This window comes from Neobacillus sp. 114 (assembly GCF_030127045.1).
Taxonomy (GTDB): Bacteria; Bacillota; Bacilli; order Bacillales; family Cytobacillaceae; genus Neobacillus; species Neobacillus rhizophilus.
Window position 1 is genome coordinate 227,672 of the sequence record NZ_CP126144.1, and the last position, 57,671, is coordinate 285,342.

Below are 57,671 nucleotides of genomic sequence, written 5' to 3' on the forward strand. Positions count from 1 at the left end.
GATTGAATTCGCAGAATTTGCGGCGGCTTTTTCCGGGTCTTTAAATCACCTGCTGTTACTTAAGCACCGCTATGATGATGCTGATTTTAACATGCACACACTGCTCGAGTACTGTCCGGAAGAAGGAATAAACAAATTGGCTGCGGATGATGTTTACGGTTACGGAGATTTCTGCTGGATTGATTTTCTGGAAGAAGATGTCTTAAATGAACTTTCTGGGCAGGAAATGGCGGAATTATTATACTTAGGCCACCATAAACAACACTTGAAAACCCCGTTCTACAATAAATTGGGCAACCGTTTCGTTTATTTAGCTCATGATGACGGCTGGTTTAATAAAACATATTACCGTAGCTTCAAGGATTTTTTCCATTTACTAAGTGAAGTGGTTTCCGATAAGCTGGGGGAAATAAAACCGGAAAAATCGCTGCTTGGACTTCGCAAAAAACGGACATACACGCCGGTAAATAAGGAAATTCTGCTGTCCTTGACGCCGTTCATCAAAGAAGGAATTTGCATTTCGTTTAGGGATGCGGACGCTCAGCGGACCCGAATTGAAATTCCGATATGGGTGATTGGCGACTATGCCAATATGGATGATATGTATGAGGAATATCAATATTTAAGGACAAAGCCTTATCATGCAAAAATTATTTTTGACAAAAAGACAAAAGAATGGAAACTTAACGTTGTTTGAGGCTGACCTAAAAGTCAGCCTCATTTTGGCATGTTATGATGATTTGATTTCTGGAAGATTGACACGAAACAAACAAACTATGGGCTTCATAAGATAATGAGAAAAACATGAAAACTTAATATACCGAATTTCCTTTCTGAATAAAGAAAGTGATAAAATAAAATGTGAATGAAAAGATGGAGGTTTTCAGCATGAAAACAAAATTAGGATTGCTTTACGGAGGAAAATCTGCAGAGCATCAGGTGTCATTACAAACGGCTCTTGCTGTCATGAGAGCATTAGATCTTGAAAAATTTGAAATTCATCCAATTTATATAAATGTTGAAGGCCGCTGGATTAAAGGTCCGCAGCTGATGGAACCGGCTGAAACAGTAAAGGAACTGGCATATTCCGCTGACAGTCAAGTGCCAGCCGCTTTATCGCCTGCTCTATTCCAATCAGAGAACCAAGAGAACGCTGCGCTTGATGTCATTTTTCCGCTTTTGCATGGGCCGAATGGGGAAGATGGAACCGTTCAAGGGTTATTGGAAATCCTAAACCTGCCGTATGTCGGGAACGGTGTTTTGGCTTCAGCAGCCGGCATGGATAAAGTCGTCATGAAAAATATATTTGCACAAGCAGGTCTTGGGCAGGTAAACTATGTTTCTTTTATTAAGAATGAATGGCAGGGCGCCAAAGAAGAAGCTTACGAACAGGTGGAGAAGGAGCTTGGCTATCCATGCTTCGTAAAGCCGGCCAATCTTGGCTCAAGCGTTGGAATTAGCAAATGCCGCAACCGGGCTGAGCTTGATATTGCATTTTCAGAAGCTTTCCAATTTGACCGAAAAGTCATTATTGAAGAGGGTGTCACTGCCCGCGAAATCGAGATTGCTGTTCTTGGCAATGATGCACCAGAATGCTCCGTTGCCGGAGAAATTGTCCCGAAAAAGGACTTTTATGACTATAAGGCAAAATACGAAGATGGGGAAACGGCGTTGATTATTCCTGCGGAGATACCTGAGGATGTATACACAGTAATGAAGGACATGGCAATTCGTTCCTTTAAAGCGCTCGACTGTTCGGGATTGGTCCGGGCTGATTTCTTTTTAACGCAAGATGGCAAGGTGTTAATTAATGAGGTGAACACGATGCCAGGCTTCACGCCATTTAGCATGTTCCCACTGCTCTGGAAGCATACTGGAATAGAATATCCGCAATTAATTGAGCGGCTTGTGGACCTAGCCAAAGAAAGGCACGCCGAAAAGCAACAGATTAAATATACTTTTTAACAGCAAAGGCCAGCGCCAGCTTAGGATAAAAAACAAATTTGACACGGCTGTTTTTGCCGTGTCCATTTTTATAAATAAGACATAAGAGGAGGAGTTAATCATGATTAAACGATCATTAAAGCAGATTGCCGTAATGGTCTCTGCGCAAAATGATATCCCGTCAGAACTTGACATAATGATTACCGGTGTAACGATTGATTCCAGAAAAATCGAACCGGGCAACTTATTTGTTCCGTTTAAAGGTGAAAAGGTAGACGGCCATAAATATGTGGAAGAAGCCATCAAGAAAGGGGCCGGCGCGGCGCTCTGGCAAAAGGATGTTCCGAATCCGCCGCAAGGACTGCCATTAGTGATTGTTGATGACTGCCTCGCGGCTTTGCAGGAATTGGCGCGCAAATATCGGAAGGAATTGTCTGTTAAAGTAGTGGGAATTACCGGGAGTAATGGAAAAACAACAACAAAGGACATGACCGCAAGTTTATTGTCACTTAAATATAAGGTCCAAAAAACCGAGGGTAACTACAACAATCATCTCGGTCTACCTTTAACAGTGCTTGGCTTAAATGAAGATACGGAGATAGCCGTTCTTGAAATGGGCATGAGCGGGCGCGGTGAAATTGCATTTCTTACCAAACTGGCCTGTCCGGATGCTGTTGTCATTACAAACATCGGTGAATCCCACCTGCTTGACCTTGGATCAAGAGAGGCGATTGCTGAAGCCAAACTTGAAATTCTTCAGGGACTTCGGAAAGGCGGACTGGCTGTACTCCATGGTGATGAGCCGCTGCTGATGGAGCGTATTCATCAATTTAAAGGAGATGTTCAAGTTCAAACCTTCGGCAGAAGCGATACGAATGATTTATTTCCAACTGAAATTACCCAGCTTGAACAGGGGAATAGGTTCAAGATTAATGCTTTTGATAAAACCTTTGACCTGCCGGTTTTAGGGACACACAATATTTTAAATGCACTCGCGGCGATGCTGATTGCCCGATATTTTTCCGTTTCCTTTGAAGAAATAACGGAAGGATTAAAAACAACCAAACTGACGAATATGCGGATGGAGCTTGTGGAAGGGAAGCATGGTGAGAAAATCATTAACGATGCTTATAATGCAAGCCCTACGTCTATGATGGCGGCAATTGAATTAGTGTCCAACCTTCAGGGCTATGAGCGGAAAATCCTCGTTCTCGGCGACATGCTCGAGCTTGGGCCACAGGAGGAGCAGTATCATTTGCAAATAGGCGAAGGTTTAAATGCTGACAAAATTGAGTTCCTGTTCACCTATGGACAACTTGGCAGCCATATCGCTTCGGGGGCAAGAAACGTATTGGGTGATGAACGAGTTTTTGACTTTCTTGATAAAGAGGAATTAATTCAGTCGTTAAAGAAATATCTAAATGGGCAGAGTCTCGTGTTAGTTAAGGCATCGAGAGGAATGAAATTGGAGGAAGTTGTCAAGGCACTGCAAAAATAAGAATTAGCCGAGCGGTTATTTGAGTCTCTTGCAGACCAGATGTTACTCCGCTTTTGGCCATTGGGGCAGGTGACATACGGATGATAGGCTGCTTGTGCATTCACGGCTTTACGGGCGCCCCATATGAAGTGGAGCCCTTGGTGGAGTATTTAAAGAACCGTACAGATTGGGTTTTCCGTGTTCCTACGCTGCCAGGGCATGGTGAAACCCTTCGTTTAAAAGGAGTTCATTACCAGGAATGGATCCGCCATGCCGAGGAGGAATTAAAGGAGCTTCTGGAAATTTGTGATGAGGTGTATGTCGTTGGTTTTTCCATGGGCGGCTTGATTGCCAGCTTTCTTGCAGCACATTATCCAGTGGACAAGCTCATTTTGCTTAGTGCCGCTGCCTACTATATTCATCCCAAACAACTAGCGGCTGATGTAAAGATGTTTATTAAGGATATATTTACCGGCAGCATCCGGAATAATGAGCTGTTTCTGCGCTATAAAAGGAAAATAACCGAGACTCCGCTTGCGGCAACACTGGAATTCCGCCGGCTTGTTACCTATATCAGGCCGATGCTGAATCAGGTAAATGTGCCGACCTTTATCGCCCAAGGAGAATCTGACGGGATTGTTCCGCCGAAAAGTGCGGAATATCTTTATCGGACCATCGGGGCAAAGGAAAAAAAGATTATTTATATAAAGGAATCAAAACATCATATCTGTCACTGTGGGGAGCGTACGGTCCTATTTTCTCAGGTGCTTGATTTTTTGGGTAATTCCTAAATGATAAGGCATGAACCATCCAAACTTTATTTGCATAATACTATTGATAATGTTATCATTAGTAGCAATGTGTCTAAAGATTGGTGAAAAATGGGCATACTCCTTGGGAGGAATGTCTTTTTTTTGGTAAAATAAAGATGTTACTTGATCGGTATCGGGCGAATAGATTTAGCTTTAGATATTAAAAATATTGTTAAATAGATGAAGGAGAATGAATACATTGACGAAGTTTGAAGATTTAGGCATTAGCCAGGCTACGTTAAAGGCCGTCCTTAGAATGGGTTTTGAAGAAGCCACTCCTATTCAGGCGGAGACAATTCCATTAAGCTTAGCAAATAAAGACGTAATTGGCCAGGCTCAGACAGGAACAGGTAAAACCGCAGCCTTTGGGATTCCTTTAGTTGAAAAAATTGATACAAAACAAGAAGCGATTCAAGGGATTATTATTGCCCCGACTCGGGAACTTGCTATCCAGGTATCCGAAGAGCTATATAAAATTGGTGCGGGTAAAAGAGTTCGGGTTCTGCCGATTTATGGCGGACAGGATATTGGACGGCAAATCCGTTCATTAAAGAAAGCGCCGCATATCATTGTCGGGACACCAGGCAGGATTCTTGACCATATTAACAGAAAAACCATGCGTCTTGACCAAATTCAGACAGTAATTCTGGATGAAGCCGATGAAATGTTGAATATGGGATTTATCGAGGATATTGAATCTATCCTTGCGGGAGTTCCGGAAGAAGGGCGCCAAACATTGCTTTTTTCAGCGACTATGCCAGGGCCAATCCAACGAATTGCTGAAAAGTTTATGAAAGATCCGCAGATTGTCCGCGTGAAAACAAAAGAAATGACAGTTCCTTCCATTGAACAGTACTACGTGGAAGTGCAAGAAAAGAATAAGTTTGATGTGCTAACAAGACTTCTTGATATCCAATCACCAGAATTGGCGATTGTGTTTGGACGTACGAAGCGCCGTGTCGATGAGTTATCCGAAGCCTTGAACCTTCGCGGCTACACTGCAGAAGGCATCCATGGTGACTTAAGTCAGGCAAAACGCCTTTCTGTGTTACGTAAGTTTAAAGAAGGTAATATCGATGTTCTTGTTGCAACTGACGTAGCGGCACGTGGGCTTGATATTTCCGGCGTTACCCATGTTTATAACTTCGATATCCCGCAGGATCCGGAAAGCTATGTACACCGCATCGGACGTACTGGCCGTGCCGGCAAAACGGGTGTAGCGATGACATTTATTACACCACGTGAAAAGCCATATTTATTTGTGGTGGAAAAAACAACGAAGCGCAAAATGGAGCGAATGAAGCCGCCAACCCTTGATGAGGCATTGGAAGGACAGCAGCGAGCTGTAGTTGATAAAATCCAGCAGACGATTGAATCCAACAATCTTCATTATTATAAAAATGCGGCCGAAGAATTACTAGAAGCCAATGATGCTTCAACAGTTGTGGCAGCAGTGCTGAAAATGTTGACCAAAGAGCCTGATACAACACCGGTTAAGCTGACTGAAGAGGCGCCGCTTCCATCGAAAAAGGAAAGAAGACCTCATGATCGTGGTGGAGACCGGGGCGGGGATCGCCGCAGAAGAGATGATTCGCGGAACTATAATTCTGACCGCAGAAAAAAAGCACCGGTAAAACCTCGCGGTGAAAGAAAAACCGGCGGCGGCAAACCAAAGTCAAAAACATATTAAGATGATGTATTAAAGCATGGATGCTGGCTGTGTCCGTGCTTTTTTATATGTGAAAAAAGGGAAGACTAAATGTTAAATACCTTTTGGAGGATTTAACATGATTATACGTCTTGGATATGTCGCCATGAGTGTGGAACTTCAAAATGCATCGCCATCGCAAACAATGACATTTGCACAATTCAGCAAAATTAAAGACAGGGATGCGGCTATTCGTAAACTGGAAAGGATTGCCGAATCAAATTTACATAATTGCCTCCGTCTCCTAAAGCATAATGAAGCCAATCAAATTCATTTCTTTCGGTTAAGCTCGCGGCTCATACCACTGGCCAACCATGAGGAATTACTCGATTGGAATTACATGAAACCATTAAAAGAGCCCCTAAAAGAGCTGGCAGACTACATCAAGAAGCACCCAGCAAGAATTGATTTCCATCCTGATCATTTTGTTGTTCTTAATTCACCGGATAAAGAGATTTTAAAAAACTCATTGAGGACACTTGTTATGCATAAAGCCCTGCTGAAGAGTATGGAAATCGACACGGAACACCGCTGTGTCCTTCATGTCGGCGGCGGGTATGATGATAAGGAAAAGGCTCTCGAATTATTTATTCATAACTGGGCCTATATTTCCCCCTCCATCCAAAGAATGATTATGCTGGAAAACGATGATACGACATTTACCGTTAAAGAGACCTTATATCTTTGTGAAAAACTGGGCATTCCCATGGTGTTTGATTATCACCATTATTTGGCTAATCACGGGGACAAAAATTGGCAGGAGGATTGGGGCCGAGTGGTGGAGACCTGGCAGGGTTCTCGGCTGCCAATAAAAATGCATATTTCTAGCCCGCGGTCCGAACGTGAATTTCGTGCTCATGCGGATTTTGTAGATGTGGAGATGTTCCTTCGGTTTCTTGCTCAAATCAAGGGGACGGTTCCAGAGATTCATTGCATGATCGAAGCGAAGCAAAAGGATGCCGCACTCTTTCAACTTTCTCGGGATTTGCAAGGTAAGAGCGGAATCAAAATGCTGGATCAGTCAAGTTTTCTGATGGAATAGTAGAGCTTCCATTCGTTTCTATGTATACTTATATGTGAAAGTTTGCCAATTTCTCATTTAAAAGGGAGGGGGAAATAGAATGCAGACAGAACCGCAAAAACGCATCTCGGTAAGTGCCCTGAAAGTTTGGCGCATTTCTGGTGTTATAAAAGCAGCGATAGAGTGGGCAATAGCTGTCACGGCCATCATAATAATACATATATTTAACGGACCACTTTGGGTATCCGTTATCCTTATAGCGCTCGCCATCATATTAACCTATTTACATATTTTCTTATTCCCATCAATCAGATGGAAGCGCTGGCGGTACGAGGTCCGCGAAGAAGAAATTGATACCTTGGAAGGGATTTTTATCATTAGTCGTACGCTCGTGCCGATGGTCCGTGTTCAGCATGTCGATACCGTACAAGGCCCAATTTTAAGAAAATATAAGCTGGCATCGGTCATCGTCCATACGGCCGCCACCGCTCACGAAATTCCTGCCTTGGACGAGAGCGAAGCGGAAGAATTACGATTCTATATTTCAAAATTGGCAAGGGTGGCTGAAGATGATGTCTGAACCAAAACGGCTTCACCCCATCGCCAGCGTCATTAATACCGGTAAAAGATTAAAAAGCCTTTTCATCCCCTTAGCTGCAATATTTTTTTCAGGAGGACGGGAAGGTAAGGAATCTCTTTTCATTACACTTGGTATAGCCTTTGTTGTTGTTATTTTCACTTTTATCTCCGGCCTAATTTCTTGGTTAAAATATACTTATCGATTTGAGAATAATGAGCTTCGAATCGAATACGGGATTTTCATTCGCAAAAAACGCTATATCCCCTTTGAACGAATCCAAAGCATCGATTTGACAGAAGGCATTTTACAGCAGTTGTTTGGGCTTGTGAAGGTACAAATTGAAACAGCCGGCTCAAGTGGAGACGAGGAAGCGGAGGCTGTTCTTTCAGCCATCAACAAGGCAGAGGCAAAGCTTATTCAAGAGTATGTGGCAGCGGCTAAAACGGGTGATTCAGAAGTAGCAAACCACCAAGTGGCCAAGCCGATTTTTAAAATAACCACACCGGAATTATTGCTCCTATCGTTAACATCAGGAGGCATCGGGGTAGTGATATCTGCTTTATTCGCACTGCTTTCCCAGTTTGACGATTTCATCCCTTTTAAAAAAATCTTTGGCGGGTTGGAAGATTGGGCGGTTCACAATCTTATCCTTATTGCCATCATGGTCTTTGTCGGCTTTTTCCTGGCATGGCTGATTGCTTTAGTGATGACAATGCTGAAATATGCGAATTTCACGGTAGTAAAAACAAAAAAGGACTTCGTTATTTCACAAGGGCTTCTTGAGAAAAAACAAATCACCATTCCATTAAACCGGATTCAAGCCATAAGAATCAGTGAGAATCCAATCAGGCAATTGCTTGGTTATGGAACGGTGTATGTGGAAAGTGCCGGGGGATCCATTGAGAACAAGGATGGCGCAAATGTCATCCTACTGCCAATCATGAAGGTAAGGGAATTGTCTGCAATAATTGGCCCTTACTTGCCGGAGTTTCATTTCACGACGTCCTTCACGCCAGTCCCGAAGCGGGCATTAAGGCGTTATATTTTCCGGAGCTGGTTCATTCCAGTTCCAGTCGCAGCGGCAGCCATCTTTTTTTTCAAAATATGGGGTCTCTTTTCGCTGCTCCTAATTGGCTTATTTACATTTTGGGCGATACTGAAATATCAAACCGCAGGCTGGAGTTTGGATGGTCAGCAGCTGACCCTTAGATTTCAGACCACCAACCGCACTACTGTCTTTATGAAGAAAAACAAGATTCAAAGCTTGGAAATAAGGGAAAGTTATTTTCAGCGAAATAAAGAATTGGGAACAATTGAGGCCTATGTAAAATCGGGATTAGGCGGTGCCGGCGGGACAGTTGTCGACATGGAAAAAAGTGAGGTAGAGAAGATTTTCGGCTGGTACTCTAAGGAACAGAAAAACAGGGAGGCAGCGCGCGGTTGAAGCCACCCTGTCTATTCTAGACTTTGCCGTGAAACTGCCCCAAGCAAAAGCCCGCCCAGCAGCCCAAAAAGGTGGGCGGTAATATTCACGTTAGGTTCAAGAAATGTCATTACTAAGCTGATAACAGTAAGTGTGATGATTATTTGGGAATTCGCTTTGGAAAGTGTATTTTTTTTGAAAAGAATAAGCGCCAAATAGTAGCCGAACAGCCCGAATATCGCACCGCTTGATCCGACATGTGTATAGGTGAGCGCCTCAAGCAACAAGGTGGCAACATTGGCGACCAATCCGGAAACCAGATAAACAATCAAAAATCGTCCGCCGCCAAGCATCCGCTCTAGCCCTGGCCCAAATAAAACAAGGGCAAAACTATTAAAGAGCATATGGGAGAAACCGCTGTGCATAAAAATTGGTGTCATCAACCGCCAATACTCGCCCTCCATAATGTAAAGATTGACCCCGGAGAGGGTTTCAATAAACCAAGAGTTGGGGAATATTGGTAAAATGGTACAGGTAAAAAGAATGAGATGAATGGCCACAATAATAGAAACCACCGGGTAAAAGCGAAGAAACTCGCGAAGACTTTCTGTTCGAGTAAACATTATTTTCCACCTCTTAGTACCATCATAGACTATTATTTTATCTTGTACACTATTATGCTGACAGAAAATGAAATAGAAGGAAGATTAACGATGATTAAAGGAATTGGCATTGATATTATTGAACTTTCCAGAGTTCATGAAATTATCAGCCGGCAGCCCAAATTTATCAACCGGGTTTTGACAGCGGGCGAAAAACAAAGATTCTCAGAATTGGCAGAGCGTCGAAAGGTCGAATTTTTAGCTGGAAGATTCGCAGCAAAAGAAGCTTTTTCAAAAGCGATTGGAACGGGGATTGGTAAAGAGCTTTCCTTTTTGGATATTGAAATTAGTTCGGATGAGTTGGGCAAACCGGTCATTATAAAACCGGATGTATGTGCCCATTTGTCCATTTCCCATAGTAGGGATTACGCTGTCGCCCAAGTTGTGATTGAAGAGGATAACTAATTTTAAAAAAAGCTTGTCAGGCCTGTTAGCATATTCCCCAAGGTTGTCTCATATATTCATAGGGAAAAAGGAGAGACAAGGTCAGCTTGGTCATTTTGGTTATCATGCCTGATCCCTGCCTTTCTCTTCTCAATACACTGAAATGAGACAAGAAGGGGTTGAAGGAATGAGGAAAAAGTTAGTGCTGCTCATCACGGGGCTGATCGCAATCTTCATGCTCGCTGCCTGCGGTTCTAAATCACAGGATGATGTGGTAAAAGATTTAAATGGAAAGCAAAAGGACTTATCAAGCTATAAAGCTGAAGCAAAAATGACCCTCAAAATGGGGTCGGATTCTCAGGTTTACGACGTGGAAATCTGGCATATGGATCCAAACTTTTATCGTGTTAACCTAAAAAATGCGGAAAAAGACCAAAGTCAAATGATTTTAAGAAATAATGAGGGCGTGTTTGTGTTAACACCTGCTCTGAAAAAGAGCTTCCGCTTCCAAAGTGATTGGCCGCAAAACAGCAGCCAGGCTTACCTTTATGAATCATTAATTAAAGACATTGTGGCCGATAAAGACGCCAAATTTTCCGCTACGAAAGAACACTACGTGTTTGAAACAAAAACCCGCTATCAAAATAATAGTATGCTTCCAATCCAGGAAATTAAGCTGAATAAAAAGGATTTGTCACCAGCAGTCGTTAAAGTGATGGACCCTGACCGAAATGCTCTTGTAACAGTAGAATTTACAAAGGTTAAATTCAACGCCAGCTTTGACAAGGACGACTTCGATATGAAGAAGAACATGACCCGTGCAGAGCTAAATATGCCGGCGATGGCAGACGGAGGCGACAAGGCCTTTACGGTTAAATATCCAACCTATGAAATCAAAGGTACCAAACTAATTGAGGAAAAATCAGTCAAGATTGAGGATGGAAAACGGGTTGTCCTTACTTACGACGGTAAAAAATCGTTCACCCTTGTTCAGGAAAAGGTAAAATCGAAGGTTGCCTCGACTACTCCGACTTATGTAGAAGGTGACTTGGTTGACCTAGGCATTACGATTGGGGCCGTTACTGATCATTCAATTTCCTGGTCACAGGGTGGAGTCGATTATATGATTGCCTCCAAAAACCTGACGAAGAAAGAGATGGTCGAGATCGCTAAATCTGTCCAAGGGGAAGCAGTAAAATAAAATAAAGTTTCAAGCCGCGGAGGTGTTGCGTCTGCCGCTGATTGGAACCAATAATTTACACCGGCAGGCTCTTAGGGGCCTGTTTTTTTATATGTTATAATACTGGTATTAATGTTTTTAGGAAGTGGAATCATGGGAGAACAAGACTCTTTTTATCGGGATACATGGGTAGAAGTAGATTTGGATTGTATTGCGGAGAATGTCACATCTGTCAAAAAACAACTGCCTGAAGGGGTGGACATTTTTGCCGTCGTGAAAGCTAATGCCTATGGCCACGGGGATATCCAAGTGGCTGAAACCGCACTGAATGCAGGGGCGGTGTATCTGGCGGTAGCCTTTATTGATGAAGCGATTGCACTGCGAAAAAAAGGGATAACGGCTCCTATACTTGTTTTAGGGGCTTCTCGTCCAGGGGACGCCTTGGTGGCTGTTCAAAATAATATCACCCTAACTGTTTTTCAAAAGGAATGGCTCGAGGAAGCAAAACAGCAGTTGAATACAAATGATCAGCTAAAGGTCCATGTTAAAGTGGATACAGGAATGGGACGGATCGGCGTCCGTACTGTCGAGGAATTAAAAGCTGTTGAACAAACCATTGCAACTGATAGCCGATTTTTGTTTGAAGGGATTTTTACGCATTTCGCAACGGCTGATGAGTTGGAAACTGCTTATTTCAATGAGCAATTAGGCAAATTCGAAGCACTTGTAGGCACACTCGCTGAACGGCCAAAGTATATTCATGCCAGCAACAGTGCAGCGGCTATTCGGTTTCCAAAAGCCTATTTCAATGCTGTCAGGCTTGGAATTGTAATGTACGGGTTAACCCCATCACCGGAAATGGAACAGGAAATTCCTTTTTCCCTAAAAGAGGCTTTTTCGTTAAAGACAAAGCTTGTCCATATTAAGAAGCTGCCAAAAGGCAACAAAGTAAGCTACGGCGCCACATATGAAAGTGAACAGGAAGAATGGATTGGCACTTTGCCAATCGGATATGCTGATGGATGGATTCGCAGGCTGCAGGGGCAGGAGGTCCTAATTGCAGGGCTTCGCGCACCGATTGTCGGAAGGGTTTGTATGGACCAATGCATGATCCGTCTTCCTTTTGAGATTCCTGTTGGAACAACCGTCACGTTAATTGGCAGCGAAGGTGACCAGCTGATTTCCGTTAATGAAATTGCCGCCAAGCTTGACACCATTAATTACGAGATACCGTGTATCATTGCGAGCCGGGTCCCGCGCATTTATAAAAAGAGTGAAAGAATTGTCGAGATAAAAAATTACCTGGTATAGGTGTAAATCATGCATAGGAAACATATTTATGATATTGCGGTAATTTGTGCATAAAAGCTTGTTTAGTTGGCTTATAATACAGTAGGAATCATATTTAGTCTATGCATGAAGAGCGTTTAGTGTTATTATAAAATATGGTATAGATAAAAAAATGGTGTGTAGTGATGGTGGAGGTGTATGTTGGGTGTCTGAATCCAGCGCAACTACGGAAATCTTGGTAAAATTACCGCAGCATCTATTAACTGAATTAGATGGTTTCGTAAAGCAGGAAAATGTAAACCGCAGTGAGTTTATCTACCAAGCAACAAAAATGTATTTACGCGAACGAAAAACGAGACAAATTCGCGAATCCATGAGACGTGGATACATGGAAATGGCAAAGATTAATCTTAGGATTGCGTCAGAAGCATTTCAAGCAGAATATGAGGCAGAGCATACTGTTGAACGTCTTGTAAGTGGAGGATAATCCCTTGATTGTCAAGCGTGGTGACGTATATTTTGCGGACCTTTCCCCAGTTGTTGGTTCTGAACAAGGCGGCGTCCGCCCTGTACTAGTCATCCAAAACGACATCGGGAATCGGTTTAGTCCCACAGTGATTGTTGCAGCGATTACAGCTCAAATTCAGAAAGCGAAGCTCCCTACTCATGTTGAAATTGATGCGAAGCGCTACGGATTTGAACGCGACTCAGTCATTCTGTTAGAGCAAATTCGCACAATTGATAAGCAGCGGTTAACCGATAAAATTACCCATCTCGATGACGAAATGATGGAAAAAGTGGATGAAGCCTTGCAGGTAAGTCTTGGTCTCATCGAATTTTAACTTAAAACGCTCTTTGTGAAAAAAGAGCGTTTTTTCGTACATAATTCTGCCCTCATATTGCTAAGGCAAGCTCATGGAAGCTTGCCTTTTCTGTTTTTTTAGGGGAAACCTGTTCTTGGCAGGTAGAACAAGAAGGGTTAAGGACAAAACGGATTGGGACAAGGAGCGAAATGTCCTTGATAAGTGTTATGAAGGACAAAACGAGTTGTGACTAGGAGCGAAATGTCCTTGATAGGAGTGATGAAGGACAAAACGGGTTGTGACTAGGAGTGAAATGTCCTTGATAGGGGTGATGAAGGACAAAACGGGTTGTGACTAGGAGTGAAATGTCCTTGATAAGCGTGATGAAGGACAAAACGGGTTGTGACTAGGAGTGAAATGTCCTTGATAAGTGTTATGAAGGACAAAACGGATTGGGACAAGGAGCGAAATGTCCTTGATAGGAGTGATGAAGGACAAAACGGGTTGTGACAAGGAGTGAAATGTCCTTGATAAGTGTTATGAAGGACAAAACGGGTTGGGACAAGGAGCGAAATGTCCTTGATAAGCGTGATGAAGGACAAAACGAGGGCTGAACGGGATAAAAGTGTCCTTCATAGACGCGATGAAGGACAAGGCAGGGGTTGAACGGGATGAAAATGTCCTTCATGAGTGAGAGGAAGGGCTTGCTAATATACCATTTAATGAAACCCCTGCGCTAATTTGATACAATAAGTGTTAAAAGGAAATTGGAGGTAAAGTTGTGACCGAAACAATAGTAAAAGACGAACAGTTACTGGGAAAAATTTCCGCTGAACTAGTAATCAGCTTTAAGCAAGTAAAAAATGTCATTTCCTTACTGAATGAAGGAAATACCGTCCCATTTATCGCTCGCTATCGGAAAGAAATGACCGGTGCCCTGGATGAGGTGCAAATCCGGAACATACTAGAACGCTGGCAATACATACAAAACCTCGAACAAAGAAAAGAAGAAGTTCTCCGGATCATTGCGGAACAAGGAAAGCTGACCGAAGAGCTTCAGCAAAGCATCGTAAAAGCTGAAAAGCTCCAAGAGGTAGAAGATTTATATCGTCCCTATAAACAAAAAAGACGAACCAAGGCTACTATAGCTAAGGAAAAAGGCCTTGAACCGCTGGCTGAATGGCTGCTGACATTCCCGAAAGAAAGTATTGAAGAAAAGGCAAAAGAATTTTTATCGGAAGAAAAAGAGGTTCTTACAATAGAAGATGCGCTAGCCGGTGCAAAGGATATCATTGCGGAAATGGTGTCAGACGATGCGGAAGGCCGTAAGTGGATTCGTCGGGAAACTTTCAAATCCGGTGTGGTTGTCTCTGTTGTAAAGGAAGCGGAAAAGGACGAGAAAAACGTTTACGAAATGTACTATGAATACGAGGAACCGGTAAATAAAATCGTTCCGCACCGTATCCTTGCCTTAAACCGCGGTGAAAAAGAAGACATTCTAAGAGTGTCTATCAAAATTAACCCAGATATCATCATTTCATATTTGTCTAAAAAGTGGGTTAAAAAGGAATACTCGCCAACAGCCCCATTTGTATTGGAAGCAATCGAAGACGGCTATAAAAGATTAATCCAGCCGTCTATTGAGAGAGAAATCCGCAGTGAGTTGACTGTAAAAGCAGAGGAACAGGCCATTCATATATTCTCAGAGAATTTGAGAAACCTTCTCCTCCAGCCGCCGTTAAAGGGGAAAATCGTCTTAGGTGTCGACCCAGCCTATCGGACAGGCTGTAAGCTGGCGGTTGTGGATGAAACCGGGAAAGTCTTAAAGATTGATGTCATTTACCCGCACCCACCGAAAGCGAAGCCCGAGGAAGCAAAAGACAAGTTTATCAAAATATTGCGGGACTATAAGGTTGAGATGGTTGCTGTCGGAAATGGGACTGCCTCTAGAGAGACAGAGCAATTCGTAGCTGATATTTTAAAAGAAGTTAAGGGAGAAATCTTTTATCTAATTGTGAATGAAGCCGGGGCAAGTGTGTATTCTGCTTCCGATCTTGCAAGAGAGGAATTCCCTAACTTCCAAGTAGAAGAACGGAGTGCCGTGTCAATTGCCCGCCGTCTACAGGACCCGCTTGCGGAATTGGTTAAAATAGATCCTAAATCAGTAGGCGTCGGCCAATACCAGCATGATGTTTCGCAGAAACTTTTGTCCGAATCACTCCATTTCGTCGTGGAAACGGCAGTTAACCAGGTCGGCGTGAATGTGAATACTGCCTCATCTTCCTTGCTGCAGTATGTTGCCGGCCTTAATAAAACAGCAGCCAATAATATTGTGAAAATGCGCGATGAGGAAGGGAAATTCACCAGCCGCTCGCAATTAAAGAAGGTTCCTCGCCTTGGCGCAAAAACCTATGAACAAGCGGTGGGCTTCCTGCGGGTATTAGATGGAAAACAGCCGCTGGACCGGACAGGAATTCACCCGGAAAATTACAAAGAGGTAGAAAAACTACTTAAAAACCTCGGCTTTACAACTGCTCACCTAGGGTCTGAAGAGTTGAAATCTGCCTTGAACGGCCTTGATTTGAAGTCTGTTTCTGAAGAGTTATCCATTGGTGAGTTAACATTGAAGGATATTGTTGACGCACTTGTAAGACCGGAACGTGATCCGCGTGACGACCTGCCCCGTCCGCTTTTGAAAAAAGATGTCTTAAAACTGGAAGACCTAAAATCCGGAATGGAGCTCCAAGGTACAGTAAGAAATGTTGTTGATTTTGGAGCCTTTGTAGATATTGGTGTTAAACAGGACGGGCTTGTTCATATCTCAAAACTAAGTACTCGATTCGTCAAACATCCGCTCGATATTGTTTCAGTAGGGGATGTAGTAACCGTCTGGGTAGATTCAGTTGATATGAAAAAAGGCCGGGTAGCCTTAACCATGCTTCCGCCAGCAAAATAAATGAAAACACTGCTTGCTTAGCAGTGTTTTTTTCTGTAAAAAAACCAGCATTGATTTAACAGCTTAATTTGGTATCGATTTTTTTCATAGAATGCTCTTTTCATTTGGTTTTGAAACCAAGTAGGCATAAATTAAACCTCCCGAAAAGTTTCTCCACAAGGGTATATACAATATATGCTATAATAGGTTGTCACGTTCGCAAAGAAAGTGAGGGAACCTTAAATGAAGGATTCGGAGCTTCAATTGATGGTGGAAAAAATCTCAATGGAGTACTTTGGGAGGTCATTCAAACATAAGGCATCCTTTAATTCTCGGCTCAGATCAACTGGCGGCAGATATCTTTTGGGTACACATAATATCGAAATTAATAAAAAGTATTTGGAGCAGCTTGGCGAACAAGAATTAATTGGGATCATCAAACACGAACTAGTTCACTATCATCTTCATCTTGAAGGCAAGGGATACAAGCATCGTGATTTAGATTTTAAAACACTCTTAAAAAAGGTGGGAGCTCCAAGGTTTTGCAATCAGCTTCCGGATGCCCCAAAAAGAAAACGTAAAGCTAAAAAAATACTTTTATATAAATGCACAAAGTGTAGCCTTCCATATCAGCGCAGAAGAAGCATTGATACAAGTCGCTATGTTTGTGGAAGTTGCAAAGGGAAATTAGAAAAGGTCAAAGAATATCTTTTGGAATGAAAGTTTGAAAAACCATTTATTTCTATGAAAATTCGTATTGACTTTAATTAGAGACGTCATTATAATTTAAAGAGTCGATAGGGCAACGTCTTATTGGACAGCTTCATATTTGCTATTATTCCGCAGTAGCTCAGTGGTAGAGCTATCGGCTGTTAACCGATCGGTCGCAGGTTCGAATCCTGCCTGCGGAGCCATATTGGGGAAGTACTCAAGTGGCTGAAGAGGCGCCCCTGCTAAGGGTGTAGGTCGCGCAAGCGGCGCGAGGGTTCAAATCCCTCCTTCTCCGCCAGGTTAAAATATCGGCCCCTTGGTCAAGCGGTTAAGACACCGCCCTTTCACGGCGGTAACACGGGTTCGAATCCCGTAGGGGTCATCAGGAATGGGGAATGAAACGAATTCATTTCCTGTTTCTTTCTCTCTTGAAAAATAAATATATTGGGCTATAGCCAAGCGGTAAGGCAACGGACTTTGACTCCGTCATTCGTAGGTTCGAATCCTGCTAGCCCAGCCATTTTTATGCGGGTGTGGCGGAATTGGCAGACGCACCAGACTTAGGATCTGGCGCCGCAAGGCGTGGGGGTTCGACTCCCTTCACCCGCACCAATAATTTCCTGTTGAAAAACTCCAGGAAACATGTTATGATTTTCTTTGTCACTAATTTAAAATGCGGTCGTGGCGGAATGGCAGACGCGCTAGGTTGAGGGCCTAGTGGTGGCAACACCGTGGAGGTTCAAGTCCTCTCGGCCGCACCAAAAAATATATTGACATAATAAATCGAATGTGATAAGATATAAAAGTTGATTAAAAAGAGCGCCCGTAGCTCAATTGGATAGAGCGTCTGACTACGGATCAGAAGGTTATGGGTTCGACTCCTGTCGGGCGCGTTCTAAAGTTTAATTCCAATATCGGGAAATAGCTCAGCTTGGTAGAGCACTTGGTTTGGGACCAAGGGGTCGCAGGTTCGAATCCTGTTTTCCCGACCATCATAATTTTATATGCGGGTGTAGTTTAGTGGTAAAACCACAGCCTTCCAAGCTGTTGTTGTGGGTTCGATTCCCATCACCCGCTCCACTTTAGAATAATAGTTCTTTGAAAACTAAACAAACAAAAACGTCAACAAACAATAATATTCGTTTCATTTGAAACGAAGCCAACGTAACATTTTTGAGCTAATCAACTCAACTTTATTGGAGAGTTTGATCCTGGCTCAGGACGAACGCTGGCGGCGTGCCTAATACATGCAAGTCGAGCGAATCACTGGGAGCTTGCTCCTGGTGATTAGCGGCGGACGGGTGAGTAACACGTGGGCAACCTGCCTGTAAGACTGGGATAACTTCGGGAAACCGGAGCTAATACCGGATAATTTCTTCCCTCACATGAGGGAAGGTTGAAAGTCGGTTTCGGCTGACACTTACAGATGGGCCCGCGGCGCATTAGCTAGTTGGTGAGGTAACGGCTCACCAAGGCGACGATGCGTAGCCGACCTGAGAGGGTGATCGGCCACACTGGGACTGAGACACGGCCCAGACTCCTACGGGAGGCAGCAGTAGGGAATCTTCCACAATGGACGAAAGTCTGATGGAGCAACGCCGCGTGAGCGATGAAGGCCTTCGGGTCGTAAAGCTCTGTTGTCAGGGAAGAACAAGTATCGGAGTAACTGCCGGTACCTTGACGGTACCTGACCAGAAAGCCACGGCTAACTACGTGCCAGCAGCCGCGGTAATACGTAGGTGGCAAGCGTTGTCCGGAATTATTGGGCGTAAAGCGCGCGCAGGCGGTCCTTTAAGTCTGATGTGAAAGCCCACGGCTCAACCGTGGAGGGTCATTGGAAACTGGGGGACTTGAGTGCAGAAGAGGAAAGCGGAATTCCACGTGTAGCGGTGAAATGCGTAGAGATGTGGAGGAACACCAGTGGCGAAGGCGGCTTTCTGGTCTGTAACTGACGCTGAGGCGCGAAAGCGTGGGGAGCAAACAGGATTAGATACCCTGGTAGTCCACGCCGTAAACGATGAGTGCTAAGTGTTAGAGGGTTTCCGCCCTTTAGTGCTGCAGCTAACGCATTAAGCACTCCGCCTGGGGAGTACGGCCGCAAGGCTGAAACTCAAAGGAATTGACGGGGGCCCGCACAAGCGGTGGAGCATGTGGTTTAATTCGAAGCAACGCGAAGAACCTTACCAGGTCTTGACATCCTCTGACACTCCTAGAGATAGGAATTTCCCCTTCGGGGGACAGAGTGACAGGTGGTGCATGGTTGTCGTCAGCTCGTGTCGTGAGATGTTGGGTTAAGTCCCGCAACGAGCGCAACCCTTGATCTTAGTTGCCAGCATTCAGTTGGGCACTCTAAGGTGACTGCCGGTGACAAACCGGAGGAAGGTGGGGATGACGTCAAATCATCATGCCCCTTATGACCTGGGCTACACACGTGCTACAATGGATGGTACAAAGGGCAGCGAAGCCGCGAGGTGGAGCCAATCCCATAAAACCATTCTCAGTTCGGATTGCAGGCTGCAACTCGCCTGCATGAAGCCGGAATCGCTAGTAATCGCGGATCAGCATGCCGCGGTGAATACGTTCCCGGGCCTTGTACACACCGCCCGTCACACCACGAGAGTTTGTAACACCCGAAGTCGGTGGGGTAACCGTAAGGAGCCAGCCGCCTAAGGTGGGACAGATGATTGGGGTGAAGTCGTAACAAGGTAGCCGTATCGGAAGGTGCGGCTGGATCACCTCCTTTCTAAGGATATAAGCTGGACATATGAGCCAGACAATACATGTTTGTTTGATTGTTTCTTGTTTGTTTAGTTTTGAGAGAACAATCTCTCAGAACTTTCGTTCTTTGAAAACTAGATAATCGTATAGAAGAAGTAACCAAGTAAGAACCGAGTAATCGCCATTTTAGTTTTTCTCTCTTATTTTTAAGAGTAAGTAAAACCTTTTAGGTTAAGTTAGAAAGGGCGCACGGTGAATGCCTTGGCACTAGGAGCCGATGAAGGACGGGACTAACACCGATATGCTTCGGGGAGCTGTAAGTAAGCGCCGATCCGGAGATTTCCGAATGGGGAAACCCACTGTTCGTAATGGAACAGTATCTTTACCTGAATACATAGGGTATTGAAGGCAGACCCGGGGAACTGAAACATCTAAGTACCCGGAGGAAGAGAAAGCAAACGCGATTCCCTGAGTAGCGGCGAGCGAAACGGGAACAGCCCAAACCGAAAGGCTTGCCTTTCGGGGTTGTAGGACACTCAACATGGAGTTACAAAGGAACGGGGTAGATGAAGCGGTCTGGAAAGGCCAGCCATAGAAGGTAAAAGCCCTGTAGTTGAAACTTCGTTCCCTCCTGAGTGGATCCTGAGTACGGCCGGACACGTGAAATCCGGTCGGAAGCAGGGAGGACCATCTCCCAAGGCTAAATACTCCCTAGTGACCGATAGTGAACCAGTACCGTGAGGGAAAGGTGAAAAGCACCCCGGAAGGGGAGTGAAAGAGATCCTGAAACCGTGTGCCTACAAGTAGTCAGAGCCCGTTCATGGGTGATGGCGTGCCTTTTGTAGAATGAACCGGCGAGTTACGATTGCATGCGAGGTTAAGTTGAAGAGACGGAGCCGCAGCGAAAGCGAGTCTGAATAGGGCGAAATAGTATGTAGTCGTAGACCCGAAACCAGGTGATCTACCCATGTCCAGGGTGAAGTCCAGGTAACACTGGATGGAGGCCCGAACCCACGCACGTTGAAAAGTGCGGGGATGAGGTGTGGGTAGCGGAGAAATTCCAATCGAACTTGGAGATAGCTGGTTCTCTCCGAAATAGCTTTAGGGCTAGCCTCACGTAGTTAGAGTCTTGGAGGTAGAGCACTGTTTGGACTAGGGGCCCTCATCGGGTTACCGAATTCAGACAAACTCCGAATGCCAATGACTTATCCGTGGGAGTCAGACTGCGAGTGATAAGATCCGTAGTCAAAAGGGAAACAGCCCAGACCACCAGCTAAGGTCCCAAAGTATACGTTAAGTGGAAAAGGATGTGGAGTTGCTTAGACAACCAGGATGTTGGCTTAGAAGCAGCCACCATTTAAAGAGTGCGTAATAGCTCACTGGTCGAGTGACTCTGCGCCGAAAATGTACCGGGGCTAAACGTATCACCGAAGCTGTGGGTGGACACCTTATGGTGTCCGCGGTAGGAGAGCGTTCTAAGGGCGTTGAAGCTAGACCGTAAGGACTGGTGGAGCGCTTAGAAGTGAGAATGCCGGTATGAGTAGCGAAAGATGAGTGAGAATCTCATCCACCGTATGCCTAAGGTTTCCTGAGGAAGGCTCGTCCGCTCAGGGTTAGTCGGGACCTAAGCCGAGGCCGAAAGGCGTAGGCGATGGACAACAGGTTGATATTCCTGTACCACCTCTTTATCGTTTGAGTGATGGGGGGACGCAGGAGGATAGGGTAAGCGCACTGCTGGATATGTGCGTGTAAGCAGTTAGGCTGGCAAGTAGGAAAATCCGCTTGCCATAAGGCTGAGCTGTGATGCCGAGGGAATTATAGTACCGAAGTTCCTGATTCCACACTGCCAAGAAAAGCCTCTAGCGAGATAAAAGGTGCCCGTACCGCAAACCGACACAGGTAGGCGAGGAGAGAATCCTAAGGTGAGCGAGAGAACTCTCGTTAAGGAACTCGGCAAAATGACCCCGTAACTTCGGGAGAAGGGGTGCTTTTTGGGGTGAATAGCCCCGAAGAGCCGCAGTGAATAGGCCCAGGCGACTGTTTAGCAAAAACACAGGTCTCTGCAAAGCCGCAAGGCGAAGTATAGGGGCTGACGCCTGCCCGGTGCTGGAAGGTTAAGAGGAGGGGTTAGCGCAAGCGAAGCTCTGAATCGAAGCCCCAGTAAACGGCGGCCGTAACTATAACGGTCCTAAGGTAGCGAAATTCCTTGTCGGGTAAGTTCCGACCCGCACGAAAGGCGTAACGATCTGGGCACTGTCTCAACGAGAGACTCGGTGAAATTATAGTACCTGTGAAGATGCAGGTTACCCGCGACAGGACGGAAAGACCCCATGGAGCTTTACTGTAGCCTGATATTGAATTTTGGTACAGCTTGTACAGGATAGGTAGGAGCCTGAGAAGCCGGAGCGCCAGCTTCGGTGGAGGCGTCGGTGGGATACTACCCTGGCTGTATTGAAATTCTAACCCGCACCCCTTATCGGGGTGGGAGACAGTGTCAGGTGGGCAGTTTGACTGGGGCGGTCGCCTCCTAAAATGTAACGGAGGCGCCCAAAGGTTCCCTCAGAATGGTTGGAAATCATTCGCAGAGTGTAAAGGCACAAGGGAGCTTGACTGCGAGACCTACAAGTCGAGCAGGGACGAAAGTCGGGCTTAGTGATCCGGTGGTTCCGCATGGAAGGGCCATCGCTCAACGGATAAAAGCTACCCTGGGGATAACAGGCTTATCTCCCCCAAGAGTCCACATCGACGGGGAGGTTTGGCACCTCGATGTCGGCTCATCGCATCCTGGGGCTGTAGTCGGTCCCAAGGGTTGGGCTGTTCGCCCATTAAAGCGGTACGCGAGCTGGGTTCAGAACGTCGTGAGACAGTTCGGTCCCTATCCGTCGTGGGCGCAGGAAATTTGAGAGGAGCTGTCCTTAGTACGAGAGGACCGGGATGGACGCACCGCTGGTGTACCAGTTGTCTTGCCAAAGGCATCGCTGGGTAGCTATGTGCGGACGGGATAAGTGCTGAAAGCATCTAAGCATGAAGCCCCCCTCGAGATGAGATTTCCCATAGCGTCAAGCTAGTAAGATCCCTGAAAGATGATCAGGTTGATAGGTCAGAGGTGGAAGCGCGGTGACGTGTGGAGCTGACTGATACTAATTGATCGAGGACTTAACCAAGTCATATTAAGTAAGGCGAACTCGTTTTTACTATACTTCTTCTGCATTATCTAGTTTTGAGGGAATGAAAACCTCTAAAAATAGTCTGGTAGTAATGGCGAGAAGGTCACACCCGTTCCCATCCCGAACACGGAAGTTAAGCTTCTCAGCGCCAATGGTAGTTGGGACGCAAGTCCCTGTGAGAGTAGGACGCTGCCAGGCTGTGTTAATTTAACACATTATATTGTTATCGCGGGGTGGAGCAGTCCGGTAGCTCGTCGGGCTCATAACCCGAAGGTCGCAGGTTCAAATCCTGCCCCCGCAATTTGGTCTGGTAGTTCAGTTGGTTAGAATGCCTGCCTGTCACGCAGGAGGTCGCGGGTTCGAGTCCCGTCCAGACCGCCATTTATACGTAAAAATTAGCACGAAACAACGTTTCGGCTTTTTTTATGCCAATTTTTATTTTATACATATATAAATACATCCTTAGGAGCCTTCCTAAGGTTTTTTTTGCACGTAATTAAGGTAAAATGAAGATATAGATATGGTAAGGTTAAAAGGTGATGCTATGAACCAATTTGAATGGAAGACAGCTAATGCGGAGGAAACTGGACATTTTGCCACAAGATTGGCTAAGCTTTTGCAGCCGGGAGATGTGATTGCACTTGAGGGCGATTTGGGTGCAGGAAAAACCACCTTTACCCAAGGCTTAGCAAAAGGTTTAGATATAAAAAAAACTGTTAACAGTCCAACTTTTACGATTATTAAAGAATATAAAGGCAAGCTGCCATTATATCATATGGATGTCTATCGGGTAGCAGATTCCATGGAAGACCTGGGATTTGATGAATATTTTGAAGGCGATGGGGTTTCAGTGGTTGAGTGGGCACATTTAATTGAAGACCAGCTGCCAGGGGAACTGCTGACTATTTATTTATATCGCGAGCGGGAAGACCATAGAAGATTTGTATTGGTACCAAAAGGTGAGCGGTATGAGCAATTATGTAAGGAGATTTTGGCATGACCATTTTAGCAATTGATACTTCTAATTATGCTTTAGGAGTCGCGCTTTTAGAAGAGAAGGAAGTACTTGGCGAGTATATAACAAATTTGAAAAAGAACCATTCTGTCCGGATTATGCCTGCCATTCAGACGTTAATGAAGGATTGTGAAAGGGTGCCGTCCAATTTAACGAAAATTGTAGTAGCTAAAGGCCCAGGATCTTATACCGGTGTTAGAATCGGCGTTACGATAGCAAAAACGCTGGCATGGACTTTAAACATTCCACTTGTTGGAATATCAAGCCTTGAAATTCTGGCAGCAGGGCCAGGTCGATATTTTGACGGGCTTATTTCCCCGATATTCGATGCGAGACGGGGACAGGTTTATACAAGTCTGTATCAAGTCGAGAATGGAGAGCTAAAAGTAATTGAGCCGGACCAACTAACAATGGCGGTTGACTGGGCAGGGAAGTTATCCGAATTGGACAAACCGGTTCTATTTGTCGGCAATGATTTGTCTATTCACCGTGAAAGAATAACAGAGAAACTAGGTTCTCAGGCCGTTTTTTCAAGCATAACAGAAAACAATCCCCGTCCATCCGAGCTGGCCATGCTGGGAAAAGACAAACAAGGGGAAGACGTACACACCTTTGTCCCTAATTACATTCGGTTAGCAGAAGCGGAAGCAAAGTGGTTAGAGGCGCAAGGGAAAACTTTATAAAGATAAGGATAGAGAAAGATGGAAGATTCTTATGTTTTTCGTTACATGAGGGAAGAGGATATCGATCAAGTATTAGAGGTTGAGCATGCATCATTTACAACCCCGTGGAGCAGGGAAGCATTTTATAATGAGATGCACAATAATAACTTTGCTGTTTATATCGTCCTCGAACATGAAAATAAAATTATTGGCTATTGTGGAGTCTGGGTTGTAATTGATGAAGGTCATGTGACGAATGTCGCGATTCTTCCTGAGTACCGCGGCAAAAAGCTTGGAGAGATGATGATGCGAAAGCTGATATCCGTCTGCCAGGAGAGGGGTGCAAGAAGCATGACATTAGAGGTAAGGGTAACGAATCATATCGCTCAGTCTCTTTATCGCAAACTAGGGTTTCAAAATGGCGGAATTCGGAAAAATTATTACTCAGATAATTTGGAGGATGCGCTGGTAATGTGGGTGAATTTATGAAAAATGATCAGTTGATATTAGGAATTGAAACAAGCTGTGATGAAACGGCGGTGGCAATTATCAAAAATGGCCGAGAGATAACGGCCAATGTGGTTGCCTCGCAGATCGAAAGTCATAAACGGTTTGGCGGGGTCGTTCCGGAAATTGCCTCACGCCACCATGTTGAACAGATTACGATCGTGATAGAAGAGGCATTGAAGCAGGCGAATCTAACATTTACTGAAATTGATGCCGTTGCGGTAACGGAAGGGCCGGGTCTGGTGGGTGCCCTATTAATTGGCGTCAATGCCGCCAAAGCACTTGCGTTTGCTCATAATAAACCGCTTGTGCCGGTCCATCATATTGCCGGTCATATTTATGCAAACAGGCTGGTAACAGAGCTGAAATTCCCTTTGTTGGCTTTAGTGGTCTCAGGGGGCCATACGGAGCTTGTCTACATGAAAGATCATGGACATTTTGAGGTAATTGGCGAAACAAGGGATGACGCAGCGGGTGAAGCCTATGATAAGGTAGCTAGAACATTGAATCTGCCATATCCAGGCGGTCCGCATATTGACCGTTTGGCCCATGAAGGCCGTCCTACTATTGATTTGCCCCGTGCCTGGCTGGAGGAAGGCTCCTATGATTTTAGCTTTAGCGGCTTAAAATCAGCGGTCATTAATACGGTTCATAATGCCGAGCAGCGTGGTGAGACGATTGCCCCGGAGAATCTGGCCGCGAGCTTTCAGGAAAGTGTCATTGATGTATTGGTGACGAAGACCGTAAGAGCCGTTGCAGAATATGGCGTCAACCAAATATTATTGGCAGGAGGAGTAGCAGCCAATAAGGGGCTTCGAGCAGCCCTGGAAAAGGCATTTTCAGATAAGGCGGATGTTGAATTAGTCATTCCTCCATTATCCTTATGCACAGACAACGCAGCCATGATAGCAGCTGCCGGAAGTGTCATGTTTGAAAAAGGAATTCGAGCAGACTTATCACTAAACGCGATACCTGGATTGGATATAGAAACATATAACACCTGACCTTTCCTAATAAGGAAGGGTTTTTTTAATAAAAGAATCTAATCAAACGTTTAATTGATTTGGTTGATGAACTAATCAAACGTTTAATTGATATTGGCAATAAACTAATCAAACGTTAGATTGAAAACGGCAAATCCTTGAAATAGGCATTTTAAGATTTAAACAAACATTTGATTGAATTTGGGCTAATATAAAAATAGCAATTTTGTGGATAAAAAATTTTTGAAAAAGTGGAAAATTCAAATGAATTGTGGATAATTCAGTGATTAATGTTGATAATGTGGATAAATAGGCGTTTTTTTGTGGATAATGTGGAAAAGTTAATTGGATAACTGAAATAATGGCATTTACAATGTGAATAATTCTGTGGAAAATTAGGCCTTTTGGATTACAAGCATAACAAATAACCGGACTCCAACAGTCCGGTTATCCACATTATTCTGCCAGCTCGGCCCATTCTTCCATTAATTCGTCAAGTTCGGCCTTAGCCTTTTCACTTTTTAAATTAATCTCTAAAACCTTTTCATGGTCCTGAAAAACTTCTGGCTCGCATAATTGCTGTTCATAATTCTGAATCTGTTCTTCAAGCTCCGAAATGCGTTCCTCGATTTCTTCCAATTTACGTTTTCGCTGGCGTTCCAGTTTTTTCGTTTCTTTATCCTGTTGATAACTGTTTTTTTCAGCAGGCACAAAAGCAGAAACCTTCTTCTCGGAGGCTGCCAATGCAAGTGCCGTAAGTTCCTCCTGCTCTAGCTTTTTATCCACATAATAATCGTAGTCGCCGAGGTATTCTGTGCTGCCCTCAGGGCTCAATTCTAGTACCTTGGTTGCGATTCTGTTAATAAAATAACGGTCGTGTGAAACAAACAAAATAGTACCTGGATAATCAATTAGAGCATTCTCAAGAACTTCCTTGCTGTCCAAATCCAAATGGTTGGTAGGTTCGTCCAATATTAATAAATTTGCTTTCTCGAGCATTAGCTTGGCAAGGGCTAGGCGGGCTTTTTCACCGCCGCTTAATGACAAAACGTTTTTAAGCACATCGTCACCGGAAAATAAGAAATTTCCAAGCACCGTACGGATTTCCTTTTCTGGTTTCAGTGGATATACATCCCATAGTTCGTTTAAGACGCGTTTATTGGAGGTAAGGTTGGCTTGTTCCTGATCGTAATACCCGATGGACAAATTGGTTCCGTATTGAATAGTTCCAGCCAAAGCGGGAAGCTTTTTAATAATTGTTTTTAAAAGGGTCGACTTCCCGATTCCGTTAGGGCCGACAAGGGCAATACTGTCGCCTTTATAGACACGAAAGGAAATATCCTCGGAAACCATCTCGCCATCATAGCCGACAGCAAGTGAATCAACAGTCAGTACATCATTGCCGCTTTGGCGCTCAATTTCAAATGAGAAGGAAGCGGATTTTTCATCCCCTGATGGCCGGTCCATGATTTCCATTTTTTCAAGTTTCTTCCGCCGGCTTTGCGCCCTCTTAGTAGTAGTGGCCCGTGCGATGTTGCGCTGGATGAAATCCTTTAAGGCGGCAATTTCCTCCTGCTGCTTTTCATAAAGCTTCATGTCGCGTTCATAATTGGCAGCTTTCTGCTCAAGATAAGAGCTATAATTACCGGTAAATCGCTGAATCAGACGGCGTGATAGTTCATACACCTCTGTAACCACTTTATCCAAAAAATAGCGGTCATGCGAAACAATTAAAATCGCGCCATCGTAGCCCTGCAGATATTGCTCCAGCCAGGAAAGGGTTTCGATATCCAAATGGTTGGTTGGCTCGTCCAAAATTAAAATATCAGGTCTTGTCAGCAGCAGTTTGCCTAGCGCAAGCCGTGTCTTTTGTCCGCCGCTTAGACTTGAAATCATTAATGTAGTATCAGAAAAATTTAACCCATGCAATACAGAGCGGATATCGGCTTCATATTGATAGCCGCCTTGCTCTTTAAACTTTATTTGCAATTCATCATATTCCTTTAATACCCGTTCGTATTTTCCTGGGTCCCCGAAAACAGCAGGATCGGCCATTTGCTCCTCCAGCTTCCGTAGCGTTTTTTCCATCGCCTGCAGGTTCTCAAAAACCGTCAGCATTTCCTCCCAAATGGACAAATTGGACTCCAAACCCGTATTTTGTGCCAAATAACCAACGGTAACATCCTTTGGTTTGATGATTTCGCCGCCGTCATAGCCCATTTCGCCGGCGATGATTTTCAATAACGTTGATTTCCCCGCTCCATTGCGTCCGACAAGGGCAACACGGTCACGGGTTTGTAATTCCAGTTTTATATTCGATAAAATAAGTTCAGCACCATAATATTTTTGTAGTTGGTTAACCTGTAATAAAATCATTTTTTTCACCTCTATTACCTTATGACTAGTGTACCGTATTACCCGAATGTCGGCAATGAAGTGAAATTTTTAATGGAATTATAAAAAAATATACCGATAGTTCAAAGTTTCACACACATGGACATAAAAATATTGTATTATTTTTTGTAGGAGGATTTTTTTATGGCTGAATTTACTCATTTTAATGAAGAAGGCCGGGCCAAGATGGTCGATGTCAGCGATAAGCCGGAAACGGCACGCACGGCACTTGCCCAGTCTAGCATAACAGTAAGCACTGAAATTTATGAAAAAATCACAAACTACGAAATGAAAAAGGGCGATGTCTTAGCAGTGGCCCAGGTTGCTGCGGTAATGGCGGCGAAAAAAACATGGGATATCATTCCAATGTGCCACCCGATCCCATTAACAGGTATCAATATTAGTTTTTCGTGGGAACAGGCCGGGCAGGAACAATATATACTGCATATTGCTGCATTAGTGAAAACCAAAGGCAGTACCGGAGTTGAGATGGAAGCGCTAACAGCCGCCTCTGTTTGTGCCCTGACCGTCTATGATATGTGTAAGGCAGTTGATAAAGGGATGGTGATCGGACCAACCTTTCTGTTAGAAAAAACCGGCGGCAAAAACGGTGATTTTAGAAGGAATATCTAATATATCCATTAAAATTGAAGGGTGGGAGAAATATGTCCAATGAAACGATGAAAATACCACAGGCAACAGCAAAGCGTCTGCCCTTATATTATCGATTTTTACAAAACCTTCATTCTTCTGGCAAGCAGAGGGTGTCATCTGCAGAATTGAGTGAAGCTGTAAAGGTGGACTCGGCCACGATTCGCAGGGATTTCTCTTATTTCGGAGCCCTTGGGAAAAAGGGGTACGGCTATAATGTAAACTACTTGTTATCGTTTTTCCGGAAAACTCTTGATCAAGATGAATTAACAAAGGTAGCGTTAATCGGGGTGGGTAATCTTGGCACAGCCTTTTTACACTACAATTTTTTAAAAAATAATAACACAAAAATCGCTTGCGCCTTCGATGTGGACCCTGGAAAAATTGGCGATTCGATAGGCGATGTTCCAGTTTATTCGATGGACGATATAGAACAGTATTTGATCGAGGAAAATATTTCGGTAGCGATTTTGACGGTGCCGGCTCCGGTTGCTCAGCAGATCACAGATAAACTTGTGAAAACGAACGTAAAAGGAATTTTAAACTTTACTCCAGCAAGACTGAATGTACCTTCATCGATCCGCGTGCATCATATTGACCTGGCGGTGGAGCTGCAGTCACTTGTTTACTTTTTAAAGCATTATCCAAACGACGAAGTCGAAGAATAAATAATAAATGGGCTTCTCGCCAAAATAGGTGAGAAGCCCATTTTTCGTTTGGAAACATTTTTCCTAAACAGATAACTATACAAAGGGAGTTAAAGTAAGTAAAATAAATATACAAATAAGTATCGTAATCCAATAGGAAAGATGGGGATTAAAATGTCAGAAACAGTTCGTTCAATCCCACGGCCGCTCGTGAAAACAAACCAGTGGACAATTGTTTTAAGTGTTGTGTTAACATGGTTATCCGGACAGGAATGGTTTTTGTTAGTGCCGTTAGTTGCCGGTTTGTCTGGTCTTTTATTCGGGTTTAATCCGATTATGCAAATAGCAAAACTGTTTTTAAGAAAGGACCCAAAGGCTTATATCCCTGAGGATTGGGAGCAGCAGCAATTTAATCAAAAAATTGCCGTATCGTGTTTGGGAATTGGATTTGTAGGATTCCTGCTGGGATGGAATGGTGTTGGCTATGTGTTCACAATTCTTGTCGCGGCGGCGGCCTTTGTGGCAATCCTAGGTTTTTGCATCGGATGCTTTATTCATTATCAGTGGAACCAATACCGTTATAGAAAGGCGCACCAATAAAGATAGGGGTCTGAATTTTTCAGACTCTTTTTTGTTTTTCTGCTTACATTTGACGCTAGTCCAAAGGATAAGGGGATTGCAGTTGCAGTCGGAATTGTATTGACCTGTCGCGGTTGGAAATTGGGATGCCTGTGCTGGGTTTATGCTGCGGGCATCTCGAGAGGCAAACTTGTACAGCGATTTCCGAAGTATTATTGGGAAGAAGGTAAAAGACTATCCACTCACAGCAAGCAAGTTGAAACGGATCCAGCATGCCGCAGAGCGAACGACGGCGGGGGCATTCTTGCAGCTGGATAAGCCGCTTAATCCAGGAATTATATTGGACCATCCAATTGAAGTTAGGAAAAATTATTTAATCTGCGTGAACTTGTCTTGCTGCAGAAAATATGTGCTACAAATGAGGGGGCAGAAATTTTACGGAAGGCTATCTCCGTGTTTGCTGTTCATGGCGTCATGGAGGAATTTTCGTCGCTGCCGCGTATCTTCCGCGATGTGGTCGTAAACGAACAGTGGGAGTGGCCGCGTAATCTGCTGCAAAAGCAAATCTACCGCGAGCAGCTGCCGAATGGGACTTATTCTGCGCTTCATTCTTTAAAGCTTACAGCTGATAGCTCTAACAGGGGTCAATTAATGGAGCGGGGCGAAACTTTATTGAAGGCATCAAGGACATTTGAGTGAAATTGGGAAGGGAAATGTCCGTGATTGATAGGCGGTATCAAGGACAATTTGAGTGAAATTGGGAGCGGAAATGTCCTTGATAGGCGGTATCAAGGACAATTTGAGTGAAATTGGGAGCGGAAATGTCCTTGATAGGCGGTATCAAGGACAATTTGAGTGAAATTGGGAGCGGAAATGTCCTTGATAGGCGGTATCAAGGACAATTTGAGTGAAATCGGGAGTGGAAATGTCCGTGATAGGCGGTCTCAAGGACAATTTGAGTGAAATCGGGAGTGGAAATGTCCGTGATAGGCGGTCTCAAGGACAATTTGAATGAAATCGGGAGTGGAAATGTCCGTGATAGGCGGTCTCAAGGACAATTTGAATGAAATCGGGAGTGGAAATGTCCTTGATAGGCGGAATGAAGGACAATTTGAGTGAAATCGGAAAGGAAAATGTCCTTCATAGACGGTATGAAGGACATTTTGAGTGAAAGCTGAAAGGGAAAAGTCCTTCATTAGCCGAATGAAGGACTTTTTAAGTGGATTCAGAAAGGAAAATGGCTTTCATTGGTCCAATCAAAAATAAAGACATCATTGTTTATTCATTTTATCCCTGTACTTAAAATGAATAGCAATCATCTTTAAGGCTGACCCAAAATCAAAGGTGGCGAGGATGACCAAAAGGTAGCTGAAGAAGCCCCAGCCATTGTTTTGGACATCATCGATTGCAAAATAGGTGAACAGTGCACCAAGTATTAAATAAATCAAACCGGAAAACAAAGGTGAACGTCTCATAGAAATCCTCCGATAAAGTTTTGAACTGCCTCTGCCTCACGCATCAGCCGCTCAATGTCATCCTTATAAACCGACTGAACAAGGACGACCATCGTGTTCATAGATACATGGGCGAAAATCGGCACCAGGATACGTTTAGTTTTTACATAAAGAAAGGCAAAGGTAAAGCCCATCGCCGAGTAAATAAGCAGATGCTCAGGCTCCATATGGACAAGCGCAAAGACCACCGAGCTGATTAGGGCAGAAATGAAGAAATTAAACCGCTTATAAAAAGCCCCAAAAATAATTTTTCGAAACACAATTTCTTCTAAAATAGGGCCGATAATACTCGTTACAAGAATGGCCAAAGGAAAGGCATTAATGATCGTGAGGATTTCCTGTGTATTTTTAGAGCCCAATTCAATCCCAATAAGGCGCTCAATGATGGCAGCCGTATATTGGGCAAATAGGGCAAGGAAAACCCCTAAAATCGCCCACTTTATTGAATGACCGATTGAAGTGTTTCTTTCACTATGGACCCCAGGCTTCATTTCTTTTCTTAGGATAACAAGAATGATGAGAAAGGCAAGGGTGAAACTTGTGATCAGCCAAACCGGTACCACAAATTCCTGCCTCCATCCAAAAAGGCGAAATCCAAACATAAATGCAGGAATCCCGGCAAAGCTGGAAAGCTGCATGGCAATATAAACAATAAGGACAATCCAGTATTCCTTTTTCAAATCAAAACTCCTTTTCCATCTATTTTTTCCAATCGAAATGTAATCAATCACTATTCTTCATTCTACCTTTAATGACAAATTAGTTTCAATTTTGAATGCCTGCTTTGAATAGATTGAATAGAAATATGGATTTTATCCATACTTTATAAGGTGGAAAAAAAGGGTAACTTTTTTTAATAAATTTTATGCATCAGACTTGCAAAAGATTTTCAGATTCATTATTATAATAATTGTGTTAGCACTCATCATAGTCGAGTGCTAATAAATGACCGAATAACACATATTTGAGGAGGTTGTTTGAATGTTAAGACCATTAGGTGATCGCATCATCATCGAACTCGTTGAATCAGAAGAAAAAACTGCAAGCGGTATCGTATTACCGGATACAGCAAAGGAAAAGCCTCAGGAAGGAAAAGTTGTAGCTGTAGGTACTGGCCGTGTGCTTGACAATGGCGAGCGCGTAGCTGTTGAAGTTTCTGTTGGCGACCGCATTATCTTCTCAAAATACTCTGGTACTGAAGTGAAATACCAAGGTGCCGAATACTTAATTTTACGTGAAAACGATATCCTTGCTGTTGTAGGCGAGTAAATCCAACAGTTGAAAAATAAAAGTTTTTAAACATATGAGGAGGTTTTTTAACAATGGCTAAAGAGATTAAGTTTAGTGAAGACGCTCGCCGCGCAATGCTTCGCGGTGTTGATACACTTGCTGATGCAGTTAAAGTTACTCTTGGACCTAAAGGACGCAACGTGGTTCTTGAGAAAAAATTCGGTTCACCATTAATCACAAATGACGGTGTAACGATTGCAAAAGAAATCGAATTAGAAGATGCATTCGAAAACATGGGTGCAAAGCTTGTTGCTGAAGTAGCAAGCAAAACAAACGATGTTGCTGGTGACGGTACAACAACTGCAACAGTTCTTGCTCAAGCGATGATTCGCGAAGGCTTAAAGAACGTAACTGCTGGCGCTAACCCAATGGGTATCCGCAAAGGTATCGAAAAAGCAGTTACTGCCGCTGTTGCAGAACTTAAAGCTATTTCTAAACCAATTGAAGGCAAAGAATCTATCGCTCAAGTTGCCGCTATTTCTTCTGATGACAAAGAAGTTGGCCAATTAATCGCTGAAGCAATGGAGCGCGTGGGCAATGACGGCGTCATTACAATCGAAGAATCTAAAGGCTTCACTACTGAATTGGATGTAGTTGAAGGTATGCAATTTGACCGTGGCTATGCTTCTCCATACATGGTTACAAATACTGACAAAATGGAAGCTATCTTAGATAATCCATTTGTATTAATCACTGATAAGAAGATTACAAGCATTCAAGAAATCCTGCCTGTTCTTGAGCAAGTGGTACAGCAAGGCAAGCCATTATTGCTAATTGCTGAAGATGTTGAAGGTGAAGCACTTGCAACTTTAGTACTGAACAAGCTTCGTGGTACATTCAATGCTGTTGCTGTTAAAGCTCCTGGCTTTGGTGACCGCCGTAAGGCAATGCTTGAAGATATCGCTGCTCTAACTGGTGCTGAAGTGATCACTGAAGAGCTTGGCCGTGACCTTAAGTCTGCTACAATTACTTCTTTAGGACGCGCTGCTAAAATCGTTGTCACAAAAGAAAACACAACAATTGTTGAAGGTGCAGGAAGCACTGAAGCAATCCAAGCTCGCGTGAACCAAATCCGCGTTCAATTAGAAGAAACTACTTCTGAATTCGACAAGGAAAAATTACAAGAGCGCCTTGCTAAATTGGCTGGCGGTGTAGCAGTTATCAAAGTTGGTGCTGCAACTGAAACAGAATTAAAAGAGCGTAAGCTTCGTATCGAAGACGCATTAAACGCAACTCGTGCTGCAGTTGAAGAAGGTATCGTATCCGGTGGTGGTGTTGCCCTTCTAAACGTATACAGCAAAGTGGCTGAGCTTCAAGCTGAAGGCGACGAGCAAACGGGTATCAACATCGTTCTTCGTGCGATGGAAGAGCCAGTTCGCACAATCGCTACCAACGCTGGTCTTGAAGGATCTGTTATCGTTGAGCGCTTAAAGCATGAAGAAGTTGGCACAGGCTTCAACGCTGCTAGCGGCCAATGGGTAAACATGATCGACGCTGGTATCGTTGACCCAACTAAAGTTACTCGTTCTGCACTTCAAAACGCAGCCTCTGTTGCAGCTATGTTCTTAACAACTGAAGCTGTAGTTGCTGATAAGCCAGAACCAGCTGGTGCAGGCATGGGAATGCCTGACATGGGCGGTATGGGCGGTATGGGCGGCATGATGTAATATCAGCCCCAATATCTAGGGTTTGGAATAAATAACATGAAGCTTCTCGTGAGTTGAGCAAACTTATGGGGAGCTTCTTTTTCCATTTCTTGTGTTACAATGAATATATAATTATTTGTTTCAAAACATGAGAGTGGGGGAATCGGAATAAATGAACACTGTTCTTACATATGTAGTTTCCCTTTTCGTGATTGTGATATCAGTATTTACAACTCTTTATATTAAGTCCGAACTTGAGCGGGTGTTACATGAAAAAACAGATACTGTCCCTTTCCATATTTGTAATATAGTAATAATTATAATGGCTTCTCTTTTGACTCATGCTGTAATGACTAAATACGTCATGGGGAATAAAATTGATTTAATGCTGCAAATAGTCATCCACATGTTCATGATCTTCCCAATTTATATATTAGGGAACATTGCGTTTGAAAAATATAAAACAGTTTATCGAAAATACTTAACCACTGAGAACCGGAAAGTGGTAGTTCTTAACGAAAAGTACCTAAAAAAGAAAAAACGGTTTACAAAATTAAACAAGTATAATGCCGTTTCTAAGGAAAAATAAACCTTCGGAATAACAGAAGTAAGTCAAAAAAGTTCTTATTCAAATAATCAATACCAAACCACTTCCTAAAAAGTTAGGGAGTGGTTTTTTGCGGTTTCTTTAGAATTGGCTATGTTAGACTTAGCAAAATTCCTAAAAATTTTGCAAAAACTCCTAAAATGTATGTGTATTCTGAATATTAGACCAATGTTAAAATATACTTGATTTTTTGAAATCGCTTGCATACTTAAAGTAAGTTGATAGCGTGTTTTCTTGAAGGGGGGAATAGATTAAAAAAATCTTTGCTGGTTGATGAGGCTTTTAATCTTTTAAGAAACGAGGGGAAAGAGCAAGTGAGACATCTATTATCGATAGTGGGGAAAACGCTTTTAGCTTTTCTGGTTGTGTTTGCAACCATTTTACCATTTGCTGTGAAACATAGTTCTGCGGCAGAAGGAACGTCAACAGATTTTGAAGTCCTGAGGCAAAAATGGAAGTCTTATTTAGTAGGGGGTAACTTCTCGCTGGAAGACCCGGATGTGGCCAGCAAGGTGAACATTATTGCAAAGACCGCATATGACTATTGGGAACCCATGGTTAAAACCAATCCGGATAACTATATTTGGGAGGATCTAGACGACAGTGTGATCACGGTAGAAAAGAGTAAATCAAGCCCGATGACACTGGCGTATCAACGTTTAAATGCCATGGCAGTGGCTTATGAAACTAAAGGGGCAGCCATCAAAAACAGCTCTGGGGAAACAGTCACATTGTATCAAAACCCTCAATTAATAACAGATATTAAAAATGGATTAAACTGGCTATACCAAAAAAAATATAACACCAACAGATCAATTGGCAAGACAAACTGGTTTGACTGGTGTATCGGTACACCGCTTGCTCTTAATGATACAGTCGTTTTGATATATGATCAGTTATCCAAACAAGAAATAAGCAATTATATGGCAGTAATTGATAAATTTACCCCAGATCCAACGAAGGCCAATGGGGGCAAGGCAACAGGTGCAAACCTCATGTATGTTGCACAAGTTGTAGGAATTCGCTCGATTATCCTAGGTGATGGGGACAAGCTTGCCGCATCACGTGACGCGATTAGCCCGTTATTTGAATATGTTACAACTGGAGATGGATTTTATAAAGACGGCTCCTTCCTGCAGCATGGAAACCATCCGTATACTGGAGGGTATGGGAAAGCGCTGCTTGCCAATCTGGTATCCTTCGTTTATTTATTAGACGGTTCTGATTGGAAGGTTAAAGACCCTAACCTGGATAACATGTACAAATGGATATTTGATTCCTATGAGCCTGTTATTTATAAAGGCGGATTAATGGATATAATTCGCGGAAGGGAAATTTCAAGATTTAATCAGCAGGATCATTTAATGGGCCACGAAACCATCCGACCGATTCTACACCTTGCCTCGTTTGCTCCGCCTCAGTATGCAGCAAGACTAAAAAGCATGGTAAAAGAGTGGATCCAATCGGATACGTACCTGAGTTTTTATGAAACAGCTCCCATTTATCATGTCGTACTGGCCAAGCAAATTGTGAACGATTCAACGATTAAACCAAGGGGAGAACTGGTCACGAACCGCCAATTTGCTAACATGGACCGTACCGTTCATTTACGTCCGGATTTCGGCTTCGCTCTTGGCATGTCTTCCAGCCGTATCTATAACTATGAATCTATTAACGATGAAAACCTCAAAGGCTGGTATATGGGTGACGGCGCTACCTATTTGTATAATAGCGATTTGAGCCAATATAGTGATGATTATTGGGGAACCGTTAATATGTACAGAATCCCTGGCACAACAGTCGACACCCAGACAAGAAAGTCTAGCGAGGGACAAAGCAAAGCGAGTGCGGAAGATTGGGTAGGCGGTACAAACATCGCAGGGCTATACGGAGTATCCGGCATGGCATCGAACGGCTCCAAAGCCTGGAAAAACACTTTGACAGCCAAAAAATCCTGGTTCATGTTCGATGATGAGGTTGTTGCATTGGGTGCAGGCATTAATAGCACCGACAACCGTACAATTGAAACAACAATCGAAAACAGAAAAATTAAAAATGACGGCACGAATGAGCTGACAGTTAATGGAGTTGCCAAGTCAGCAAATTTAGGCTGGCAAGAGTCAATCAACGATGTTAAGACCATTCATTTACAAGGAAATACAACTGGTTCCGATATCGGTTACTACTTCCCGGAACCGACTACAATAAATGCCTTGCGTGAAGCAAGAACGGATAAATGGAGCAATAGTAACCTGTATCCTAAATTTACCGATGATTCGGATGTAACCAGAAACTTTGTAACACTCTGGAAAGATCACGGAAAAAATCCTGTCAACGATACGTATGAATATGTACTTCTGCCAAACAAAACAAGCAGCCAAACAACAGATTATGCAAATAATCCTGATATCCAAGTGCTTAAAAACTCTGGTGATGTACAAGCTGTTCAGGAAAAGAAACTGAATATCGTGGCGGCAAATTTCTGGAATGATAATAGCCAACCTTTAAAAGTTGATGGAAAAGATTTTATTTCCAGTGATAAAAAGGCTTCGGTCATGACTATGCAATCCGGAAATGAATTGGAGATCTCCGTATCGGATCCAACTCAGAAAAACGCTGGCACGATCAATCTTGAAATCAATAACCCGGCAGCGTTTGTGGTTTCGGCCGACAGTGGTGTTTCCATTTCCCACACGTACCCAACAATTAAACTGTCCATCGATGTAAAAAATGCAAAAGGGAAAACATTCAAGGTAAAACTGGCGCTGCTAAGTGTCGATTCAATTAACAAGCTTGTCGATGACTATGCGAATTCTGGAGGTGTACAAGGAGCTTTGCTGGTACAGCTAAAGGAAAATTTAACACAGGCACAAGACCAGTACAGCAAGCAGCACCTGCCTCAAGCGGTTAAGAGTTTACAAGACTTCCAAAAGCACATTAATAATAAAGGACTGCAAGACCAAATTTCCGGCAGCGCAAAGGAAGAATTAAGCACTAAGGTTGAGCAGCTGATTGAATATTGGTCCCAGCCGTAATACCCAATAAAATTTTAAAGGAGGCCCTTTCGGGACGTTTGGACCGGAGGGTTTCCTTTTTTTGAATAGCTGATTAAAAAATGAAGGAGGAATTCCATGTTCATACGAAATAGGTTCCGGAGAATCTGCAGCTTATTTATGATTATTCTTCTGGTTGCTTCGCTGTTTCAAACGGGCGCTCAGATGAAAACAGCAAAGGCTGCTGAACAGGTTAATTTGGCGCTGCATGCAGCCGCATTAAATGCTTCTAGTTCAATGACGGGAAGCAATCCATTAGCCAATATTGTAGATGGAATTACAGCAACTTTGTGGCAGCCGAATAGTTCTGACCGACCGGATGGAGTGGTTTGGTGTATTCTGGACCTTGGGTCAGTAAAGACCTTTAACAAGGCTGTCCTGCAATTCGGAACCAATATAGGTTCCGATAAAGTGAAGATTGAATATAACAATGACAATGGCTCCATATGGAATGCTGCCTATGAAAAATCAATCGAGAACAAAGCATCAAACAGTCCCAGAACAGAAACGGCTGCATTTGATCAACAAGTGCAGGGCCGGTATGTAAAAGTAACCTTTACTATTGTGGATACTGTAAAAAATTTTAATGTATCAGAATTCGAACTATATAACGATGTTCCTGCCAAAACCGCTTCAGTCACGAATGCATTCGTGGTCAACGGTAACGGACAAGGAATCATCCATTGGCAGGACCCGGCACAGGATACTAACTATTTGGATTTCGATCAGGTCATCATAACAGACATCTCCGATCCTTCCAATCCTAACCCGATTACGAAGATAGTCGATAAAGGCGTCGGGGAGGTAACCATTGACGGTCTAACCAATGGCAAGGAATATACCTTTACCGTTAAGACTGCCGCAAAGGATGGAACGGAGAGTGACGCGGTCATTTTATCGATGATCCCGACGGAAAAGCCAAACACGATTCTCATCAAATCCCAGCAGTTAACAAATGTTAAAGAATCCCTAACAAGTGGCAGCAAAGAATATACGGATGCGGTAAATAAATTAATTGGAGAGGCCGATACAGCTTTAACCAAGGGTCCTTATTCTGTAACGTACAAACCGACCCCCGCTCCTAATGCCAGTATTCATGATTATTGGAGTATCGGACCATACTGGTGGCCGGACCCTACAAAACCGGATGGGATGCCGTATATTAACAGGGATGGCGAATTTAACCCTGAAGGCTATACGGAAAAATATGATAAGCAGAGCTTTATGGATTTAAGGGATGCCGTATCGTCACTGTCACTTGCCTACTATTTAACCAATAAGGAAGAGTACGCTAAACATGCGTCGCTGCTTTTAAAAACCTGGTTTATCAATCCAGAAACCAAGATGAATCCAAACATGAGGTATGCCCAGGGTGTTCCAGGCGTAACCGACGGCCGTAAGGAAGGAGTACTGGAATCGGATAAATTGCTGGATATCATTGATGACATCCAGCTCATCTCTCCTTCGAACAGCTGGACGACTAACGACACCATCGAGTTTAAGACCTGGTTATCAGAATATACGAACTGGCTGGAAACGAATTCAGTGGCTCAGGACGAGAAAAATACCGCCAATAACCATGGCACCTGGTTTGATGCCCAGTTCACAGCCTATAATCTTTATCTGGGTGCTAAAATTAAAGCCAAGAATTACTTACAAGAAACAACAATTCCGCGGATGGCGGAGCAAATTATGGACGATGGGACCATGCCGGAAGAGCTGCGGAGAACGCGGCCATTCCATTATTTCACCTTTAATTTGATCCCATTTACCATGCTGGCAGTGATAGGTGATCAAGTAGGCGTAGATGTTTGGAACGCTGGAGGGGAAATCCGGAAGGCTTATGACTTTATTACTCCTTATGTAGTTGATTTCGCAGGATGGCCATACGATGAACTCGAGGCCCAAGAGGACGAAAGGATTTTCTCTACATACTTGCGGGAAGCGGCTGCCAAGTTCGGGGAAGATTCCTACTGGAGTGCATCCGATATCATGCTAAAAGACCAGTTAACCACCCATCGGGCAAATCTGGTCGCACCGGTTCTCCCTGGGGGAAGCCCGCGGAAAGAAATCGTCACGTTTAGCTTCAGGGAATTATATACCCCTGTGGTTGGAACCATCTACGGTAATGAGATCAACGTAACGGTGCCAAAGGGGACGGAACGAAAAGGATTAGTTGCCTCCTTTATCACAACCGGGGAGCGTGTAAAAGTAGGCAAGTCCGTGCAAGTGAGCGGTGAAACGGCCAATGATTTTACGGCCCCTGTCAAGTATACAGTCGAATCGCCAAATGGTTCAACAAAGACATATACGGTAAAGGTAACAGAATCCGACAAAAAGTTTCCTGTTAAAATTTATCAATCCGGCTTCACTGAATTCAGGTCCGATCCAAGAATTGATGAAATATTATCACAGGATAGCAGTGTCAGCTTATTCGATATTATGGAAAAATTCCCACAAGTAGCAGCTGACAGTAAACCACTAACATGGTATCAAGGCTATTATGATCAAGGCCAATTCAAAGCCCCGGCGCAAATCTTTGTGAAAGATGGGAATTCAACCCATACCCGGTCGATGCCGGCAGCATTAAGGCTGTTGAAGGATTCAGCAAACGGGTCTACTGCCACGGTGAATGTAAGTACGAAAGGCTATAAGGATTTGACCATTTCATTTAACGCAAGAACACAAAATAAATCTAATGGCTATAAATTGGTCGGTGAATGGTCAGTTGATAACGGGAATACCTGGAATACATCAGGTGAGTTGCTCAGGGACAGCAGTCATTCGGAACTGACTGATACGTATGCCAAAACTCCGTTCACTTTTACGATTAGTAATCCAAATAACTTTGATAAACCGAACTTCCTTTTCAGATTCAGATTAGACAGCTCCAGTATCGGATATATGAACCTGGATGATGTTGAAGTATCTGCTATTCCGTCGGAAACGAATGCTGACTTGAGCCGGCTGATCCTTAGCGAGGGGACATTGTCTCCTTCGTTTAATGCGGATGTAACTGAGTATACAGTTAATCTGAAACGAAATATGAACAGAATTAAGATTACACCGGTTACCGCCGATGCTGCTGCAAGAGTGAAGGTAAATGGTGTGGCTGGCTCTGAGTTGCAGCCAATTCTATTGAAAATTGGCGATAATCCAATCTATATAGAAGTGACGCCGGAGAAAGGTGAACCAAAAACCTATCATATCAATGTGAAACGGGTTGACTTTCCTGGTGGCAAAGACAAGTAAATCCAGATAAATCGTGACTTGAACTAGAAAGCGGGGATTATAAATGCCCGCTTTCTGTTCAATTGGAAAAAGTGCTTGAAAGGACCTTATTTATTGTTCTAGTTTAATCCACTGGGGAGAATAGTCAAAAAGTTGCATTGACAGATAATTTAAAAATAATATGATAGTATCAAAGAATTGGGATTTCATATACAAGATTGGGATTGTCTGCAAAAGATATCGATGAGCAATAAAAACCTTCCAATCATCATTCTTGCCTAATTGAATCCGATCTGGCTTAACAGCAGTATTACATCAGTTTGAAAGCGCTTCAAAAAACTAAACCTGTTTTGCGGCGATTTACAGTGGTTTAACTCGTCTGAATATTACATGGATAATATTTCGGATTACGAAATATAAGCATTCCGAAGGAGTCCTGTTGATATCAAATTGCCGTTTCCGCCCCGGTAATGAATTAGGAGGCATGAGAAATGAAAAAAATATTACTTGTAGACGATGAAAGATGGGGAAGGACCGCCATCAGACGGACTATCGAAAAGACTGGTCTGCCGGTTATGGTCTGCCACGAAAGCAGCAATGGTTCAGAAGCGCTGCACTGGCTGAAAACCAATCATGCAGACCTAATTATGGCGGATATTCGGATGCCTGTCATGGATGGCTTAACATTCTTGGAGCAATTGCGTTCGGTCAATCAAAGACAAGCAGTTGTGATGATTAGCGGTCACGATAATTTTTCCTTTGCCCAGCAATCTCTAAGGGCAGGTGCATTCGATTATTTACTAAAGCCTGTAGAAGTTGAGGAAATGACAGTCTGTTTAGAAAGATGGCTCAATCTTTGTGTGGATTTCGTTGAGCAGAGTGAAGAGAAATCGGATCCAAATCCATTGGAAAAGTCCACTGTGGAACATGTGGTAGAGTTCATCAAATCCAGGGTGCCAGGTGAAGTGACCTTGACGGAGGCAGCAAAGGAGGTCCACTTGAATCCAAGCTATTTAAGCCAGCTTTTTAAGCGCCAAATGAATCAAAATTTTTTGGATTATGTTCAGCAATTGCGTATGGACGAAGCGGAGCGGCTGCTCACACGCACATCTCTTAGAATAACAGAAATAGCCCATCGTCTTGGCTATGCGGATTTGTCATATTTCAGCAACACATTTAAAAGAATAAAAAGAAAAACACCTTCAGAATTTCGCAAATCGTTTCAACGCGGCAAGGTCAGTGTTTAGAAAGAATTGCGCAGTGGGTAATGACAACGAAACATCCAATCTCTTAAAGCCAGGAGCATGATCTGGCTTTTTCTTTTTCCAGCGCTCTCTAAGTCAGACTGATCCCACCATTATGTGCCATTTTACCCATTTCATTATAACAGCCAAATAATCTAAAAATTTCTAAAAAATATATAAAAACTACCCCTTATGGCACAGCGGCATCTGCTATACAATCTTTGTATACGCTCCCAAGAAGGACCGAACAATTCTATGGCTGTTTCAGGAAGGAGGATGTAAACCAAAACATAAGCGAGTGGATATCTGGTTAAATAAACAATAAGGGAGTGGAAGGATGACAAAGATAGTGAAAAAAGGATTTTCAGCAATGGCTTTTTTGGTGCTCTTATTTTCGACTGTATTAGCCTCACTCGGGGAAGGCTTTCACGCAACCGCATCTGCCGCTGAAACCCAAGAAATCAAGAATGATCAACTCGAAGGCAGTGGCAAGGTACCTGAAAAGCTATCAATTATACCATCAGAACAAGGCATAAATATTTTTGCTGTCTCCAATGATGCGATTACGCTTACTGCGGGTGATACGTTTATTTATACAGTCGATACCCCTGAAGGTCAGGGGCGCACCACGTTAGAAATCAAAACAGTGGGGGAACTATTCAATCAAATTACTTCCAAAGCAGCTGTACCCCAAACATATGCCGTGAAGGATGTAAATGGGTTAGTAAAACAACCGACAGATGGAATCAGCCAAGGTGATGTTCTAACCGTAACGGCAGGAGAGGATTCCTACGATTACCAGATTAAAGTTATCGAAGGTGCCGTCCGCGGCAAAATGGAACTCGAAGACAACGAAATTACGGAAAAGACCGAATCGGATGTTGTATTGAATTTCTTTGCAGGAATGAGAAGTCCGGCAACAGAGGTGGTTCTTAAAGTTCCAAAGGGTATAAATGCCACGATGGATAACACCACTGTCAATGTAATTGGCAGAGGGGAAGTCAAGCTTTCTGGGCTTGAGACACAGTCCATCGGCAGAGTCGGGGAAGGATATCGTTTCCAAAAAGTAGGGACGGTCAAGATTGATAACAACAAGGACGGCAGCCAAGTCATCACTTTCAAGGGTCTCGATTTAAGACCGGCAAATGGAGCGGATCTGCAAATCACCTTTAAGGATGTATCTATAAAAAAAGGCAGCTATCAGTTTGAGGCTTCCTACACGACCTCTGAACCGGAAGTATTACCAAGTCCATCATGTACTGTCAGCTTAAATGTGGTTAAAACGATAAGCAACTTTCATAGAGTTTTAGATAAGAGCCTAACATATAAGGAAAATAGCGAAACTTACACGAAGGCTAAATTCCGCTGGACTGCTCCGAAGCATGCTGCCTTCATCAAGTTGATGCAGTCAACAGATAAGGGAACAACCTGGACGGAAAGCTATGCAAAAGTGGATAAACAAAGTGGAGAAGTTGAGGCTCAGAACCTGGCTCCGAATACAGAATACTACTTTAGGCTCGCCGTCACCGGCGGGGAGAATAACGGAGAATCAAATATTGCTAAATTCTATACAGGAAAATTTAACGCTAAGCTTATGGGTGCAAAGGGTGACGGAACCGCTGATGATACAGAGGCCATAAATAATGCGATTGCGTACCTTAATTCGATTGGCGGAGGGACGCTGCTGTTTGAGAATGGTAAGTTTAATGTAAGAACCGTACATCTGCTAAGCAATGTCTACTTATATGTTGATAAAGATGCAACGATTGCCGCATTAAAAGGCGGAGATGCCCCTGAGTCAGCTTATTTTTCAGATAAAGCTTATCGCTCGGGTACATCCCCTACAGACACAGGGCCATACCGTGATCCTGAAAATTACATGACGAAGCAGGATGTTGGCCACACATACTTTAGGAACAGTATGTTCTTTGGTGAAAGGGTCGACAATGTCAAAATTATTGGAAATGGACGAATTACTGGCAATGGCAATCTTGTGACTAGTGATGGGGTCATGAATAATGCCCCAGATAATCGCACAGATAAGATGGTTACCTTAAAGCTAAGCACCAACTTTGAATTTGGCGGTTTAGATAATGGACTTGATTTGTGGTATGAAGAGACAGATTCACCAACCACAGACGAGCCCTATTATATTAAAAGCATCGACAAAGACGGAAAAAATGAAGTGAAGCAAAAAGACATAAGCAATATGCTGAGAGTGGATAATGCCGGTCACTTTGCATTGCTGGCAACCGGCACGGACCATATCAACACGCATGACTTTTATTATGATAAAGGAAAAGGCGGACAGGCCAGGGACGTATTTGACTATATGGAAAGCAGCTATGTCACGGCTAAAAACATCTATGCCAAAGGGACTTCCGATGACATTGTCAAACCGGGCAGCGACTCTTCATTAGGGTTTACAAGACCTGCCACTGATTTTTATGTCCGCAATATTATTGGCGACACAAACTGTAATCTATTCCAGATTGGCAGCGAAACAGCAGACGACATCAGAAATGCGTATGTCGATAATATTTATGTATTAGCAGGAAATAAAGCGGGATTCTCGATTTCAACCAATGACGGCGCAACCGTTGAAAATATTTACTTGAATTCAGGCAAAACAGGGCCAATCCACCATGAGGCTCAGATGCGGCGCACCCGGGCACCATTCTTCATTTCAATCTCCAATCGGGGCCGGGTGATTGGCGGACAAGCGCAGCGGATGAAATTTATGGAAAACGGTGTGCAACGTGATGAACTATTAAGTACAAACGTTAATATCGGACACGTGAGAAACATTTACATTAAAGATGTAAATATTGAACAGGTTTACCAAGGAAGCCAATACGGCGACCCATCCAAGCGCTGGGTTCCTTATACCAATCAAAGTAAGGCAACACCGATTATTGCTGGTTATAAGGTTGGTGAGGGCGGTCCGCAACTGCCGGATGGACGCAGTATCGGTTATATCGAGAATGTAAACTTTGAAAACGTCGATATTTTAGTAAAGGGCGGCAACAGTTATGCTGATTCACATATCAGTCCTCCTGAGCTAGGTGTTGGCAAGTACAATGTTGGTGACTTCGGTGTACAGCCTGCCTACGGATTCTGGGCAAGACATGTCGATGGACTGACGTTCAAAAATGTAACGACAAATTTTGAGAAAAATGATGATCGCTATGCTTTTGTGTTAGACGATGTTAAAAATGCGGTGCTGGACCGTTTAACAATGGTTATAGGGGAAAATAACCCAAGTGTCATACAATTAAAAAATTCCAGCAATATTACCGTGAAAAATGCTGCTTTTTATAAGAAGACTTGGGGCAATCAGCTGACGCCGCTTGAGGACTTAGTCAATGCAACTGTGACAGATGGTCAAGCGTATCCGCCAATTGTAAAGGATCCGCATAATACCTCAATTCAATTGAAACGAGACGGTCATGACAATATTACCAATCTGGACACGGAGGGAAATACCATTACGACGGTTTTGGGTACTACAGTAACTGACTTGACCAGTCAAATTGAGTCAACTGATGGGACGGCACAGACTTACTCCGTCACCGGTTCCTCAGGTCATCCAAAGGATTCAGGTGTGCTTGAAACAGGGGATATTCTGGTTGTGACCGCCGAAGACGGAACGACAAAAGCAAATTATCGGATCATTGTTCCGCTTGAGATATTGATTGAAGGGGAGTCGCAAATCAATTCGGTTACTAAAAGTATACCAAGTATTACACTCTCCACTTCATCAACGAATGGAATTTACTATTTACAGACCAATTCCGTACCAGTTGGAGAGTGGATTCAATTCAATATCGATGTTCCAACGGCAGGCACTTATGATGTGTCTTATCAATATAAGACCAATACAACAGGAAGGGCAACGGTTCAGGCATATGTAAATGGTGAAGCGAAAGGGGAAGCGGTCAATCAACTTAGTTCAACGGCCAATCAATATATTCCTGTGGATTTAGGCCAGGTGACATTCCCGGCTGCAGGCACCTATCCAATTCGGTTTCAAGCCACAAAAGCCGGCTCCATTGTGATTGATTATATAAAATTAACACGAAGATAAGCGGCGGCTAAGGACTGTAGGTTGCAGGAGAACCCTTGGCGCATTATTAACATATTTTGAAAAAGCAAAAACCACTTCCTATGAATGAACCTAGGGAAGTGGTTTTTTATGTTTTTAGAGTGAATGATGGATTTTACCTGTCTTTGCCACCTTCATCGCTTCTTTAATATACTCCGCAGATTGATGCAGCCATTCCATTTCTTGAGAATCAATTGAAATTTCCAATTGCTGCTCTACACCATTTCTGCCGACGATGCATGGCATACTTAAGGCAACATCACCGTCGTAGCCGTATTGTCCGTGTAAGGTAGTGCACACAGGATAAACACTGCGTTCATCCAGCAAAACAGCCTTAGCTAGTGTAACTGCGGCCTGGGCAACACCAGCATTGGTCCACCCTTTACCATTTAACACATCAAAGGCTGCCTTTACTACCTGCTGCTTAACTCGCTCCCGGCTTAATGGCTCTTTTCCTTGAAAGACTTGGTCTAATTCTTTTTCGCCAAAGCCTTGCACATTTAAGCGACTTAATACTGGGAACGCTGTATGGCCGTGTTCGCCCATCATATATCCTGTCACGCTTTTTGGATCGATGCCATAATTGTCGGCAATGATTTTACGAAGGCGGGCAGAATCAAGCATCGTGCCGGTTCCAAATACCCGTCCTTTCGGATAGCCAAATTCATTTTCTGCTATGTAGACCATGGTATCTAATGGATTTGTGATCAAAATAATGATGGCGTCTTTTGTATATTTCGTAATTCCCGTCATGACTTCACGAATGACTTCGGCGTTGACCGCGGCTAATTGGGCTCTGTCCGGCATCTTATCATCTTCGCTTTTTAGCATGCTCGGGCCGGCAGCGCAGATAATCACATCTGCATCGGCACATTCGGAATAGTCCCCGGCACGGACCGATGTGTTCGACATATAGGTAAGAGCGGTTGCATGCGCTTGGTCAAGCGCTTCGCCAAAAGCAACATCCTTATCGATATCAATGACTGCAATTTCCGCAAATAATCCTAATTTCATGGCATCTGCCAGAACATAAGAGCCGACATGGCCCACTCCTACTACAACTAACTTATTTCTTTTCATTGGTTTACCTCCTAAACAATCAATGTAAATATTTTATCACAATAGGGATAATATTTTTACTATTTAAAAATTTTGTTCATTCCAACGTGCCCTCCATACCTATAATAAAAGACCAAGGGAAACCCCCTTGGCCTTTTTTGGCTATATTTCTATTATCCATTCATCCAAATCTACTCTTCGACTTCCCCGCAATACTGGCTGATTAGCTTTACCGCCCGAGTTTGGCTGATGTTTAAATCCTTCGCAACTTTTCTAGAACTCTTATTTTTTTTATAAGACTGGCCCACTAACGTTTTTTTGACATGTTCAATGGCATCGTCAAGCCTTGCCGGGAGGCCGTACTGAGTATGCGGCTGGATGTTTTGTGTGATGAGCTCAGGCAGGTCGCACCTCTGGATGGTCGAGTCGCTGGTGACAACGAGCCTTTCCATCACATTTTCAAGTTGCCGGATGTTTCCCGGCCAAGAGTACTCATGAAAGATATCCAAGCATTCTTGAGAGATAATCTTATTCATTTCATACTTTTTATTAAACTTATATAAAAAATTATAGGTCAGCGGTATAATGTCTTCTCTGCGTTCTCTTAACGGGGGAAGGTGGATATCGATAATATTCAGACGGTAAAATAAATCCTCGCGAAAAACTTTGTTCCCCACCATTTCGACTAAATCACGGTTTGTCGCGGCGATTATCCGGACATCCACCTTTTTCATTTCGTATCCGCCAATTGGAAGGTACTGTTTTTCCTGGATGACCTGCAATAATTTTGCCTGCAAGGATAAAGGCAGTTCACCGATTTCGTCGAGAAACAGTGTCCCTTGATCCGCTATCTCCAGAAGCCCCTTTTTGCCGTGCTTGCTGGCACCGGTAAATGCTCCTTCGGCATAACCGAAAAGTTCTGATTCGAGCAGGTCTTCAGGCAGGGCTGCACAATTAAGCTTCAGAAATGTTTTGTTTTTCCGCTTGCTTATGTCATGAATGTACTGAGCCAGTACGCCCTTTCCTGTTCCGGATTCCCCCTGAATTAATATGGTTGAATCTACCTTCGCGATTTTTTCACAGACCTTCAGAATGTCCTTCATTTTTTGACAATTCGTGATTGGAGTGGAGTGAGGAGATTCTGCTGGGTAATTTTCTCTTTCTTTTTTAATCTGCTTAAACGTTTGCATCTCTTGTGAGGTAGTGACAATTAGTTCGATTTCATTTTCCTCGTTTAATATGGGAACTGCCGTCGTTAATAGCTCAGCCCCAATATAGGTGGATTGCCTGATAGTAACTGGCTTTTTTTCCTTAAAAACCAAAGGTACAATCGAGGGCTTCCAATACCCCATTTCAAATAATTCCGCATTTTGTTTTCCAACCACATCCTCCGGCTTTAAACCATAATGCTTTTCGCAAACACTATTAACAAAAATAATCCTTTGATCCCGGTCAATAACAAATATTTCATCAGAAGAATGGTCTAAGATCTTTCTTAATGTTTCACCTGTTATTTCGGGTATTTGTATATTATCTAACATAGGAGGACAGCTCCCTACTCGGTTTGAGTTGATTGTAATTCAAGTGAGTTGAAAACGACTCTATTTTAACACGAGAAGTGAATGAAAATTGACACTTTTCCTAATTATAACGCGTTTTTAATAATTGGCACGATACTTGCATTAATAAAAGATAAGTGATTTAAATCACACTAATTCAATTTAACAAAATATTCGTTCCTTTGTAAACGGTTTATTTGTATTCAACCGTTTATTAGGAACAAGTAAGATGAATTGATTCTGACTCAATCTAGTTATCTAGAAGATTCATAGCAATTTATCTTGTTAATAAAAAATTTTTAAGAATAAAAGGAGAGAATTGGTATGGCAACTTATAATCCAGTAGTAAACAAGTCGAATAAAGTCTATGAAAGAACATTAACTTATGATTTATACACAGACCCAAAGGTGTATCAGCAGGAAATGAATGATGTGTTCGCTAAGTCATGGCAGCTAGTCGGTCATGTAAGCCAAGTTGAGAAAGTCGGCCAGTTCTTTACCTGTGAAGTTGCAGGCGAGCCAATTCTTGTTACCCGCGGCAAAGACGAAGTGATCCGTGCATTCTACAATGTCTGCCCCCACCGTGCAACAAAACTTGAAAAAGAAGACGCTGGAACGAAGAAAATTTTTGCCTGCGGCTACCACGGTTGGACATTCCATTTAGATGGACAGTTGAATAAGGCACCAAACTTCACTGGGGAAGATGCCCATTGTGTCAGCGACCGCTGCTTACGATCTGTAAGAATGGAAATTGGAGAGGGACTCATTTTCGTTAATCTTGATGATAATGCTTCACCTTTAGCTGAAGTGTACGGCGATTTCTTCGATCGTCTAGCAAAGTTCCCATTCTTAGGGGAACTTAAGAGAATTAACCAAAAAACCCGTGTGATTAAAGCAAACTGGAAAGCGTTTATCGACAACTATTTAGAGTGTGACCACTGCCATGTTGCACACCCTAGCTTTGTAGCAACTCTTGATATGAAAAACTACCAAATTGTTACTTGCCAAAACTATTCCGTTCAAGCATCAGTGGTTAAACCGGATAAAACAATGGGTACAACAGACTTAAATGAAGCAGAATTCCAAGGCGGGGAGTTCTACTGGTTATGGCCAAACCTAATGGTAACTATCTATCCAGGACCTGCCAATATGGCAACCATTCAAATGGTTCCGATTGACCACGAAACAACTTTAGGAGTATATACTTACTATTTCAGGGATGAGAATTTATCCCAAGAAGAACAGGATCTTGTAACATTTGCGGAGCAAGTAAGACAAGAAGATGTGGAGTTAGTAGAGTTGGAGCAGATTGGATTTCGATCCCGTGCCTTTAACCAAGGAGTTTATTCTTCCTCCGAAAAGGCAATTGTACAATTCCACGACATGGTATTGGAGGCGTTAGGACGATGAGTAAGGTGGCAGCAGCTAAGAAAAAGCATTTGTTTATTAATGGAGCAGACGTAGAGGCGGCAGAATATGCCCCTCTTTACTCCCCATATTCTGGAGAACTGATTGCTGAGATTGCGATGGCAGATGAAAAACTGACAAAGGACGCGATAAAATCAGCTCAAGCCGGATTTCAAGTAATTTCCAAAACGCCGTCCTATCAGCGGGCAGCCATTTTGGAAAATGTCGTAAAACTCTTGGAAGAAAGGTTAGACCAAGCGGCGGAAGTTATTTCAAAAGAGTCTGCTAAGCCGATTTCTTTTGCAAGAGGAGAGGTTTCAAGAACAATCGAAACCTATAAATTCGCGGCGGAAGAGGCAAAAAGAATTCATGGGGAAACCCTTCCTTTTGACGCTTCTCCTGGTGGAGTAGGAAGAATCGGTTATACTCTCCGGAAGCCGATTGGGGTGATCGGTGCGATTACGCCGTTCAACTTCCCTATGAATCTAGTGGCCCATAAGGTAGGGCCAGCGATTGCATCAGGCAATTCCATCGTGTTAAAGCCGGCTTCGCAAACACCATTATCCGCTCTTTACATTGCAGAGCTTTTCAAAGAGGCAGGCCTTCCGGACGGTGTATTAAATGTGGTAACGGGTTCTGGTTCGGTTGTAGGGGAAGCAATCATCCGCGATGACAGAGTAGCGATGATTACATTTACCGGCAGCCCGGCAGTTGGAATTGCGATTCGCAACAAGGCGGGATTGAAAAGAACGACTTTAGAACTTGGCTCTAATGCGGCAGTTATTTTAGATAAAGATACAAATATTGACCAAATTATCGACCGCTGTGTGATGGGGGCTTTCTCCAACCAAGGCCAAGTATGCATTTCCTTACAGCGGGTGTATGCCCATGAAGATGTGTACGATCAATTTGTTGAAAAGTTTGCGGAGGCGGCAAAACTATTAAAAATAGGTGACCCGTTAAACCCTGATACGTATATATCCGCGTTAATTTCCAAAAAAGAAACAGAGCGCGCGGCAGCCTGGATTGAAGAAGCGAAGCAAAATGGCGCAAAGATAGCAGCTGGCGGTAATCTTACAGAAGATGGAGTTTTAGAGCCGACCATTATTACCAATGTCGATCCGAAGCAAAAGGTGTCCTGCCAGGAAGTATTTGCTCCGGTTGTGATTGTGAATAAGGTAGGTTCCGTTGAAGAAGCAATTGAATATGTAAATGATTCAAGATACGGGCTGCAGGCCGGGGTTTATACAAAAAATGTTGATAAGGCTTTGCTTGCAAGCGAAACGCTAGAAGTCGGGGCTGTGATGATTAACGACATTCCGACTTTCCGGGTAGACCATATGCCATATGGCGGTGTGAAGGAAAGCGGAACTGGTCGCGAAGGGATCAAATATGCAGTTGAGGAAATGACAGAATTGAAATTAGTTGTTTGGAACCGAGGAGACAAATAATGAGCACATATAAAATTGCTGTAATACCCGGGGATGGAATCGGCCCCGAGGTATTGCAGGAAGGAATAAAGGTTTTAAATAAAATTGCAGAGATAGATGGCAGCCTAAAGTTCGAGTACACATATTTTCCATGGGGCTGTGAGTACTATTCTAAACACGGCGTCATGATGGATGAGGATGGAATCGAAAAGCTCAAGGGCTTTGACGCCATTTTTCTAGGTGCAGTCGGATTTCCGGGTGTACCTGACCATATTTCCTTATGGGACTTATTGTTGAAAATCAGAAAAAGTTTTGACCAATACATCAATATCCGTCCAATTAAGTTAATCAATGGCGCACCATGTCGTTTGAAAGATATTAATCGGAAAGATGTGGATATGCTGTTTATCCGTGAAAACAGTGAGGGAGAGTATGCCGGGGCTGGCGATTGGTTATTTAAGGGCCAAGAAAATGAAGTCGTGCTGCAAACCGGAGTATTTTCCCGCAAAGGCACTGAACGGGTGATCCGCTACGCATTTGAAACAGCAAGAAAAGAAGGCAAATCTCTAACTAGTATCAGTAAGGGCAATGCCTTAAACTATTCCATGGTTTTCTGGGATCAAGTATTTGAGGAAGTCAGCAAAGACTACCCGGATGTGAAAACGGCCTCCTATCTCGTTGATGCAGCTGCGATGCTGATGATAACCGACCCGAAACGGTTTGAAGTAGTGGTTACTTCGAATTTATTTGGTGATATTTTAACAGATTTAGGTGCCGCTTTAGCTGGCGGAATTGGACTAGCTGCCGGTGCGAACATTAATCCGGAAAGAGCCTATCCTTCTATGTTTGAGCCAATTCACGGCTCTGCGCCGGATATTGCCGGAAAGGGATTAGCCAATCCGTTAGCGACCATTTGGTCAGCAAGCCAGTTGCTTGACCATTTAGGTTATGAGAACTATGGAAAATTGGTTCTTGATGCCATCGAGGAACTACTTGTGGAAGGTAAGACTTTAACACCAGATATGAAGGGGACCGCCTCAACATCTGAAGTCGGGGACCGGGTGGAAGGTATTGTTAGCTTACTAGGATTATCGGTAATGGTAAAATAATCTTTAAATGCAAGGTACGAAGGCGGGAACTACATATGGATCCGGTCCCGCCTCGTCCTATAGTTCGTTATAGTTAATAGAGTCGAAACTCAAACACATAAAGACGGTTTTATTGATTTATTTATTTGAATTTTCGATTATTTGCATCATCCTTTTTTATTATTAGAAATCGTAATCGCTTACACATTAAACTTTTTTTGTACATGAAGGGGTGTTCAGATGAGCAGCAAGAAAGCTGTTTTTCATATTTCTTTAGTTCTAAGTCTGTTGCTAATCAGTGTTGGTATTTTTGCTCCAAAACAATTGGAGAACTTCTCTAATTCATCATTAAGCTTTATTTATAACAACTTAGGCTGGTTTATTCTTGGAAGTGTGTTTGTTTTCTTTGCATTTTGTATGTATATTGCCATTTCAAAATTTGGTCATATCCGATTAGGTGATGATTCCGATCGTCCGGAATATAAAACGGCCACATGGATTGCCATGCTTTTCAGTGCATCAATTGGTATCAGCCTTGTCTTTTGGGGTGTTGCTGAACCTGTCTCCTATTATATTGATCCTCCGTTTGGAAAAGCATCTTCTGAGCAGTCGGCAAAGCTGGCTATGCAAATTGTTTATCTACACTGGGGAGTTTCCGCGTGGGCATGCTATGCAGTTGTAGGTGTTTCTTTAGCGTTTTTCCAGTTTAGAAAGAAATTGCCATCATCTTTAAGTTCTGTTTTTTATCCATTAGTTGGTGACAAGATTAAGGGCTCTTTCGGTAAATTCATTGATATTATTGTAACTTTATCAATTGTTATTGGAATTGCTACTTCCCTAGGTTTTGGAACATTGCAAGTAAACAGCGGGATGCATTATCTTTGGGGTATTCCGGTAGGTTTTTATATTCAGGTTATCATCATTGCTGTTACAACGATTCTCTATCTTTCATCATCAGTTTCTGGACTGCAGGCCGGCATTAAACACTTATCTAATCTTAATATGCTTCTAGCATTTGCTTTATTAGGATTTATGTTGATTCTTGGACCTACACAATCCATCTTAAAAATCTTTTTGCAAGGAATTGGGGATTATGCCCAAAACTTTATCGGCATGTCCTTTCGCATGGAGCCGTATAATGCCGGGAAGGGTGAATGGATTGGCAGTTGGACGCTGTTCTACTTTGGCTGGTGGATTGCATGGGCTCCGCTTGTAGGAAGTTTTGTTGCGAGGATTTCTAAAGGAAGGACCATTAAGGAATTTATGATGGGTGCTGTCTTCATCCCGGTACTCGGGTCCTTCTTATGGTTTGCTGTTATGGGTGGTTCGGCACTCGACTTAATTCAAAATCATGGTAAAACAGCAATTGCTGAAGCTGTTTCTTCAGATGTAACATCTGCCTTATTTAAGTTTTTTGATTTCTTCCCAATGAGTTCGTTCTTATCTGTCTTGGCAATGGTACTCGTGATTATTTTCTTTATTACATCTGCGGATTCAGCTATTTTTGTATTGGGAATGATCAGTGAAAACGGTAATCCCAATCCTACTCAAATTACTAAAATCATTTGGGGTGTCGTCATTGCTGCGGTTTCTGCTGTTCTAATTTTAACTGGCGGCTTAAAGGGACTGCAATCAGCGCTTGTCGCAACATCCATCCCGCTGGCCATTTTAATGTTGGTCATGTGTTATTCAACCTTCAAAGGGCTCAAAGGTGAATTAGTTCAGACACCAAGTAACAAAAAAGCTAGAAATACAGAAACTCTTGAAAAAAGGGCATTATAAAAAATAACAACCTCTCCTAATAATGAACATTCATATTAGGAGAGGCATAGTTTCTCAAAGTGTCAACCAAATTTTCTGATTATTATAAATATTATATATCGAATTTTTCGAAATTAACCTCTTCGAACTTTTGTTATACAGCAAATCAATCACCACTCCGAAAAGGCAGGAATTTAACCCTGTGCAGAAATGGATTGCTTTACTAACCATCATTCCCGCGATTGGCTCCTTAACTGTTGGTTGCCATGCTTACCGTTAGTGGTATGGCAAGCAGGTTATATTCGATGCAAGAACCATTAATAAACGATATCAACTCCTAAAAATAGAGAGGGAAAAGGAGAAAAATTGAAATGGCCTCAATGCAAATTTTAGTTGAAAAAAATGTCCCCTGTACGTTAAGAGATGGCACCATTTTATATGCTGATGTTTACAGGCCGAACGATGGGAATCAATATCCTGTTTTACTTACACGTTTGCCCTATAACAAAAATGAACGATATTATTCTCATCGTTATTTGGACACGCACCGTTTAGTGGAAAATGGCTATGTAGTGATTATTCAGGATGTAAGAGGACGATTTTCTTCGGAAGGGGACTTTTATCCTTTTAAACACGAAGGAAATGATGGCTATGATGCGGTTGAATGGACAGCGGGACTGCCATATTCTGATGGAAACGTCGGGATGTTTGGTTTGTCGTATTACGGTTATACACAATTGCTTGCTGCAGCCGAAAATCCACCCCATTTAAAAGCCATCTTTCCGGCACAAACTTTAAGTGATATTAGAGATGGCGGCTTTTTTCGAAATGGGGTTTATGAGTTAGGCCTGAATATTTCATGGGCACTTGAGTCTATTGCTGGCGATGAGCTTAAACGAAAATATGTGAACCTAGCAGAATATGAAGAAAAGATGCGAGAATTGGCTGAGTATATCGACACGGTTGAAGATTGGTATACAGCTGTACCATTGAGGGAATGGCCGCCGTTAAAAAATTTGGACATCTTAAGCTATTTTTTCGAAATGGCTGAATGGAAACCCGACGATGATGCTTGGAAACAAGTTTCATTGACAGAAGAAAAATTGAAGAAAATAAACGTGCCAGCTTACCATCTTGCTGGTTGGTACGATTGTTTCTTAGGACCTTCAATTGCTAACTTTGTAAAGTTGAAACAGAGCTCAAATCAAACTCAAATGTTAATGATTGGCCCATGGGCCCACGGAAACTTTGGTTTTTCCATCGGGGAACGCAGATTTGGGCTGCATGCTTCAGAAAACTGGATTAACTACAAAGAAGACCTAACGAATCTTCACCTTCGCTGGTTTGATCAGTGGCTGAAAGGGGTCGATACGTGCCTTCTTTCTGAGAAACCAGTTAAGATTTTTGTGATGGGAGAAAACGTGTGGCGTGAAGAGGAGGTTTGGCCATTACCTGACACCACGCATATTCCTTACTATTTTCATAGTGAAGGTGTTGCTAATACTAGATTTGGCAATGGGCAGCTTTCTACCGAACCTCCCAAAAGCGAACCCTTTGACCAGTTTATTTTCAATCCCAAATACCCGGTTCCGACAACAGGGGGCGGGACGTTACTTCACACGGGGGCATTAACTGGGCCTGCTGATCAGCGTGCAGTTGAGGAACGGGAAGATGTCCTCGTTTTTACAAGTCAAGTTTTAGAGGATGAGCTAGAGGTCACAGGACCGATTAAAGTGGTTTTATATGCTAAAACGGATGGGGTTGATACCGATTTCACCGCCAAATTAGTGGATGTACTGCCTAACGGGACCGCCTACAATTTAACGGATGGAATCGTACGGGCAAGCGATGTTTACAAGCGAATCGGTAATGAGGTAAAAGCCTATGAGATTGACCTGTGGGCAACGAGTAATGTTTTTATGCCTGGACATAGAATTAGGGTTGAAGTTTCTTCGAGCAATTTCCCAAGATTTGATGTAAATATGAATAATGGTGGAACAATGCTGACAGATCTGGAATCAAGACCTGCCATGCAAATAATTTATCACGAGGAAGACTATCCATCCCATATAATACTTCCGGTTATTCGCCGAAAGTAAAAAGTTGAGCATTCTTGTTATGAATCTGCCTGAACAAATATATTTCGGCTAAATCAGAGACTACTTCCTGATAATAAGGAGGTAGTCTTTTTGTTAGATTGATTGGAGGAATTTTATGAAAGGGAGATGCAAATTGTGATTGCTAAGAAAATAATCCCAGCAGCCTTAATAGTATTAAGCTTCTTTTTAATGTTTGAAACAGAGGTAAACGCAAAATCAGCACAAAGGCCGATAGTTATCCAAGGGGCCATGCCGGTCGAGGTTGACCAGTTAATTCGGGGATTAGAAAAAGTTAAAAAAGAAAAGTATGGATCGTTTGTTTTTT

General features: G+C 43.1%; 43 protein-coding genes, 11 tRNA genes and 3 rRNA genes (2 of these 57 running past the window's edge). 50 read left to right on the forward strand and 7 right to left on the reverse strand.

The genetic code is table 11. The features are described 5' to 3' along the window. From QNN06_RS01220 to QNN06_RS01255, 8 genes are all read left to right on the forward strand, one after another. Nucleotides 1-697, forward strand: partial view of a hypothetical protein gene (locus tag QNN06_RS01220; protein WP_213120943.1) — the 3' portion only. It extends 80 nt beyond the left edge of the window; 697 of the gene's 777 nt are visible here — the last part of the coding sequence; its start codon lies beyond the left edge, outside the window; its stop codon occupies nt 695-697. 191 nt (nt 698-888) lie between these two features. Next, nucleotides 889-1,965, forward strand: a complete 1,077-nt coding sequence (locus tag QNN06_RS01225) for a D-alanine--D-alanine ligase (protein WP_284036778.1) — start codon at nt 889-891, stop codon at nt 1,963-1,965. A gap of 100 nt (nt 1,966-2,065) precedes the next feature. Continuing rightward, nucleotides 2,066-3,442: a UDP-N-acetylmuramoyl-tripeptide--D-alanyl-D-alanine ligase gene (locus QNN06_RS01230; RefSeq protein WP_284036779.1), complete on the forward strand. Its 1,377-nt coding sequence runs from the start codon at nt 2,066-2,068 to the stop codon at nt 3,440-3,442. Nucleotides 3,443-3,522: 80 nt separating this feature from the next. Further along, nucleotides 3,523-4,212, forward strand: a complete 690-nt coding sequence (locus QNN06_RS01235; protein ID WP_213148138.1) for an alpha/beta hydrolase — start codon at nt 3,523-3,525, stop codon at nt 4,210-4,212. Nucleotides 4,213-4,432: 220 nt separating this feature from the next. Beyond that, a complete protein-coding gene (cshA, locus tag QNN06_RS01240; RefSeq protein WP_284036780.1) occupies nt 4,433-5,923 on the forward strand; it encodes a degradosome RNA helicase CshA in 1,491 nt (496 codons plus the stop codon). A gap of 97 nt (nt 5,924-6,020) precedes the next feature. Beyond that, nucleotides 6,021-6,983 carry a UV DNA damage repair endonuclease UvsE gene (uvsE, locus tag QNN06_RS01245; RefSeq protein WP_284036781.1) on the forward strand — a complete coding sequence of 321 codons (963 nt, stop codon included), beginning with the start codon at nt 6,021-6,023 and terminating at the stop codon, nt 6,981-6,983. A 79-nt stretch (nt 6,984-7,062) separates the two neighbouring features. Then, nucleotides 7,063-7,542 carry a PH domain-containing protein gene (locus QNN06_RS01250; protein ID WP_284036782.1) on the forward strand — a complete coding sequence of 160 codons (480 nt, stop codon included), beginning with the start codon at nt 7,063-7,065 and terminating at the stop codon, nt 7,540-7,542. Continuing rightward, nucleotides 7,532-8,986, forward strand: a complete 1,455-nt coding sequence (locus QNN06_RS01255; RefSeq protein WP_349654927.1) for a PH domain-containing protein — start codon at nt 7,532-7,534, stop codon at nt 8,984-8,986. Before QNN06_RS01250 ends, QNN06_RS01255 begins: the two co-directional genes overlap by 11 nt. Nucleotides 8,987-8,997: 11 nt before the next feature. On the opposite strand, the gene QNN06_RS01260 is transcribed toward QNN06_RS01255, so the two are convergent. After that, entirely contained in the window at nt 8,998-9,588 is a 591-nt protein-coding gene (locus QNN06_RS01260) for a rhomboid family intramembrane serine protease (protein WP_213120935.1), read from the reverse strand. A gap of 90 nt (nt 9,589-9,678) precedes the next feature. Between QNN06_RS01260 and acpS the strand changes: the two genes are divergently transcribed. The 6 genes from acpS (at nt 9,679) to QNN06_RS01290 (ending at nt 16,240) form a co-directional block, all read left to right on the forward strand. Then, a complete protein-coding gene (gene acpS, locus QNN06_RS01265; protein WP_284036783.1) occupies nt 9,679-10,032 on the forward strand; it encodes a holo-ACP synthase in 354 nt (117 codons plus the stop codon). 166 nt (nt 10,033-10,198) lie between these two features. Further along, the gene (locus tag QNN06_RS01270; RefSeq protein ID WP_213148132.1) at nt 10,199-11,212 is read left to right on the forward strand and encodes a LolA family protein; all 1,014 of its coding nucleotides are present in this window, start codon (nt 10,199-10,201) and stop codon (nt 11,210-11,212) included. Between the two features lie 132 nt (nt 11,213-11,344). Continuing rightward, the gene (alr, locus tag QNN06_RS01275; protein WP_284036784.1) at nt 11,345-12,502 is read left to right on the forward strand and encodes an alanine racemase; all 1,158 of its coding nucleotides are present in this window, start codon (nt 11,345-11,347) and stop codon (nt 12,500-12,502) included. Between the two features lie 184 nt (nt 12,503-12,686). Next, nucleotides 12,687-12,968 (forward strand): CopG family ribbon-helix-helix protein, encoded by a 282-nt coding sequence (locus QNN06_RS01280; protein ID WP_213120931.1) that lies wholly within the window; start codon nt 12,687-12,689, stop codon nt 12,966-12,968. Nucleotides 12,969-12,972: 4 nt separating this feature from the next. Further along, entirely contained in the window at nt 12,973-13,323 is a 351-nt protein-coding gene (gene ndoA / locus QNN06_RS01285; protein WP_007083556.1) for a type II toxin-antitoxin system endoribonuclease NdoA, read from the forward strand. A gap of 742 nt (nt 13,324-14,065) precedes the next feature. Next, nucleotides 14,066-16,240 (forward strand): Tex family protein, encoded by a 2,175-nt coding sequence (locus QNN06_RS01290; RefSeq protein WP_284036785.1) that lies wholly within the window; start codon nt 14,066-14,068, stop codon nt 16,238-16,240. 17 nt (nt 16,241-16,257) lie between these two features. Here QNN06_RS01290 and cmpA read toward each other — a convergent pair whose 3' ends face one another. Then, nucleotides 16,258-16,368, reverse strand: coding sequence for a cortex morphogenetic protein CmpA (gene cmpA, locus QNN06_RS01295; protein ID WP_213120929.1), 111 nt, complete (start codon nt 16,366-16,368; stop codon nt 16,258-16,260). A 94-nt stretch (nt 16,369-16,462) separates the two neighbouring features. On the opposite strand from cmpA, the gene QNN06_RS01300 reads away from it, so the two are divergent. The 19 genes from QNN06_RS01300 to tsaD all read left to right on the forward strand — a co-directional run bounded on the left by QNN06_RS01300 (nt 16,463) and on the right by tsaD (nt 26,003). Beyond that, a complete protein-coding gene (locus QNN06_RS01300; protein WP_284036786.1) occupies nt 16,463-16,939 on the forward strand; it encodes a SprT family protein in 477 nt (158 codons plus the stop codon). Between the two features lie 119 nt (nt 16,940-17,058). Next, nucleotides 17,059-17,133: transfer RNA gene (locus QNN06_RS01305), tRNA-Asn, on the forward strand. 4 nt (nt 17,134-17,137) lie between these two features. Continuing rightward, a tRNA-Ser gene (locus QNN06_RS01310) sits at nt 17,138-17,228 on the forward strand. A gap of 12 nt (nt 17,229-17,240) precedes the next feature. Next, nucleotides 17,241-17,312 (forward strand) — tRNA-Glu (locus tag QNN06_RS01315). Nucleotides 17,313-17,375: 63 nt separating this feature from the next. Then, nucleotides 17,376-17,450, forward strand: a tRNA-Gln gene (locus QNN06_RS01320). 7 nt (nt 17,451-17,457) lie between these two features. Further along, a tRNA-Leu gene (locus QNN06_RS01325) sits at nt 17,458-17,542 on the forward strand. 63 nt (nt 17,543-17,605) lie between these two features. Continuing rightward, nucleotides 17,606-17,691 (forward strand) — tRNA-Leu (locus tag QNN06_RS01330). A 58-nt stretch (nt 17,692-17,749) separates the two neighbouring features. Beyond that, a tRNA-Arg gene (locus QNN06_RS01335) sits at nt 17,750-17,823 on the forward strand. A gap of 22 nt (nt 17,824-17,845) precedes the next feature. After that, a tRNA-Pro gene (locus tag QNN06_RS01340) sits at nt 17,846-17,922 on the forward strand. 14 nt (nt 17,923-17,936) lie between these two features. Then, a tRNA-Gly gene (locus tag QNN06_RS01345) sits at nt 17,937-18,010 on the forward strand. A 113-nt stretch (nt 18,011-18,123) separates the two neighbouring features. Next, nucleotides 18,124-19,673: ribosomal RNA gene (locus tag QNN06_RS01350) — 16S ribosomal RNA — on the forward strand. Nucleotides 19,674-19,877: 204 nt separating this feature from the next. Then, nucleotides 19,878-22,812, forward strand: a 23S ribosomal RNA gene (locus QNN06_RS01355). A gap of 84 nt (nt 22,813-22,896) precedes the next feature. Beyond that, nucleotides 22,897-23,013 (forward strand): 5S ribosomal RNA (gene rrf / locus QNN06_RS01360). Together the 16S, 23S and 5S rRNA genes with 11 tRNA genes alongside form the textbook arrangement of a ribosomal RNA operon. Before the next feature lie 29 nt (nt 23,014-23,042). Beyond that, nucleotides 23,043-23,116, forward strand: a tRNA-Met gene (locus tag QNN06_RS01365). Nucleotides 23,117-23,119: 3 nt separating this feature from the next. Continuing rightward, nucleotides 23,120-23,196, forward strand: a tRNA-Asp gene (locus QNN06_RS01370). Between the two features lie 163 nt (nt 23,197-23,359). Next, nucleotides 23,360-23,815 (forward strand): tRNA (adenosine(37)-N6)-threonylcarbamoyltransferase complex ATPase subunit type 1 TsaE, encoded by a 456-nt coding sequence (tsaE, locus tag QNN06_RS01375; RefSeq protein WP_284036787.1) that lies wholly within the window; start codon nt 23,360-23,362, stop codon nt 23,813-23,815. Next, nucleotides 23,812-24,513 (forward strand): tRNA (adenosine(37)-N6)-threonylcarbamoyltransferase complex dimerization subunit type 1 TsaB, encoded by a 702-nt coding sequence (tsaB, locus tag QNN06_RS01380; protein WP_284036788.1) that lies wholly within the window; start codon nt 23,812-23,814, stop codon nt 24,511-24,513. The genes tsaE and tsaB overlap by 4 nt, the downstream gene beginning before the upstream one ends. A gap of 18 nt (nt 24,514-24,531) precedes the next feature. Then, nucleotides 24,532-24,981 carry a ribosomal protein S18-alanine N-acetyltransferase gene (rimI, locus tag QNN06_RS01385; RefSeq protein WP_213121195.1) on the forward strand — a complete coding sequence of 150 codons (450 nt, stop codon included), beginning with the start codon at nt 24,532-24,534 and terminating at the stop codon, nt 24,979-24,981. Continuing rightward, on the forward strand, nt 24,978-26,003 hold the full coding sequence (tsaD, locus tag QNN06_RS01390; RefSeq protein ID WP_284036789.1) for a tRNA (adenosine(37)-N6)-threonylcarbamoyltransferase complex transferase subunit TsaD: 1,026 nt from the start codon (nt 24,978-24,980) through the stop codon (nt 26,001-26,003). Before rimI ends, tsaD begins: the two co-directional genes overlap by 4 nt. Before the next feature lie 435 nt (nt 26,004-26,438). On the opposite strand, the gene QNN06_RS01395 is transcribed toward tsaD, so the two are convergent. After that, nucleotides 26,439-28,358: an ABC-F family ATP-binding cassette domain-containing protein gene (locus QNN06_RS01395; RefSeq protein ID WP_284036790.1), complete on the reverse strand. Its 1,920-nt coding sequence runs from the start codon at nt 28,356-28,358 to the stop codon at nt 26,439-26,441. A gap of 162 nt (nt 28,359-28,520) precedes the next feature. On the opposite strand from QNN06_RS01395, the gene moaC reads away from it, so the two are divergent. From moaC to QNN06_RS01415, 4 genes are all read left to right on the forward strand, one after another. Then, nucleotides 28,521-29,009 (forward strand): cyclic pyranopterin monophosphate synthase MoaC, encoded by a 489-nt coding sequence (gene moaC / locus QNN06_RS01400; protein WP_284036791.1) that lies wholly within the window; start codon nt 28,521-28,523, stop codon nt 29,007-29,009. A gap of 32 nt (nt 29,010-29,041) precedes the next feature. Further along, nucleotides 29,042-29,695 (forward strand): redox-sensing transcriptional repressor Rex, encoded by a 654-nt coding sequence (locus QNN06_RS01405; RefSeq protein ID WP_217037464.1) that lies wholly within the window; start codon nt 29,042-29,044, stop codon nt 29,693-29,695. A gap of 153 nt (nt 29,696-29,848) precedes the next feature. After that, nucleotides 29,849-30,274 (forward strand): DUF4395 domain-containing protein, encoded by a 426-nt coding sequence (locus QNN06_RS01410; protein ID WP_284036792.1) that lies wholly within the window; start codon nt 29,849-29,851, stop codon nt 30,272-30,274. Nucleotides 30,275-30,706: 432 nt separating this feature from the next. Next, the gene (locus QNN06_RS01415; RefSeq protein WP_284036793.1) at nt 30,707-30,952 is read left to right on the forward strand and encodes a hypothetical protein; all 246 of its coding nucleotides are present in this window, start codon (nt 30,707-30,709) and stop codon (nt 30,950-30,952) included. Nucleotides 30,953-31,524: 572 nt separating this feature from the next. Here QNN06_RS01415 and QNN06_RS01420 read toward each other — a convergent pair. Both QNN06_RS01420 and QNN06_RS01425 read right to left on the reverse strand, forming a co-directional pair. Then, entirely contained in the window at nt 31,525-31,728 is a 204-nt protein-coding gene (locus QNN06_RS01420) for a YdiK family protein (RefSeq protein WP_213121189.1), read from the reverse strand. Further along, nucleotides 31,725-32,447: a CPBP family intramembrane glutamic endopeptidase gene (locus tag QNN06_RS01425; protein ID WP_213121188.1), complete on the reverse strand. Its 723-nt coding sequence runs from the start codon at nt 32,445-32,447 to the stop codon at nt 31,725-31,727. The genes QNN06_RS01420 and QNN06_RS01425 overlap by 4 nt, the downstream gene beginning before the upstream one ends. Nucleotides 32,448-32,748: 301 nt before the next feature. On the opposite strand from QNN06_RS01425, the gene groES reads away from it, so the two are divergent. From groES to QNN06_RS01460, 7 genes are all read left to right on the forward strand, one after another. Further along, nucleotides 32,749-33,036, forward strand: a complete 288-nt coding sequence (groES, locus tag QNN06_RS01430) for a co-chaperone GroES (protein WP_284036794.1) — start codon at nt 32,749-32,751, stop codon at nt 33,034-33,036. 53 nt (nt 33,037-33,089) lie between these two features. After that, nucleotides 33,090-34,724 carry a chaperonin GroEL gene (gene groL, locus QNN06_RS01435; RefSeq protein ID WP_213121186.1) on the forward strand — a complete coding sequence of 545 codons (1,635 nt, stop codon included), beginning with the start codon at nt 33,090-33,092 and terminating at the stop codon, nt 34,722-34,724. A gap of 151 nt (nt 34,725-34,875) precedes the next feature. Beyond that, nucleotides 34,876-35,292: a hypothetical protein gene (locus tag QNN06_RS01440; RefSeq protein WP_284036795.1), complete on the forward strand. Its 417-nt coding sequence runs from the start codon at nt 34,876-34,878 to the stop codon at nt 35,290-35,292. A gap of 332 nt (nt 35,293-35,624) precedes the next feature. Next, the gene (locus QNN06_RS01445; protein WP_284036796.1) at nt 35,625-38,345 is read left to right on the forward strand and encodes a polysaccharide lyase 8 family protein; all 2,721 of its coding nucleotides are present in this window, start codon (nt 35,625-35,627) and stop codon (nt 38,343-38,345) included. A 96-nt stretch (nt 38,346-38,441) separates the two neighbouring features. Continuing rightward, nucleotides 38,442-41,615: an alginate lyase family protein gene (locus QNN06_RS01450; RefSeq protein WP_284036797.1), complete on the forward strand. Its 3,174-nt coding sequence runs from the start codon at nt 38,442-38,444 to the stop codon at nt 41,613-41,615. Between the two features lie 470 nt (nt 41,616-42,085). Beyond that, the gene (locus QNN06_RS01455; RefSeq protein WP_284036798.1) at nt 42,086-42,841 is read left to right on the forward strand and encodes a response regulator transcription factor; all 756 of its coding nucleotides are present in this window, start codon (nt 42,086-42,088) and stop codon (nt 42,839-42,841) included. A 334-nt stretch (nt 42,842-43,175) separates the two neighbouring features. Beyond that, the gene (locus QNN06_RS01460; protein WP_284036799.1) at nt 43,176-46,925 is read left to right on the forward strand and encodes a carbohydrate-binding domain-containing protein; all 3,750 of its coding nucleotides are present in this window, start codon (nt 43,176-43,178) and stop codon (nt 46,923-46,925) included. A 114-nt stretch (nt 46,926-47,039) separates the two neighbouring features. On the opposite strand, the gene QNN06_RS01465 is transcribed toward QNN06_RS01460, so the two are convergent. Both QNN06_RS01465 and QNN06_RS01470 read right to left on the reverse strand, forming a co-directional pair. Further along, nucleotides 47,040-48,023, reverse strand: a complete 984-nt coding sequence (locus QNN06_RS01465; protein ID WP_284036800.1) for an L-lactate dehydrogenase — start codon at nt 48,021-48,023, stop codon at nt 47,040-47,042. 170 nt (nt 48,024-48,193) lie between these two features. Continuing rightward, the gene (locus tag QNN06_RS01470) at nt 48,194-49,543 is read right to left on the reverse strand and encodes a sigma-54 interaction domain-containing protein (RefSeq protein ID WP_284036801.1); all 1,350 of its coding nucleotides are present in this window, start codon (nt 49,541-49,543) and stop codon (nt 48,194-48,196) included. Nucleotides 49,544-49,885: 342 nt separating this feature from the next. Here QNN06_RS01470 and QNN06_RS01475 point away from each other — a divergent pair, with 342 nt between their 5' ends. The 6 genes from QNN06_RS01475 to QNN06_RS01500 form a co-directional block, all read left to right on the forward strand. Continuing rightward, nucleotides 49,886-50,971, forward strand: coding sequence for an aromatic ring-hydroxylating oxygenase subunit alpha (locus QNN06_RS01475; protein ID WP_213121178.1), 1,086 nt, complete (start codon nt 49,886-49,888; stop codon nt 50,969-50,971). Then, on the forward strand, nt 50,968-52,419 hold the full coding sequence (locus tag QNN06_RS01480; RefSeq protein ID WP_284036802.1) for an aldehyde dehydrogenase family protein: 1,452 nt from the start codon (nt 50,968-50,970) through the stop codon (nt 52,417-52,419). Before QNN06_RS01475 ends, QNN06_RS01480 begins: the two co-directional genes overlap by 4 nt. After that, nucleotides 52,419-53,507: a tartrate dehydrogenase gene (locus tag QNN06_RS01485; RefSeq protein ID WP_284036803.1), complete on the forward strand. Its 1,089-nt coding sequence runs from the start codon at nt 52,419-52,421 to the stop codon at nt 53,505-53,507. Before QNN06_RS01480 ends, QNN06_RS01485 begins: the two co-directional genes overlap by 1 nt. A gap of 219 nt (nt 53,508-53,726) precedes the next feature. Continuing rightward, nucleotides 53,727-55,268 (forward strand): BCCT family transporter, encoded by a 1,542-nt coding sequence (locus QNN06_RS01490; RefSeq protein WP_213121176.1) that lies wholly within the window; start codon nt 53,727-53,729, stop codon nt 55,266-55,268. 350 nt (nt 55,269-55,618) lie between these two features. Then, on the forward strand, nt 55,619-57,346 hold the full coding sequence (locus QNN06_RS01495) for a CocE/NonD family hydrolase (protein ID WP_284036804.1): 1,728 nt from the start codon (nt 55,619-55,621) through the stop codon (nt 57,344-57,346). A gap of 126 nt (nt 57,347-57,472) precedes the next feature. After that, nucleotides 57,473-57,671 carry the 5' end (the start) of a 5'-methylthioadenosine/S-adenosylhomocysteine nucleosidase gene (locus tag QNN06_RS01500; RefSeq protein ID WP_481819236.1) on the forward strand. Its footprint extends 659 nt past the window's final position, so only the first 199 of its 858 coding nucleotides appear in the window; it begins with the start codon at nt 57,473-57,475; its stop codon lies beyond the right edge, outside the window.

Coding starts and splice junctions, on each gene's coding strand:
- QNN06_RS01470 (WP_284036801.1), bottom strand. CDS start 49,543: ATGTTAGATAATATACAAATACCCGAAATAACAGGTGAAACATTAAGA.
- QNN06_RS01405 (WP_217037464.1), top strand. CDS start 29,042: ATGTCCAATGAAACGATGAAAATACCACAGGCAACAGCAAAGCGTCTG.
- QNN06_RS01490 (WP_213121176.1), top strand. CDS start 53,727: ATGAGCAGCAAGAAAGCTGTTTTTCATATTTCTTTAGTTCTAAGTCTG.
- tsaB (WP_284036788.1), top strand. CDS start 23,812: ATGACCATTTTAGCAATTGATACTTCTAATTATGCTTTAGGAGTCGCG.
- QNN06_RS01455 (WP_284036798.1), top strand. CDS start 42,086: ATGAAAAAAATATTACTTGTAGACGATGAAAGATGGGGAAGGACCGCC.
- moaC (WP_284036791.1), top strand. CDS start 28,521: ATGGCTGAATTTACTCATTTTAATGAAGAAGGCCGGGCCAAGATGGTC.
- QNN06_RS01395 (WP_284036790.1), bottom strand. CDS start 28,358: ATGATTTTATTACAGGTTAACCAACTACAAAAATATTATGGTGCTGAA.
- acpS (WP_284036783.1), top strand. CDS start 9,679: ATGATTAAAGGAATTGGCATTGATATTATTGAACTTTCCAGAGTTCAT.
- QNN06_RS01465 (WP_284036800.1), bottom strand. CDS start 48,023: ATGAAAAGAAATAAGTTAGTTGTAGTAGGAGTGGGCCATGTCGGCTCT.
- QNN06_RS01440 (WP_284036795.1), top strand. CDS start 34,876: ATGAACACTGTTCTTACATATGTAGTTTCCCTTTTCGTGATTGTGATA.
- QNN06_RS01460 (WP_284036799.1), top strand. CDS start 43,176: ATGACAAAGATAGTGAAAAAAGGATTTTCAGCAATGGCTTTTTTGGTG.
- alr (WP_284036784.1), top strand. CDS start 11,345: ATGGGAGAACAAGACTCTTTTTATCGGGATACATGGGTAGAAGTAGAT.
- QNN06_RS01255 (WP_349654927.1), top strand. CDS start 7,532: ATGATGTCTGAACCAAAACGGCTTCACCCCATCGCCAGCGTCATTAAT.
- QNN06_RS01485 (WP_284036803.1), top strand. CDS start 52,419: ATGAGCACATATAAAATTGCTGTAATACCCGGGGATGGAATCGGCCCC.
- QNN06_RS01475 (WP_213121178.1), top strand. CDS start 49,886: ATGGCAACTTATAATCCAGTAGTAAACAAGTCGAATAAAGTCTATGAA.
- QNN06_RS01480 (WP_284036802.1), top strand. CDS start 50,968: ATGAGTAAGGTGGCAGCAGCTAAGAAAAAGCATTTGTTTATTAATGGA.
- uvsE (WP_284036781.1), top strand. CDS start 6,021: ATGATTATACGTCTTGGATATGTCGCCATGAGTGTGGAACTTCAAAAT.
- tsaD (WP_284036789.1), top strand. CDS start 24,978: ATGAAAAATGATCAGTTGATATTAGGAATTGAAACAAGCTGTGATGAA.
- groL (WP_213121186.1), top strand. CDS start 33,090: ATGGCTAAAGAGATTAAGTTTAGTGAAGACGCTCGCCGCGCAATGCTT.
- QNN06_RS01260 (WP_213120935.1), bottom strand. CDS start 9,588: ATGTTTACTCGAACAGAAAGTCTTCGCGAGTTTCTTCGCTTTTACCCG.
- QNN06_RS01225 (WP_284036778.1), top strand. CDS start 889: ATGAAAACAAAATTAGGATTGCTTTACGGAGGAAAATCTGCAGAGCAT.
- tsaE (WP_284036787.1), top strand. CDS start 23,360: ATGAACCAATTTGAATGGAAGACAGCTAATGCGGAGGAAACTGGACAT.
- QNN06_RS01420 (WP_213121189.1), bottom strand. CDS start 31,728: ATGAGACGTTCACCTTTGTTTTCCGGTTTGATTTATTTAATACTTGGT.
- QNN06_RS01300 (WP_284036786.1), top strand. CDS start 16,463: ATGAAGGATTCGGAGCTTCAATTGATGGTGGAAAAAATCTCAATGGAG.
- rimI (WP_213121195.1), top strand. CDS start 24,532: ATGGAAGATTCTTATGTTTTTCGTTACATGAGGGAAGAGGATATCGAT.
- QNN06_RS01230 (WP_284036779.1), top strand. CDS start 2,066: ATGATTAAACGATCATTAAAGCAGATTGCCGTAATGGTCTCTGCGCAA.
- QNN06_RS01410 (WP_284036792.1), top strand. CDS start 29,849: ATGTCAGAAACAGTTCGTTCAATCCCACGGCCGCTCGTGAAAACAAAC.
- groES (WP_284036794.1), top strand. CDS start 32,749: ATGTTAAGACCATTAGGTGATCGCATCATCATCGAACTCGTTGAATCA.
- QNN06_RS01270 (WP_213148132.1), top strand. CDS start 10,199: ATGAGGAAAAAGTTAGTGCTGCTCATCACGGGGCTGATCGCAATCTTC.
- QNN06_RS01235 (WP_213148138.1), top strand. CDS start 3,523: ATGATAGGCTGCTTGTGCATTCACGGCTTTACGGGCGCCCCATATGAA.
- QNN06_RS01450 (WP_284036797.1), top strand. CDS start 38,442: ATGTTCATACGAAATAGGTTCCGGAGAATCTGCAGCTTATTTATGATT.
- cmpA (WP_213120929.1), bottom strand. CDS start 16,368: ATGCCTACTTGGTTTCAAAACCAAATGAAAAGAGCATTCTATGAAAAA.
- QNN06_RS01250 (WP_284036782.1), top strand. CDS start 7,063: ATGCAGACAGAACCGCAAAAACGCATCTCGGTAAGTGCCCTGAAAGTT.
- QNN06_RS01495 (WP_284036804.1), top strand. CDS start 55,619: ATGGCCTCAATGCAAATTTTAGTTGAAAAAAATGTCCCCTGTACGTTA.